General features: G+C 64.9%; 54 protein-coding genes and 1 tRNA gene (2 of these 55 running past the window's edge). 12 read left to right on the top strand and 43 right to left on the bottom strand.

Translation table 11 applies throughout. From position 1 onward, the window contains the following. From tilS to ACQR2C_RS25105, 11 genes are all read right to left on the bottom strand, one after another. Positions 1-395 carry the beginning of a tRNA lysidine(34) synthetase TilS gene (gene tilS, locus ACQR2C_RS25055; RefSeq protein WP_434882342.1) on the bottom strand. The gene continues 679 nt to the left of window position 1, outside the view, so only the first 395 of its 1074 coding nucleotides appear in the window; it begins with the start codon at positions 393-395; its stop codon lies beyond the left edge, outside the window. A 62-nt stretch (positions 396-457) separates the two neighbouring features. Further along, positions 458-1513 (bottom strand): tol-pal system protein YbgF, encoded by a 1056-nt coding sequence (gene ybgF / locus ACQR2C_RS25060; RefSeq protein WP_434882343.1) that lies wholly within the window; start codon positions 1511-1513, stop codon positions 458-460. Between the two features lie 202 nt (positions 1514-1715). Beyond that, complete coding sequence (pal, locus tag ACQR2C_RS25065) at positions 1716-2210, bottom strand: peptidoglycan-associated lipoprotein Pal (RefSeq protein ID WP_172133860.1); 495 nt, start codon at positions 2208-2210, stop codon at positions 1716-1718. Positions 2211-2489: 279 nt separating this feature from the next. Next, the gene (locus ACQR2C_RS25070; RefSeq protein WP_315802589.1) at positions 2490-3212 is read right to left on the bottom strand and encodes an N-acyl amino acid synthase FeeM domain-containing protein; all 723 of its coding nucleotides are present in this window, start codon (positions 3210-3212) and stop codon (positions 2490-2492) included. A 352-nt stretch (positions 3213-3564) separates the two neighbouring features. Next, positions 3565-5904: a putative bifunctional diguanylate cyclase/phosphodiesterase gene (locus tag ACQR2C_RS25075; RefSeq protein WP_315802588.1), complete on the bottom strand. Its 2340-nt coding sequence runs from the start codon at positions 5902-5904 to the stop codon at positions 3565-3567. Positions 5905-6151: 247 nt separating this feature from the next. Further along, positions 6152-7426, bottom strand: a complete 1275-nt coding sequence (gene tolB / locus ACQR2C_RS25080) for a Tol-Pal system beta propeller repeat protein TolB (RefSeq protein WP_315802857.1) — start codon at positions 7424-7426, stop codon at positions 6152-6154. Between the two features lie 68 nt (positions 7427-7494). Next, the gene (locus ACQR2C_RS25085; RefSeq protein ID WP_316236992.1) at positions 7495-8529 is read right to left on the bottom strand and encodes a cell envelope integrity protein TolA; all 1035 of its coding nucleotides are present in this window, start codon (positions 8527-8529) and stop codon (positions 7495-7497) included. Next, positions 8526-9005 carry a biopolymer transporter ExbD gene (locus ACQR2C_RS25090; protein ID WP_315802586.1) on the bottom strand — a complete coding sequence of 160 codons (480 nt, stop codon included), beginning with the start codon at positions 9003-9005 and terminating at the stop codon, positions 8526-8528. The genes ACQR2C_RS25085 and ACQR2C_RS25090 overlap by 4 nt, the downstream gene beginning before the upstream one ends. 39 nt (positions 9006-9044) lie before the next feature. Next, on the bottom strand, positions 9045-9728 hold the full coding sequence (tolQ, locus tag ACQR2C_RS25095) for a protein TolQ (RefSeq protein ID WP_315717584.1): 684 nt from the start codon (positions 9726-9728) through the stop codon (positions 9045-9047). Positions 9729-10184: 456 nt separating this feature from the next. Then, positions 10185-10673, bottom strand: coding sequence for a DUF2852 domain-containing protein (locus tag ACQR2C_RS25100; protein ID WP_315802585.1), 489 nt, complete (start codon positions 10671-10673; stop codon positions 10185-10187). 129 nt (positions 10674-10802) lie between these two features. Beyond that, positions 10803-11528 carry a TetR/AcrR family transcriptional regulator gene (locus ACQR2C_RS25105; protein WP_315802584.1) on the bottom strand — a complete coding sequence of 242 codons (726 nt, stop codon included), beginning with the start codon at positions 11526-11528 and terminating at the stop codon, positions 10803-10805. Between the two features lie 255 nt (positions 11529-11783). Here ACQR2C_RS25105 and ACQR2C_RS25110 point away from each other — a divergent pair, with 255 nt between their 5' ends. Together ACQR2C_RS25110 and ACQR2C_RS25115 are read left to right on the top strand one after the other, a co-directional pair. Continuing rightward, complete coding sequence (locus ACQR2C_RS25110; protein WP_434882344.1) at positions 11784-12236, top strand: MarR family winged helix-turn-helix transcriptional regulator; 453 nt, start codon at positions 11784-11786, stop codon at positions 12234-12236. A 29-nt stretch (positions 12237-12265) separates the two neighbouring features. Then, positions 12266-12667: a DUF1398 domain-containing protein gene (locus tag ACQR2C_RS25115; RefSeq protein ID WP_434882345.1), complete on the top strand. Its 402-nt coding sequence runs from the start codon at positions 12266-12268 to the stop codon at positions 12665-12667. 111 nt (positions 12668-12778) lie between these two features. On the opposite strand, the gene ACQR2C_RS25120 is transcribed toward ACQR2C_RS25115, so the two are convergent. The 5 genes from ACQR2C_RS25120 to ACQR2C_RS25140 all read right to left on the bottom strand — a co-directional run bounded on the left by ACQR2C_RS25120 (position 12779) and on the right by ACQR2C_RS25140 (position 15540). Then, on the bottom strand, positions 12779-13150 hold the full coding sequence (locus ACQR2C_RS25120; protein WP_316236994.1) for a hypothetical protein: 372 nt from the start codon (positions 13148-13150) through the stop codon (positions 12779-12781). Positions 13151-13183: 33 nt separating this feature from the next. Next, positions 13184-13600, bottom strand: coding sequence for a YciI family protein (locus tag ACQR2C_RS25125; protein WP_434882346.1), 417 nt, complete (start codon positions 13598-13600; stop codon positions 13184-13186). Positions 13601-13633: 33 nt separating this feature from the next. After that, positions 13634-14047, bottom strand: coding sequence for a YciI family protein (locus ACQR2C_RS25130; RefSeq protein ID WP_434882347.1), 414 nt, complete (start codon positions 14045-14047; stop codon positions 13634-13636). Positions 14048-14157: 110 nt separating this feature from the next. Next, positions 14158-14808, bottom strand: a complete 651-nt coding sequence (locus ACQR2C_RS25135; protein WP_315802578.1) for a glutathione S-transferase family protein — start codon at positions 14806-14808, stop codon at positions 14158-14160. A gap of 180 nt (positions 14809-14988) precedes the next feature. Beyond that, entirely contained in the window at positions 14989-15540 is a 552-nt protein-coding gene (locus ACQR2C_RS25140) for a dihydrofolate reductase family protein (RefSeq protein ID WP_315802577.1), read from the bottom strand. Positions 15541-15645: 105 nt separating this feature from the next. On the opposite strand from ACQR2C_RS25140, the gene ACQR2C_RS25145 reads away from it, so the two are divergent. Next, positions 15646-16164, top strand: a complete 519-nt coding sequence (locus ACQR2C_RS25145) for a winged helix-turn-helix transcriptional regulator (RefSeq protein ID WP_434882348.1) — start codon at positions 15646-15648, stop codon at positions 16162-16164. 77 nt (positions 16165-16241) lie between these two features. Here ACQR2C_RS25145 and ACQR2C_RS25150 read toward each other — a convergent pair whose 3' ends face one another. Further along, complete coding sequence (locus ACQR2C_RS25150) at positions 16242-17438, bottom strand: hypothetical protein (protein ID WP_434882349.1); 1197 nt, start codon at positions 17436-17438, stop codon at positions 16242-16244. Positions 17439-18379: 941 nt separating this feature from the next. On the opposite strand from ACQR2C_RS25150, the gene ACQR2C_RS25155 reads away from it, so the two are divergent. Both ACQR2C_RS25155 and ACQR2C_RS25160 read left to right on the top strand, forming a co-directional pair. Further along, positions 18380-19177: an SDR family NAD(P)-dependent oxidoreductase gene (locus tag ACQR2C_RS25155; protein WP_434882350.1), complete on the top strand. Its 798-nt coding sequence runs from the start codon at positions 18380-18382 to the stop codon at positions 19175-19177. Between the two features lie 4 nt (positions 19178-19181). Then, the gene (locus ACQR2C_RS25160; protein ID WP_315802574.1) at positions 19182-19628 is read left to right on the top strand and encodes a hypothetical protein; all 447 of its coding nucleotides are present in this window, start codon (positions 19182-19184) and stop codon (positions 19626-19628) included. Positions 19629-19633: 5 nt separating this feature from the next. Here ACQR2C_RS25160 and ACQR2C_RS25165 read toward each other — a convergent pair whose 3' ends face one another. The 5 genes from ACQR2C_RS25165 to ACQR2C_RS25185 all read right to left on the bottom strand — a co-directional run bounded on the left by ACQR2C_RS25165 (position 19634) and on the right by ACQR2C_RS25185 (position 22666). Then, complete coding sequence (locus tag ACQR2C_RS25165; protein WP_434882351.1) at positions 19634-20053, bottom strand: VOC family protein; 420 nt, start codon at positions 20051-20053, stop codon at positions 19634-19636. Between the two features lie 30 nt (positions 20054-20083). After that, positions 20084-20497 carry a DoxX family protein gene (locus tag ACQR2C_RS25170; protein ID WP_315802572.1) on the bottom strand — a complete coding sequence of 138 codons (414 nt, stop codon included), beginning with the start codon at positions 20495-20497 and terminating at the stop codon, positions 20084-20086. A 97-nt stretch (positions 20498-20594) separates the two neighbouring features. After that, on the bottom strand, positions 20595-21866 hold the full coding sequence (locus ACQR2C_RS25175; RefSeq protein WP_434882352.1) for an RNA polymerase sigma factor: 1272 nt from the start codon (positions 21864-21866) through the stop codon (positions 20595-20597). Next, complete coding sequence (locus ACQR2C_RS25180; RefSeq protein ID WP_434882353.1) at positions 21863-22231, bottom strand: YciI family protein; 369 nt, start codon at positions 22229-22231, stop codon at positions 21863-21865. Before ACQR2C_RS25180 ends, ACQR2C_RS25175 begins: the two co-directional genes overlap by 4 nt. Before the next feature lie 99 nt (positions 22232-22330). After that, positions 22331-22666: a hypothetical protein gene (locus tag ACQR2C_RS25185; protein ID WP_434882354.1), complete on the bottom strand. Its 336-nt coding sequence runs from the start codon at positions 22664-22666 to the stop codon at positions 22331-22333. 88 nt (positions 22667-22754) lie between these two features. Here ACQR2C_RS25185 and ACQR2C_RS25190 point away from each other — a divergent pair, with 88 nt between their 5' ends. Continuing rightward, positions 22755-23720 carry a 2-hydroxyacid dehydrogenase gene (locus tag ACQR2C_RS25190; RefSeq protein WP_434882355.1) on the top strand — a complete coding sequence of 322 codons (966 nt, stop codon included), beginning with the start codon at positions 22755-22757 and terminating at the stop codon, positions 23718-23720. Positions 23721-23724: 4 nt separating this feature from the next. Here the strand turns inward: ACQR2C_RS25190 and ACQR2C_RS25195 are convergent, their stop codons facing one another. Further along, entirely contained in the window at positions 23725-24387 is a 663-nt protein-coding gene (locus ACQR2C_RS25195) for a TetR/AcrR family transcriptional regulator (RefSeq protein ID WP_434882356.1), read from the bottom strand. A gap of 90 nt (positions 24388-24477) precedes the next feature. Here ACQR2C_RS25195 and ACQR2C_RS25200 point away from each other — a divergent pair, with 90 nt between their 5' ends. The 3 genes from ACQR2C_RS25200 to ACQR2C_RS25210 all read left to right on the top strand — a co-directional run bounded on the left by ACQR2C_RS25200 (position 24478) and on the right by ACQR2C_RS25210 (position 31520). After that, positions 24478-25122 (top strand): glutathione binding-like protein, encoded by a 645-nt coding sequence (locus ACQR2C_RS25200; protein WP_434882357.1) that lies wholly within the window; start codon positions 24478-24480, stop codon positions 25120-25122. Positions 25123-25216: 94 nt separating this feature from the next. Next, on the top strand, positions 25217-30052 hold the full coding sequence (locus ACQR2C_RS25205; protein ID WP_434882358.1) for a DUF3320 domain-containing protein: 4836 nt from the start codon (positions 25217-25219) through the stop codon (positions 30050-30052). A gap of 271 nt (positions 30053-30323) precedes the next feature. Next, entirely contained in the window at positions 30324-31520 is a 1197-nt protein-coding gene (locus ACQR2C_RS25210; RefSeq protein ID WP_434882359.1) for a cytochrome P450, read from the top strand. 107 nt (positions 31521-31627) lie between these two features. Here ACQR2C_RS25210 and ACQR2C_RS25215 read toward each other — a convergent pair whose 3' ends face one another. From ACQR2C_RS25215 to ACQR2C_RS25230, 4 genes are all read right to left on the bottom strand, one after another. After that, a complete protein-coding gene (locus ACQR2C_RS25215) occupies positions 31628-32521 on the bottom strand; it encodes a DUF4435 domain-containing protein (RefSeq protein ID WP_434882360.1) in 894 nt (297 codons plus the stop codon). Positions 32522-32529: 8 nt separating this feature from the next. Then, positions 32530-33906 (bottom strand): AAA family ATPase, encoded by a 1377-nt coding sequence (locus ACQR2C_RS25220; RefSeq protein WP_434882361.1) that lies wholly within the window; start codon positions 33904-33906, stop codon positions 32530-32532. Between the two features lie 848 nt (positions 33907-34754). Then, positions 34755-34829, bottom strand: a tRNA-Glu gene (locus tag ACQR2C_RS25225). Positions 34830-35233: 404 nt separating this feature from the next. Beyond that, positions 35234-35572 (bottom strand): hypothetical protein, encoded by a 339-nt coding sequence (locus tag ACQR2C_RS25230; RefSeq protein WP_316183578.1) that lies wholly within the window; start codon positions 35570-35572, stop codon positions 35234-35236. A gap of 31 nt (positions 35573-35603) precedes the next feature. Between ACQR2C_RS25230 and ACQR2C_RS25235 the strand changes: the two genes are divergently transcribed. Beyond that, on the top strand, positions 35604-36584 hold the full coding sequence (locus ACQR2C_RS25235; RefSeq protein ID WP_434882373.1) for an RluA family pseudouridine synthase: 981 nt from the start codon (positions 35604-35606) through the stop codon (positions 36582-36584). Between the two features lie 219 nt (positions 36585-36803). Next, positions 36804-37703 carry an RNA polymerase sigma factor RpoH gene (gene rpoH, locus ACQR2C_RS25240; RefSeq protein WP_315805519.1) on the top strand — a complete coding sequence of 300 codons (900 nt, stop codon included), beginning with the start codon at positions 36804-36806 and terminating at the stop codon, positions 37701-37703. Between the two features lie 76 nt (positions 37704-37779). On the opposite strand, the gene ACQR2C_RS25245 is transcribed toward rpoH, so the two are convergent. The 3 genes from ACQR2C_RS25245 to ACQR2C_RS25255 form a co-directional block, all read right to left on the bottom strand. Then, positions 37780-38409 (bottom strand): peptidoglycan recognition protein family protein, encoded by a 630-nt coding sequence (locus tag ACQR2C_RS25245; RefSeq protein WP_434882362.1) that lies wholly within the window; start codon positions 38407-38409, stop codon positions 37780-37782. 21 nt (positions 38410-38430) lie between these two features. Beyond that, complete coding sequence (locus ACQR2C_RS25250) at positions 38431-39666, bottom strand: GGDEF domain-containing protein (protein ID WP_434882363.1); 1236 nt, start codon at positions 39664-39666, stop codon at positions 38431-38433. Positions 39667-40260: 594 nt separating this feature from the next. Next, a complete protein-coding gene (locus tag ACQR2C_RS25255; RefSeq protein ID WP_315805471.1) occupies positions 40261-40650 on the bottom strand; it encodes a response regulator in 390 nt (129 codons plus the stop codon). Between the two features lie 151 nt (positions 40651-40801). Here ACQR2C_RS25255 and ACQR2C_RS25260 point away from each other — a divergent pair, with 151 nt between their 5' ends. Next, positions 40802-41641: an SDR family NAD(P)-dependent oxidoreductase gene (locus ACQR2C_RS25260; RefSeq protein ID WP_315805472.1), complete on the top strand. Its 840-nt coding sequence runs from the start codon at positions 40802-40804 to the stop codon at positions 41639-41641. A gap of 101 nt (positions 41642-41742) precedes the next feature. Here the strand turns inward: ACQR2C_RS25260 and ACQR2C_RS25265 are convergent, their stop codons facing one another. The 13 genes from ACQR2C_RS25265 to soxA form a co-directional block, all read right to left on the bottom strand. Next, positions 41743-43710, bottom strand: coding sequence for a methyl-accepting chemotaxis protein (locus ACQR2C_RS25265; protein WP_315805473.1), 1968 nt, complete (start codon positions 43708-43710; stop codon positions 41743-41745). A gap of 262 nt (positions 43711-43972) precedes the next feature. After that, entirely contained in the window at positions 43973-44314 is a 342-nt protein-coding gene (locus tag ACQR2C_RS25270; RefSeq protein WP_315805474.1) for a rhodanese-like domain-containing protein, read from the bottom strand. A gap of 49 nt (positions 44315-44363) precedes the next feature. After that, a complete protein-coding gene (locus tag ACQR2C_RS25275) occupies positions 44364-44921 on the bottom strand; it encodes a YeeE/YedE thiosulfate transporter family protein (RefSeq protein WP_316217963.1) in 558 nt (185 codons plus the stop codon). A 10-nt stretch (positions 44922-44931) separates the two neighbouring features. Beyond that, positions 44932-45474 (bottom strand): YeeE/YedE thiosulfate transporter family protein, encoded by a 543-nt coding sequence (locus ACQR2C_RS25280; RefSeq protein ID WP_315805520.1) that lies wholly within the window; start codon positions 45472-45474, stop codon positions 44932-44934. 473 nt (positions 45475-45947) lie between these two features. Next, on the bottom strand, positions 45948-47636 hold the full coding sequence (locus tag ACQR2C_RS25285) for a methyl-accepting chemotaxis protein (RefSeq protein ID WP_434873624.1): 1689 nt from the start codon (positions 47634-47636) through the stop codon (positions 45948-45950). A gap of 403 nt (positions 47637-48039) precedes the next feature. Then, positions 48040-49140, bottom strand: coding sequence for a YeeE/YedE family protein (locus ACQR2C_RS25290; RefSeq protein ID WP_315805477.1), 1101 nt, complete (start codon positions 49138-49140; stop codon positions 48040-48042). Positions 49141-49208: 68 nt separating this feature from the next. Further along, the gene (locus ACQR2C_RS25295) at positions 49209-49649 is read right to left on the bottom strand and encodes a DsrE family protein (protein ID WP_409997992.1); all 441 of its coding nucleotides are present in this window, start codon (positions 49647-49649) and stop codon (positions 49209-49211) included. Positions 49650-49657: 8 nt separating this feature from the next. Continuing rightward, positions 49658-50560, bottom strand: coding sequence for an alpha/beta hydrolase (locus ACQR2C_RS25300; protein ID WP_316217965.1), 903 nt, complete (start codon positions 50558-50560; stop codon positions 49658-49660). 10 nt (positions 50561-50570) lie between these two features. Then, positions 50571-51005: a DsrE family protein gene (locus tag ACQR2C_RS25305; RefSeq protein WP_315805522.1), complete on the bottom strand. Its 435-nt coding sequence runs from the start codon at positions 51003-51005 to the stop codon at positions 50571-50573. A 26-nt stretch (positions 51006-51031) separates the two neighbouring features. Next, positions 51032-51790 carry a c-type cytochrome gene (locus tag ACQR2C_RS25310; RefSeq protein ID WP_315805479.1) on the bottom strand — a complete coding sequence of 253 codons (759 nt, stop codon included), beginning with the start codon at positions 51788-51790 and terminating at the stop codon, positions 51032-51034. Then, positions 51729-53012, bottom strand: coding sequence for a sulfite dehydrogenase (soxC, locus tag ACQR2C_RS25315; protein WP_316217966.1), 1284 nt, complete (start codon positions 53010-53012; stop codon positions 51729-51731). Before soxC ends, ACQR2C_RS25310 begins: the two co-directional genes overlap by 62 nt. A gap of 5 nt (positions 53013-53017) precedes the next feature. Next, positions 53018-54712 (bottom strand): thiosulfohydrolase SoxB, encoded by a 1695-nt coding sequence (soxB, locus tag ACQR2C_RS25320; protein WP_316183586.1) that lies wholly within the window; start codon positions 54710-54712, stop codon positions 53018-53020. Between the two features lie 24 nt (positions 54713-54736). Then, positions 54737-55222, bottom strand: partial view of a sulfur oxidation c-type cytochrome SoxA gene (soxA, locus tag ACQR2C_RS25325; protein WP_434882364.1) — the 3' portion only. Its footprint extends 339 nt past the window's final position; the window shows 486 of its 825 coding nt (coding positions 340-825); its start codon lies off the right edge, out of view — the gene reads right to left on this strand; the stop codon is at positions 54737-54739.

Consider the following 55222-nt stretch of genomic DNA (forward strand, 5'->3'; position numbering starts at 1 on the left):
GCGGTGACGACGTGTCCGGCACGCGCCTGCCGCGCCGCGCGCGCCAGCAGGCGGTATCTTGCCAGCCGCGCCGCTTCGGGAATCCCGGTGTCCGGCTTCGCGTCGGTCCAGCGCAAGGTCCGGTGCGGAATTGCGAGCCGGCGCGCGATCTCCTTCACCACGCGGGCTTCACGGGCGGAGTCGCGCCGCAGCGCATGGTCGACCGTCACGGCCACAAGGTGCGGTCCCTGTGCGAGCCCCGCACGCCACCGCGCCGCGAGCCACATCAGAGCCATCGAATCGGGACCGCCCGATACGGCGAGCACCAGTGCGGGCGCGGCCGAAAGCGGCGCGAACAGGCGCTCGGCTTCGGCGGCGGAGATCGCAAGATCGGCTTCGGAACGGGCCTTCGACATGGCGCCGCAGCCTATCCGCCCAGCCGGTTATAGGCGAGAGGCCTCCCCTCGCCCGCAGGCGCTCAGCACTTCACCCGCTTCTGCTCGCGATCGACGGTCGCCTTCACGCCCGCCGAGGCGCGCGGATATTTGCGCGTCACTTCGCCGAACGCGGCGCAGGCCGCCTCCTTCTCCTTCAGCGCGGCCAGCGACTGGCCGAGCCGGAGCAGCGCATCCGCCGCCTTGCCCGACTTCTCGTATTTCGTCGTCACGGCGAGGAAGACCTCGGCCGCATCGCGATATTGCTGACGCTGGTAGAAGCTCTCGCCGAGCCAGTATTGCGCGTCGCCGACCATCGGATCGTTCGGATATTTCTGGGTAAAGTTGCGCATCGTCTGCTCGGCCAGCGCGTAGTCGCGGCGCTGCATGTAGCCGATGCCGAGGTCGTATTCGTCGCGCGGCGTCTGCCGCGGCGGCGCGGTCTCCAGTCCGCCCGCCCCCGGCGCGGCGGCCGGCGGCGGGCCCTGGGGATAGCGCCCGCCCGCGGTGTTGGCGAGAGCCGCGGGATCGCCGACGGGACGGCCAGCGGGCTGGCCGCCACCCGGCTGGATCGGCAACTGGCCGCCGCCGAGCGCCTGCGGGGCGCCTGGAGCGGTCGGATTCTGGCTCGGGTCGAACGCATCGCCGCGGCGGCCCCGACCGGGGGCCGCGGGCTCCTGGACGATTTGCACCGGCGCACCGACGGCGGGCGGCTGCGCGTAGACCGGCTGCTGCTGCGGATAGGCCTGTTGCGGCTGGCCGTACGGCTGCTGGCCATAGGGCTGCTGGCCGTTGGCCGCCTGAGGAGGCTGGCCGTAAGCGGGATTGGCCGGCGCGGGAGCAGCCGCGTTGGTCTGCGCCGCGGGCGCACCGCCGGGTGCAGCGCTCTGCAACTGCCGCAGCCGCTCCTCGAGCTGGCGATTGCGATATTGCAGCTCCTCGTTCTGACCGGTCAGTTGCCGGAGCTGATTTTCGAGCCGCTGAATCCGGATCTCGGGATCATCGTCATCGGTCTGGGCGAGCGCCCGCGACGAAACTGCCTGGCACGAGAAAATGACGAGCGCGGCGAGGATCGCGGCGGCGCTCCGTGGAAGAAACATGAATGACATGCTGCCCTGACGACCGGATCGGCGAGACATTGAAAACAGGCCTGTGAGCGAGGCTGTAAAGCAGAAATGCGATAGATACAAATGACGTTCAAGCGAAGACAAGACCAAGTCCGGACGAGACCCGCCGACCAGAAACGACGAAGCCGGCGTCGATGGGCGACGCCGGCTTCATCAGCAACGGATTCGTTCAGCTTTATGAACTGGCGTTCAGGACCGTCACCGCACGGCGGTTCTGCGACCAGCACGAGATGTCGTTACAGACCGCCACCGGCCGCTCCTTGCCGTAGGAGATCGTGCGCATGCGGCCCTGGTCGATGCCGCGCGACGCCAGGAAGTTGCGGACCGACTGCGCGCGCCGCGCGCCCAGCGCGATGTTGTACTCGCGGGTGCCGCGCTCGTCGGCATGGCCCTCGATCGTGAAGGAGTAGCGCGGATAGCTCTGCAGCCACTGAGCCTGCTTCTCCAGGGTCGCGATCGCCTGCGGCGTGAGATCGGTCTGATCGCTCTCGAAGAAGACGCGATCGCCGACATTCACGACGAAGTCCTGCTGGCTGCCTGGAGTCGCAGCGCTGGCCATCGCCCCGTCGGCCCCGGTGAGATTCTTGTTGGCGCAGGCGCCCATCGACAGCGCCACGGCCAGCACGGCGGCCAACTTCAATCCCTGGAGGATACGCATCTGATATTTCATTCCCGGAGCCTCCACGCTCACGTTCTTAGACTGCCATCCGGTCTACAGGGCGATGGTTAAGCGAACGTTCCGTCAACCTTGATGGGGTCTTGCCGAACCCCGTCAAATGCTAACGAAACCCGAAAAGCGACCGCGATGGTTAATGGGTTGTAAATGTGGCGCCAGGGTGAAGGCAAGCCGCTCAGCGCCTGCAGCAGGGCGCTTTTTCGCTGATTTTTGCATCAGCGCCACGGTGTGAACCGGCCGGACGGCCGAACCGGCCCCGATATCGGCCGATGATCAGCCGGCCTTCGCGACCGCCTGAATCCTGAACGAATCAGTGAAGGCGTCCGGCGCGGGACGATCGAACAGCATCCGCCGTTCGAACGCGCTGGATCGCATGAACGGAAAGCGCTGGAACACGCGATCGCGGATCGACGGATAATGCGCCGCCACCAGGCCGACCGGCTTGGTGAGGCCGGAGTAGAGCCGCGGCTCACCCCATGGTTCCTGCAGGAACACTTTCTTGTAGAAGGCGCGATGTTCCGGGCGCACGTTGGCGAGACCGATATCCGCGTTGAAATGGGCGCAGGCGACGTAGCCGAGCCGGACGGTCACATAGGGAAGCGCCGGAAACAGCCGCGCCTTCTCATGGTCGGCGACGAACCGTGTCGGGTCGATGATGACCTTGCCGCGATCGAGCTCGGGATGCAGCAGGTCGGCGAACATGTCCGAGGACAGCGATCGGCGCCATTGCGAGTTCAGCACGCTGATGCGGATCGAGCTGTAGAGCTCGCCATTGACGTAGACGCCGAAGATGAAGCTGTTGGGAAGATCATCATATTCGTCGCTGACGCGTTCGCTGGGCGACGGCAGGATGGCGCCTTCACGCAGATAGGCGCGGTAGCGCAGCCGATAGATCTCGTCCTTGTCCTCAGCAGTCAGCGCCAGTCGATAATCCACGTTCTCCAGCACATCCGACTTCTGTTCAGCAACGGCACTCACTCTAGCCGCCGACTTCATCCGCAACCCCTTTTCACACAACTCCTACGAGCAGTATGAGCTTAACAGCGGGTTAATGCCGACGCAAAGCTTTCGGCGGTACAAAGTTAACGGCACGTAGAATCCCGGAGACTTAACCGTGACTTACGGGATTGGATGCAGTGCTGGACGGATTGCTTCGGATCACTTGCGTGTCAAATCGAAACGGATTCGCTTGGCATACACGTGCAATGTTTCCGAATGATGCGACGTGGGGTTGTCACATCGCCATTCACATACGAGCCATGCTCGGACCGGCGGGATGCAGCGCACAGGGCTCGCCTCCACTGGTCGATCTTCGCGGCACCTCCGCATCAAGGCGGAGGTCGAGCGATCAAGCGATCGAACGTGTCCCGCCGGCGGCCGCGATCGCCCCGTCGCTCGAACGGCGCCCATGCGATGCATTCAGGAGCTGCCGGATGCGGATTGCGGGGACGGGCCGGCTGAACAGATAGCCCTGCGCTTCGGTGACCGTGCCGTCGGCGCTGACCAGTTCGAGCTGCTCGTTGGTCTCGATGCCCTCCACCACCACCGACATGCCGAGATCGGCGGACAATCTTGCGACACCGCGCAACAGAGTCAGCGGCCGATCGCTGTCGATGCCTTCGAGGAAAGAGCGATCGATCTTGACCTTCTCCAACGGGAAGTTGTGCAAATAGCTGAGGCTGGAATAGCCGGTGCCGAAATCGTCGAGCGAAATGCGGACCCCGAGCATGTGCAGCTGCGACAGCACATCGTGGGTGAGCTGGGTGTTGCGCAACAGCGAGGATTCGGTGATCTCGATCTCGAGCCGATGCGGCGGCAGCCCGGACACTTCCAGCGCGTAGCGGACCTCACTGAGCACATCGCGCTGATGGAACTGCTGCGGCGAGAAGTTGACGGCGACGCTGACCGCATCCGGCCATTTCATGCATTCCAGGCAGGCCTTGCGCAGGATCCAGCGGCCGAGATCGACGATCAGGCCCATGTCCTCGGCGACGGGAATGATGTCGACCGGCGAGACCGTGCCGCGCACCGGGTGGTTCCAGCGCAGCAGCGCCTCGCAGGTGGAGATCTTGCCGGACTTCAGGTTGACCAGCGGCTGGTAGAACAGCTCGAACTCCTCGTTCGCCAGCGCCTTGCGCAGGTCGAGCTCGAGGATGCGGCGTGCTTCCACCGTCTGGGCGAGCTCGTCGCGGAAGAAGCAGAAGGTGCCACGTCCCTCCGCCTTGGCGCGGTACAGCGCCATGTCGGCATTCTTCAGCAGGGTGTCGGCGCTGATCCCCGGCGCGGTCATCGCGATGCCGACGCTGGCGCCGATCTCGACCAAGTGATTGTCGATCTTGTAGCGCTCGCTGAGCTGGTCGACGATCCGGCGCGCCAGCATCGCGGCGTCGTCGTTGGAGCGGATGTTGCGCTGGAACACCACGAACTCGTCGCCGCCGAAGCGCGCAACGAAATCTTCCGGACGCAGCATGTCGCGCAGCCGCTCGGAGACCGCGCAGAGCAGTTGATCGCCGCAGGGGTGGCCGAGCGTGTCGTTGACCTGCTTGAAGCGGTCGAGATCGACGAACAGCAGCGCGGACAGTTCGCCGTGCCGCTGCGGAATCCTGAGCAGCCGTTCGATCTCGTCGCGGAAGCTGACGCGGTTCGGCAAGGTCGTGAGCTCGTCGTAGCGCGCCAGATGCGAGATGCGCGCCTCGGCATGCCGCCGCTCGGTGATGTCCTCGAGCAGGACCACGGCGCCGCCGTCGGCCATCGGCTGGAAGGTCCAGGACAGCGACCGGTCGCGCGCGACGTCGGGATCGCTCGTGATGACATTATGGGTCTTGGTGTGCTCGATCTCGGCCAGGATCAGCCGGCCGCTCGAAGCGGAGATCGAGCCTGCGATCACGCAGGCGTTGATGATGTCGGCCGCCTTGCCGCCACGCTGCAGGATGTCATCCGGCAGGTTCATCATTTGGCCGAAGCGATGGTTCATCACGGCCAGACGCCCGTCGGAGCGGAACATGCACAGGCCGTGCGGCATGTTGTTCAGGGCCGTATCGAACTGCTTGGCCAGTGCAGCCTCGCTTTCGCGCGCCACAAAGGCCTGGACGAAGATCCGTTGCAGGTTGGTCGAGATGTGCTTCAGCGATACGAAGAACAGGACGCAGAACGCCGCCATGCCCAGGTAATAAGGGCTGCCGTGGATCGCGAGAGCCACTGCGAGCGGTCCGCAGGCGAGCAGGATCTGGACGTGGAAGATCCAGGGCCGCCCGTAGGTCCGGCCTGCGCCCGCCGACATGTAGCAGAGCGTCACCGTGATCGCGATCAGGTGCACCACCGGGTCGCTGTTGTCGACCAGGGCGACCACGCACCAAATGCCGAGCACCAGCGCATAGATCATGGCGCCGATCTGATAGCGAACCTCCCAGCGCTCGACCGCCGTCTGCGTGAGGCGGCCGGCGTCGCACAGGCTCCGATAGTAGCGCATGTCGAGCGAGCGGAACGCTCCTGCGATGATCAGCATCGCGGCACACGGCCACAGATTGACGTCGCCGCTCTTGATCGCGGTCATGACGGCGGCGACGGCGGCGCAGAGTGCGCCGGCGAACATCGGGCCGGGATCCTGGAAGAGGGAGTCGACGAGAGCCGCCTGGATCGCAGGCGACAACTTTCGATCGTCTTCTCCGTTCTGAGTGGCAAGCTGCATTCGTGCGCACGCGTCCTGTTCGGTGCGCAACATTACCGTTCGCAGGTGAAGTCTTTCTGAGGGAACATCGTTAGCAGAGCGTTTCCGCACTCGCGAAGTGCTCGGATTCGCTCGAAAATTCAGCCAACTAGGCAAACACTACCCGGCTGCTGCAACGAATGGTTCCATATTTTACGGGAACACGCATCGCGCGACTCGAAAAATCGCGTCCACCACGACGTGAGCGGGCCCAGAGGCTCGCTCGCCGTCACGACAGCAGCGGCGACCAGGCCGGATCCGAGGCGAAGCCCGGCGTCGGCACCTTCTGCTCGAAGCGGCCGGAGACGTCGATCGAATACAGCGACGGGCCGGCGGTGCCGCCGGGGTCACGGAAGAACATCAGCACGCGGCCGTTGGGCGAGAAGGTCGGCCCTTCGTTGTGGAAGCCGGCGGTGAGGATGCGCTCGCCCGAGCCATCCGTCTTCATGATGCCGATCGCGAACTGGCCGCCACCCTGCTTGGTGAACGCGATGTAGTCGCCGCGCGGCGACCACACCGGCGTCGAGTAGCTGCCCTCGCCGAACGAGATGCGCTGCGCGGCGCCGCCACTGGAGGCCATCACATAGATCTGCGGCTTGCCGCCGCGATCGCTCTCGAAGCAGATCTGGCTGCCGTCCGGCGAGTAGCACGGCGAGGTGTCGATCGCCGGCGTGTCGGTGAGACGCGTCGTCGTGCGCGAGCGCAGGTCCATCACGAACAGGTTGGAGTTGCCGCCCTGCTGCAGGCTGAGGATGATGCGCTGGCCGTCCGGCGAGAACCGCGGCGAGAACGACATGCCCGGGAAGTTGCCGACGATCTCGCGCTGGCCGGTCTCGATGTTGAACAGATAAACCCGCGGGTCGCCCTGCCCGAACTCCATGTAGGTGATTTCCTGGCTCGACGGCGAGAATCGCGGCGTCAGCACGAGGTCGGCGCCGCGGGTCAGATAGCGGACGTTGGCGCCGTCCTGATCCATCAGCGCCAGCCGCTTGACGCGCCGCTCCGACGGCCCGCTCTCGTCGACGAACACCACGCGGCTGTCGAAATAGCCCTTCTCGCCGGTCATCTGCGTGTAGATCTGATCGGAGATGATATGGGCGATGCGCCGCCAATACTCCGGCGCCGTCACATATTGCTGCCCGGTGAGCTGCTGGCCTGAGTTCGGGTCCCACAGCCGAAACTCGGCCTTCAGGCGCCCGTCCGGCTGCCGCGTCGCGCGACCGGTCACGAGCCCGGTGAGGTTGAGCGGCTTCCAGCTGGCGAACTGCGGCGGCGCCTCGAAATTGCTGATGCGCTCGGGAAACGCAGCCGGGTCGACCGGCGCGAACAGGCCGCTGCGCTTCAGATTGTTCGTGATCACCTGCGCGATGCCGTTGCCGACATCGGCATCGCCCGCACCGCCGGGAACGAACGGCGGAATCGCGATCGGGATCGGCTTGAACTCGCCGGGATTGATCTGCAGACGCTGCTGAGCGAAGGCGGGTCCCGCGCCCCACGCCGCCATCGCGGCTCCTCCGGCCAGCAGAACCTGGCGCCGCGTGGTGAATCCAGTCTTGCGCGTTGGAGGTGTCGTCAAGTTCGGCCTCGCATCGAATTCATCATTTTGAGATTGAATGTCGTCGGGATCAACTTCCACTCATTGTACCGGTTCTTCGGCAGAAACGCGTAGGGCGCGCAGTTCTCGACCGCACGCTTCGCGCTATCCGCCATCGCCGCGCTCACCCGCGGCGGCCCTCGCGTTCCCGCGACCGAGGGGACGGCGGCCAGCGAGCCGTCGGGACGGAGTTGGATGTCGATATCGACTTCGATCTTGTCTTCATCGACGCCGTTATAAGGCGTCGTGAAGCAGCGCGTGACCGCCTCCTGGAAGGCGGCCTGCCAGCTCGCGACATTGCTCTCCGCCGTGCCATGAACAGCGCCGAGCGCGGCGTTGGCATTCAGCTCCGAACCCGTCACGGCCTGGCGCGTCGGGTCCTTCTGATTGATCAGGCTCGCCATCTTCTCGGCGTCGAACTTGCGCTCGCTCTTGTGCTTGGGCGGCTCCGGCGGCGCCGCGGCGGCCTGCTGCGGCTTCGGCGGATGCTTCGCCTTGTCCTTGTTGAGCATGCTGGCGATCTGGTCCGGATTGAACGGATCCGGCTTCTTCTCTTCCGGCTTCGGCTTCTCGGCCGGCGCGGGCTTCGGCGGCTCCGGCTTCTTCTCGGCGACGGGCTTCGGCGTGTCCGGCTGCTTCTCGACCGGCTTCGGCGGCTCGGGCTTCTTCTCGACCGGCTTCTCCGGCTTCGGCAGCTGCTCGGGCGCAGCATCGGTCTCGGTGACCTGCTTGGTATCGACCTTGCCGACGATGTCCTCGGTCGGCTTCTTCTCGCCGATCTTGTCGGCCAGCAGCTTCTGGGCTTCCTTCTTGCCGGTCAGGGCGCCGGCCTTGGCCTTCGAGCTGTTGTCCTCCGAGATCACGTCGACCGGCACCAGGTCCTCCGGCGGCGCCACCATCGAGCGCGCGGAGAAGCTGAACAGACCCCAGCACAGCACGAGCACGTGCAGGGCGACGGACAGCACCGTCCCCTTGCGCGTGCGCACGAACCGGATGAGGTCTTTCGACGTCATGAGCCCTGATCCGGCAGCACGACGATGCTGGCGCGATAGCCGGCGTCGCGCGCCAGTCCCAGCACCTTCATCATGTCGGAGTAGCAGGCGTCACGGTCGCCGCGGATCTTGACGACGTTGTCGGCGCCGCCGGCGCCCGCATCCTTCATCGCCTTGATCTTCGGCCCGAGCTCGTTGATCGCGATCGGCGAGTCGCCGAGATACACGTCGACCTTGGACGCGCAGCCGCCGCCGGTCTTCTTCACGGTCACCTCGAGCGGCGGCTTGGCGTCGGCCGTCGAGGCCGAGCCGCCTTGCGCCTGGGGCAGGTCGACCTGGATGTTGACGGTGAGCAGCGGCGCTGCGACCATGAAGATGATCAGCAGCACCAGCATGACGTCGACCATCGGCGTGACGTTGATCTCCGCCATCACGGCCGCCTTGCGCCGACCGCGGCGACCACTGCCGCCGGACGCGCTGCCCATGCTCATGCCCATGCTGTGGTACTCACGATCCGGATGCCACTATACCTGCCCTCATCCCCGCTCGTCGATCTGACGGGACAAGATGGCGGAAAATTCATCTGCGAAGCCTTCCAGCCGCTGCGCCTGCCGGTTCACCTCCGAAGAGAACTTGTTGTAGAAAATCGTCGCCGGGATGGCCGCGATCAGGCCGATGGCGGTGGCGAACAGCGCCTCCGCGATGCCCGGGGCGACCACCGCCAGCGAGGTGTTCTTGGAGGCCGCGATCGCCTGGAAGCTGGTCATGATGCCCCAGACCGTGCCGAACAGGCCGACGAACGGGCCGGCGGAGCCGACCGTGGCGAGCACCAGGAGACGGCGTTCCAGCCGCTCGACCTCGCGCGCGATCGAGACGTTCATCACCTTCTCGATGCGCATCTGCAGGCCGGCGAAGGAGCGCGCATGGCCCTCGAACGAGCGCTTCCACTCCCGCATCGCCGCCACGAAGCACGCCGCCATGGATTGCGTCGGCTTCGCCGACAGCACCCGGTACAGCTCCTCGATCGATTCCCCGGACCAGAAGGCCTGCTCGAACCGGTCCATCGAGCGGCGGGTGCGTGAAAACAGGAACATCTTGTCGATCGCGATCGCCCAGACCCAGATCGAGCAGGAGATCAGGCCGAGCATGATGATCCGGACCACCCAGCCGGCATTGCCGAACAGATCGATCAGGGACAGGCCGCCGCTATCGACAGACATCTGCAAGTATCCTCTCAACCAATCATCCCGGGACGCCCGGGACCATGCAGCCGCCGTTCCATGCCGGATGCTGTCGCGGCGGAAAGCGCCTGCGCGAGAAAACCCTGAACTGATCGCTTTAAGAGGCCCGCCGAAGCCATAAGCGGCCTGCTTCCTCTGCCAACGTGTCAAAACAAGGGCTCTTGGCGCGCGTAAGCGCCCCTTAACCAAACCCCGTCCGGGGTTAAGGCGGGGTTACCGCGGAGTATTGCGGAGGTCAAAGGTCCAGCCGGACCAGCCAGATAGAGCCTTTGTGATCAGCCGCTTGACCATTTTGGCCGGCGTCGGCAGCAGCCAGCCGCCGCAGCCGGACGGTAACGGGAAACGCGAAACGCCCGCCGGCGGGGAACCGCAGGCGGGCGTCTTGTGCCGTCAGGGCGGGGGCTGAAAGCCCTGCGGCGTCAGGGTGAGGGGCGATCAGCTCGAGGGCTGGTCGTTCGGCGGGGTCGCCGGACGCGGCTTGTGCTGGGCCATGAACGCGTCGAACTCTTCCTTGTCCTTGGCGTGGCGCAACCGGGTCAGGAAGTCGCGGAACTCCTGCTGCTCCTCCTCGAGCCGGCGCAGGGTCTCCATGCGGTATTCATCGAAGGCGCGGTTGCCGCTCGACGACGGCGCCGAGAACCCGAAGCCGAAGCCGCGGCGCTCCATCTTGTCGCGCATGCGGTCCATCTTCCACTGCATCCGCTCCATCTTGTTCGACCAGCGATCACCGCCGTTCCAGCACGCCATCTTTCTGCTCCCGAGTGTGAAAAAGAGAAGGGCAAGTCCGATCGGCCACCAGATGATGAAGCCGAGCACGGTCACGGCGATCCAGCCGGGATGCCAGGGCGACTCCATCATATGGGGCCGGTACCTCTGCTCCTCCTCCGAACCGCGCCAACGATTGACATCTGCGGTGTAGGCCATCTCCCTCTCCATTCGCGGCGCCATGCCGTGTGAATGTAAATAACATTTACATAGCTAAACCAACCCGGGATTTTGTCAAGGCGACCGCCTGACGCGCCGCCCGAATTATTTCTCGCTCGTCTTTGAACCTTATTTCGGGCGGCCCCAGGGCCCGGCCGGCTTGTCGTCGTCCGGCAGCGGCGGCGGCTCGGCGGCGGAGGACCCGGCAGGCCGGCGATCGGTGGGGAAGCCGAGCCCACGCAGATAGATCAGCACCTCGGCTTCCAGCAGCTCCTCGGGCGACATCGGCAGCTTGCGCCGGGCGGCGTCGCCACGGGCGAACAGCGAGGCGATGCCGTGCGCCATCGACCAGATGTGCAGCGCCATCATCATCGCCGGTGGCCGCGGCACGCCAGGCGGCGCCAGCGCCGCCAGCCGCTCGGCCGCGGCGCGGATCACGCCGAACGCCCGCTCGCCGGCCGCCAGCAGGCCCGCCGTGGAGTCGGCCGGCACACCGGATTCGAACATCGCCGAATAGAACGCTGGCTCCGCGCGGGCGAAAGCGAGATAGGCCTTGCCGACGCGCTCGAACGCCGTAACGGTATCGGGGCGGCCATCGTCCCACGCCGCAGAGAGCTGGGATTCGAACTGCTCGAAGCCGCGCTGGGCGATGCTCGACAGCAGTTCGTCGCGGTCACGGAAATGCCGGTACGGCGCGGCCGGGCTGACGCCGGCCATGCGGGCGGCATCGGCAAAGGTGAAGCCGGCAGCCCCCTTCTGCGCGATCAGGTCGAGCGCCGCCTGCAGCAGCGCCTCCTTGAGGTTGCCGTGATGATAGCCGCGCTCGGCGCGGCGCTGCTCCTTGCGCCAGCTCATGTGAAGGGCTTTTACATGAGCCGGACGAAAAGACGCCAGAGACTTTCGAACGTGCCAACAGTCGCCGACCACCGCCGAGAGTGACGGAGCGCTTCCGTCCCGGTCCGCGGCGTCGATGAACTTGCTCAGGCGCCTGCGGCTGTCCGCAGTCCTGCGGCCGGCCCCCGGCGTTCCGGCAGCGCGCAAGCCTGCCCAAATATAGTTGACTAGGAAACCAAATCCATTTAGTTTCCTTGTCAACCACATGGCGATCACATGACCCCCGTCTCGGACCTGACTGACCATACCGGCTTCTGGATGCGGATGGTGTCGAACGCGGTGTCGCAGGAATTCGCGCGGAAGGTCGCGGCCGAGGGGGTCACGGTTGCGGAATGGTCGTTCATGCGGGCGCTCTACGATCAAGGCCCGATCCCGCCCTCCGTTCTGGCGCAGCGGATGGGCCTGACCCGGGGGGCCGTCAGCAAGCTTGCGGATCGGCTTCTGAGCAAAGGCCTGATCGCGCGCACGGAGAACCCGGAAGACAGGCGCGGGCACCGCCTCGCCTTGACGGCCGAGGGACGGTTCAAGGTGCCCGTGCTTGCCGCGCTGGCCGACGCGAATGACGCAGCCTATTTCGGCGTGCTCAGCAAAAGCGAGCACCACACGCTCGAGCGCCTGCTGAAGGCACTCGCCGAAAGACGCGGCCTCAAGACGATCCCATTGGACTGAACGCACTCAATTCATCGAAGGACGCCGATATGGACACGGACCGGATTTCCATTGCCAAGACATGCCTCGACGCGGCCCACGATGGCAGCCTGAGCTTTCCGGAAATCGTCGGCCGGCTGATGGCTGCCGGATTCGAGGGCTACACCGTCGACTATCGCTGCAACACCCAGACCTGCTATTTGCCCGACGGCGACCATGCGACGCTCGCGATGCAGCCGTCAGCCGGACGCGTCGCGCCCGCCTTCGATGCCCGGGAGATCGCGCATCTGGTGCGATGGGCGCAGGCAAATCCCGCCGACTACAACTACGTGGCCTTCTGCGAGAAGGCGAAAGCCGCCGGCTGCGCCGGCTACCTGGTGTCGTTTGCCGGCCGCCGCGTGGTCTATTTCGGCCGCACCGCCGAGACGCATGTCGAGCATTTTCCCGCTTGAGAACGTGCGAGCAGGAGCAGGACCGGCACCGAGGCGGATGCCGGCTCGCCTAGTACTGCGCGTCGACCACAGGAGCGCGCGGCAAAAGCCGCGCCTCCTCGCGCCCGACAACTATCCGCCGCCCGGGATCGGCAGCACCGGCATGATCTCGACCCGCTCGCCCGGGAAGATCGCAAAATGCGGATGGTTCACGAACATCTTCGCCGCATCCTCATGCGACGCGGCGCGGACCACGGTGAACGCGCCCATTTCGTTGGCGATGTCGTTGACGCCGCCCTTGTCGACCCGCTTGGTCTTGCCGAGCGGCCCGCCCATCGCGAGGATCGCGTCCTTGTGCTGGTCGACCCAGGCGTGCCAGGCCGCCATGCCCTGCTGTCCCCTGGCATTGCGCTCCGTCTCGGACAGCGCCTCCCAGGCTTTCGAGGCCGGACTGGTCTTGCTGCCGAGAAAGACGGCGAGATAGGTGTTGCTGTTGTCGCTCATTGCACTTCCCTCTCCTGCTGTGAAACGGATCGATCAGACACGGCCGGCATGCGGCAGCTCGGCGAAGCCGGCCGCGGCCTGCTGCACCTCCTCGGAAAAGTCCGCCATCTCCTGGACCTGGCGAATCTCGATGATCTCGTTGTCCGCGGCCGGGCACTGCCTGGCCCAGGCGATCGCCTGGTCGCGCGACGCGACCTCGATCATCCAATAGCCGCCGAGCACCTCCTTGGCCTCCGCGAACGGGCCGTCGGTCACCGCGGGCTTGCCGCCCGCGAACGAGACCCGCGCCCCCATCGACGGCGGATGCAGGCCCTCCAGCGTGATCAGCACGCCAGCCTCCTTCAGCGCCTCGTTGTAGCGCATCATCGCCTTGACCCGCTCGGGATCGAGCTCCACGTCGGGCGGCGCGCTCTCATAGCCGAGCGGGATCATCAGCATCATGAATCGCATCCGCGTTTCTCCTCTCCTGATCAGGGTCGCGGTTCAGCCCTTGGCGGCCTGCGCACGCAGCCGTTCGACCCGCTCGCGCAATTCGGATGTGAACGTCTCGCCGAAATCCTCCGGTGCATAGACCTGCCGGATCTCGATCTGGCCGCTCGGGAACGGCGCGCGCGTCATGTGCGCGATCACCTGGTCGAGCGAGCCGGCCTTGATCATCCAGAAACCGGCGGCGAGATCGCCGGAGAGGTCGAATGGACCGCGCGCGACGCTCGGCGTCCCGTTCGAGAAGTCGATCCGCGCGCCCTTCGCGGTCGGATGCAGGCCCTCGCCCGCCTCCATCATGCCGGCCTTGACCAATTCCTCATTGAATCGGCCCATCGCCGCGAACTCCTCGGTGGTCGGCAGGATTCCGGCTTCCGTGTCCCGGGTCGCCTTCACGATCACCATGAACCGCATGGCTTCTCTCCTGGTGCCGTGCGGCAGGACTGCCCTGCCCGCATCAGTAAGACGATCCGGTCCCGGCGCCGCCGACACGCCCTCGCGATTATTTTGACCGGGTTCCCGGTTCAGCCCGCCTCTTGCGGGAACATGTGGAAATAAGGCTGGGCCTCTGCGAGCACCCGCGCCACGGATGGCCGCGCCTTGAGCCGGTCGAGATAGGCTGTGACCCCAGGCAGCCCGTCACCCAGCGGCTCGACTCTGTCGGCGTAGAACAGCGCCGGCAGGGCCGCGCAATCCGCCAGGGTGAACGGGTCGCCCATCGCCCAGCCACGCGGCGGCAGCTCGGCCTCGAGCATCGCGTAGGACGTGCGCAGCCGGCTTCGCGCGTCGGCGACGCCGAGCGGATCGCGGGCATCGGCCGGCCGCAGCCGGTCGAACACGACGGTCTGCGTCGGCATGTGCAGATAAAGGTCGAGAAAGCGATCGCGCAGACGTGTCCGCAAGGCGAGATCGGGATCATCGGGAATGAAGCGCGTCCCGCCCGCATAGTGCTGGTCGAGATATTCGATGATGATGCTCGATTCCGGAATCGTGCGCTGCTCGTCGCGCAGCACGGGAAATTTGCCGACCGGCCACAGCTTCAAGAACGCCGCGCGCTCATCCGCGTCACCGAGATTGATCAGCTTCGGCGTGAACGAAACGTCGTTCTCATACAGCGCGATCAGCACCTTCCAGCAGAACGACGACAGCGGATGATAGTAAAGGGTCAGGGACATCTTAAGCTCCTGATAGGTTGGGGTGAGAACAGGTTGTTTGGTCCCGAACGCGCGGCCGCAGGACGGCGCGCTCCCGCGCCCCGTTGTTCGAGGGGGCTGAGGTAAGGGGCTGGACGGGCGGGTGCGTGAGTTGAAAGACCTGCGCTCGCCCGGGACACGGAACGCGGCGCAAGATAGGATTCACACGTCCCGGACGGGGGCGTAGCGCGCGATGACGACGCCGTTGGACAGCGCCCGGCTGTCGATCAGGCGGAGCTTCAAGGCCTGACCCGGCTTGAACAGCGGGCGTCCGGCACCGAGCACGCGCGGATTGATCGCGATTCGAAACTCATCGATCAGGTCGGACGCCACAAGCGTCGAGGCGAGGTCCGCGCTGCCGAACAGGAACAGGTCCTTGGCATTCTCCTGCTTGAGCTTGTCGACCTCAGCCGCGAGCTGCGGACCCAGCAGATGCGCGTTCGACCATGGCAGGCGAGACAGCGTGCGGGAGGCAACATATTTGGGGATGCTGTTCATGAAGTCGGCGGTCACGCCCTTCTCCGTCGGCCAATAGCCGGCCATCAGATCGTAGGTCACCCGGCCGAACAGCAATCCGCCCGCCTCCTGCAGCTGCGTCTCGGAGATCTGCTCTAGCTCCGGGCCCCACACATCCTCGTGCCAGGAGATGTCGCCGTTCGGGCCCGCAACCATGCCGTCCAGCGTCATCATGTTCCACATCACCAGTCTCGCCATCGACGCTCCTCCCTGACTGCTTTCATTTTGCAAGCAGTTGGAGAATGCCCAGACCGGTGCAATATTGCAAGCGGTTTATATGCGATCCCTCCCAATGAGACGTCGATGTCCGACCTTCAGCGTTCCGGCTGCCCGATCAACCTTTCGCTCGAAGTGGTGGGCGACAAATGGAGCCTCTTGATCATCCGTGACATGATGTTCGGAAATCGCCGGCATTATCGCGAGCTGCTCGGCGGCTCGGAGGAAGGCATCTCCTCGAACATTCTCGCCGACCGGCTGAAGACGCTGCTCGCCGCCGGCATCATCAGCCGCGAGGACGATCCGAGCCACAAGCAGAAAGGCATCTATTCCCTGACCGAGCAGGGCATCGAGCTGCTGCCGATCCTCGCGCAGATGGCGGGCTGGGGTTACAAAAATCTGCCGGTTTCAGAGGAGCTCGGCATCCGCGCCAGGCTGCTGATGGAAGGCGGGCCGAAGATGTGGGCCGAGTTCATGGATGAGCTGCGCGAGATTCATCTCGGCACGAAACGGCGCAGGAAGGCCGGGCCAAGCGTCGGTCAGCGGCTGAGGGCGGCTTACGAGAAGGTGGTTGCCGACAAGAAGGCCGCTTCGGGCAAGTCGTGATCAGACGCTCACTTGCCGGACACGCGCATGGGACGCGCGGATCGCACGCCCCTCGATCGTCCGGAACGATGCTCCCATCAGAACCGCGTGTTGTCGGCCCTGTAACGCGACGACCTGCGCGGCGCGCGCTCGGGGGTCTGCTCGAGTTGCGCGATCGGACGGCGATAGGTCTCGGCGCGACGCAGCCAGCCCGCCTCCCACACGCGGTTCGAGGGTAGATTGCGCACCCGCTGCTGCAGCACGACCTGCACCGCGTCGGAATATTCGGCGAGCACGGCCTTGGACTCGGTCGTGGTTCCGTTCATCTTGAGCAGCACCTGCTTGAGACCCCAGCCCTGGCGCTGGCCCGTCTCCTTGTCCACGGCGGTCTCGGATGGGTTGGTGCCCTCGCCCTTGAAGTTGATGTAGTCGATCAGCGGATAGAGATCGTTCGAGGCGCGGACGACTCGCGAATACTGCGCGACGATGTGCTCGCGTTCGGCGCTGTCGGGCGTGTTGGCGAGGATCTTGTCCATTGCGCCTTGCGCACGCGCCACCAGGAACTGCGTCTGCTCCGCAATCGTGTCGAGCAGGAACTGCCGCAATTGCCGCATTTGCGGCGAGTTGAAATTCCGCTTGAAGTCGGCCCGGCTGGTCCAGGGGCATGCCGGAGTCGGCGTCTTGTCGAGCCATGTAGGCAACGGCGTCTTGCCCTTGCGCAGAAATGCGATCAGCCCCGGAAAGCCCTCCTCATACGGCGGCTTCGCGGTGGCCGGGTACCAGATGAAATGCCCGATTCCCAGCGAGGCGAATTCTTCACCCGCATTCCACGACGTGATCGCGTCGCGCCGTCCCCCGGCCTCGTTGAGCCAGATCTTGCGGCCGATCATCTGCGCGACGTCGGCCGGCAGCGCGCGCTGAGGCACCGACAGATTCTTCGTGGTCTTGGCGTCGCCCTTGCGCTCAGCCGCGACCGGCTTCGCAGGCTCGGTCGATGGCACGACCACCTTCGGAGCCGGCGTCTGCACGTCCGACGGCCGCCCCACCGTCTCGGGCTCCGCGGTCTGCGGCTGCTGCGGCGGCGCGACATCGTGCGCGGCCTGCTCGGTCTCTGCCGGTTTCGCAGCAACGCTGCCATCCGCTCCAGCGGCGCCGGACGCCGCGAGCCCGAGGACAATGCACGACAACAGCAACGCGCCGCACCCGCGCCTCAGACCATTCGACCCGTGCGACGAAGCGTGCAGCTCCGTGGTTCTGACGAGAGTGATTCGCCGGCTGATGAATAGATCGCCCATGTCGATTCTACCGAGACTCTAAAACTCTACGCTACCGGTTCAGATTCGTCCCGGACACGTCCGAGAGCGACCCGACGACGGGCAAATCAGCCGACGGCGGGACTGTCCAATTCCACGGGGGAATGCGCCTTGGCAGGCTGTGGCGCGGCCGCGACACCGCCCGTGCCACGGAGCTCTTTTCGTGAAGACTTTCAAGTCGATTACCCTTGTCCAGTCCTACCCGTAAAGATAGTTCTATTTCGCCTTTCCAGAATTCACGCTCTTTTAGCCACGTCCTGTTCCCGATCGAGAGGGACGTTTCGCGATCGTCACGAACGTGGGGAGCAGGATGCGGTGGACGCGTCGATGTTGCAGCGTGGAGCATGATTCGGAACCGGAGGCCGTTGACACGCATTGCGCCACAGCTTTCCGACAAGATCATGCTCATATGAGGACACGCAGACGAACAACGCGGCGCGTACGGCGAAATCGTGTGGTCCTGTCATCCCGATGCTGATGCCGTGTCCGATGCATGAACGCATTGTGGCGGAAACGGGGGCAAGACAGCCGGTCCCCGGGGAGAGCGCGTAGAAGCCGTCAGACCATCGCGCAGGGAGGCCGTGATGTCTCAGCAGAACCTTGTGGTTCCTGCCCCGTGCATTTTTCCCGCCGGGAGCCATGGGGCGGCGAGCTCCCGGTCTTCCCTGCTCCCTCCGATCGGGAGGGAGACCAAGGCGAGCACGACTCGGATGCTTTGACACCGCGAAAACGCGAACCGATGTGCCCGCTGCTACCCCTGGCTGTTTGACAACGCCCACGAACTTCGCTGGCTATACGCGTCGCGTGGAGCTGGATTGAACGTACACTGACAGATGTGACGGCCTTCACAGCCGATCCGCGCAGCGCATGTTAGGACTCAAGGACGAGAAGAGCCGGACTGCCGGCCCGAGGAGTCGACCCCCGTGACGGAAACATCGACGACGCTGACTGACAAGGTCGCCCTGATCACCGGGGCGGCACGCGGCATCGGGCTCGCGACAGCAAAGAGATTTCTGCATGAGGGCTGGCGCGTGGCGCTTCTCGACATCGAGAAGACGCTGCTCGACGATGCCACATCGGCACTCAAATCCCCCGATCGAACGCTCGCGCTGCATTGCGACGTCGCGGACGCGGCGATGGTCGCCGATGCGCTGGCGCGCGTTGCCGGCCGTTTCGGTCGTCTCGATGCGCTGGTCAACAATGCCGGCGTGGCGCGCTTCGCCCCGATCATGGAAACCAGCGAAGCCGACTGGCAACGCATCCTCGACGTCAACCTGACCGGGCCGTTTCTGTGCACGCGCGCCGCGGTGCCACTGATGCGCGAGCACGGCGGCACCATCGTCAACATCACCTCGATTTCGGCCGTCCGCGCCTCCACGCTGCGCTCCGCCTACGGCACCAGCAAGGCGGCACTGGCGCATCTGACCAAGCAGCTCGCGGTCGAGCTCGCGTCCGCCGGCATCCGCGTCAACGCGGTGGCGCCGGGCCCGGTGGAGACCGCGATGGCCAAGGACGTGCACACGCCGGAGATCCGCGCCGACTATCACGACGCCATTCCGCTCAATCGTTACGGCCTCGAGGACGAGCTCGCCGAGGCCATCTTGTTTCTCAGCTCCGAACGCTCCAGCTATATCACCGGACAGATCCTGGCCGTCGATGGCGGCTTCGATGCCGCGGGAATCGGATTGCCGACCTTGCGCGGCCAACGCAGGAACACATGAAACGATGCCGAGCCGGATGCGCATCATCCTGACCCTGCTGCTCGCGGCCGTCCTGTGGGGGATCGCGACGATGCTGGCGCGCGCCGACGTCCGCATCATCTCCTCGCCCGGCGGCGAGGTGGGTCCGTTCCTCGATCTGTTCGAGAAGGTGCGCGCCTCCGGCGAGCGGGTCATCATCGACGGGCCCTGCCTGTCGGCCTGCACGCTGGTGCTCAGCGTGGTGCCCGAGGACCGCATCTGCGTGACGCGGCGGGCCACCCTCGGCTTCCACGCCGCACGCTCGGTCGACCGGCGCGGCCGCGTCTATGCGGAACCCGAGGCTTCCAAGCTGGTGCTGCAGACCTATCCCAGGCCGGTGCGCGGCTGGATCGAGCGCCGCGGCGGCCTGACGTCGCGGCTTCTGCTGTTGCGCGGGCGCGAGCTCAAGGCGATGTACGCCTCTTGCCGCTAGCGGCGTCACGCCGCGTAGCCATCCGCCGGGGAATTGATCATCCACGGAATGCCGAAGCGATCGACGCCCATGCCGAAGCCCTTCGACCAGAAGGTCTTGCCGAACGGCATGGTGACGGCACCACCTGCAAGCAGCGCGTTGAACTTGCGCTCGGCCTCGGCCGGGTCTGCGATCTGGAGCGAAACCGAGATTCCGTGCGGCTTGCCTTGATAATATTCGGGCGGCGAATCCGAGGCCATCAGGACGCCGTCGCCGATCGAGAAGCGGACATGCATGACCCTGTCCTTGTGCTCCGGCGCGGACGGCATCTCCGGCGGCGCCTCGCCATAGCGCATCATCATGTCGACCTTGGCGCCGAGCACCTCGCCGTAGTGTTTCAACGCCTGTTCGCAATCGCCGTTGAACGTCAGATAGGGACAGATCATCGTCATCCTCCTTGGTTGAAAGATCATTCGTCAGCGCGAGAGCGGCAGCAGTCCGCGCAGCCGGCGGTCGCGAAGCCACAAGCCGCCCCACAGCATCAGCCCGAGATAGAGGCCGAACAGAACGTGGCTGAACAGCGGACTGCCGATCCGGACATGCGAGGCGATGGCGCCGCCGAGATAGCCTGTCAGCAGGATCGCGCCAACGAACGATGTCGGCGGCAGGATATAGAGCACGGTGCAGAGAAGCGTGATGAGGCCGAGGGCACGCGCCATGGCGTCGCTTGCACCATAGCCCATCTGGTCCAGCGTTTCTGTGACGACCGGCAGAGGAACGAGCTTGATCGCGCCGTCGAACAGCAGGAACAGCGTCACCAGCCCGCTCAGGATGCGCCCGCTCCACAATTCGGCGCGCGAGACCGGTTCTTCCAAGGTGATCGTCGTCATCTGCAGCTCCTCCCCCGTGATGCTGCTCCAAGGACGAATGAAGGAGCGTGCCACCGACAGCCCGGTGCAGAATTTTAGATCGAATCTCGGCAGAATTTCACTGGCCGACCCGAGCCCGAGCCGTCGCACCGTCGCGCATCAGCCGGTCGAGCTGCATGCGGATATGCGCGGCCTCCGCCGAGCTGTGCGCCAGCGCGATGGCGCGGTCGAAGGCGGTCCGTGCCTCGTCGGTGCGCCCGAGCTGCATCAGCAGCGCGCCGCGCACACCGAAGAAATAGAAATAGTTGGCGAGCCGCCCTTCGAGCGGCGCGATCAGGTCGAGCGCCGCCTCGGCGCCGCGGACCTTGGACACCGCAACGGCGCGATTGAGCGTCACCACCGGCGAGGGCTGCACCACTTCCAGCGCGCCATAGAGCAGGTCGATCTGGGTCCAGTCGGTGTCCTCCGGGCGCGCGGCGCGCGAATGCAGCGCCGCGATCGCGGCCTGGATCAAATACGGTCCGCTGCGGCGATGGCGCATCGCCTTGTCGATCAGAGCTACGCCTTCCGCGATCATCGGCTGGTTCCACAGCGAACGATCCTGGTCGTCGAGAAGGATCAGCGTCCCCTCCGCATCGAAGCGGGCGGCGCTGCGCGCGTGTTGCAGCAGCAGCAGCGCCGTCAGTCCCATGATCTCCGGCTCGCCCGGAAACAGGCGCAGCAGCAGCCGCGCCAGCCGGATGGCTTCCTCCGACAGCGGCTGGCGCAGCGCTGCGGTCTCGCCGCTGGCCGAATAGCCTTCGTTGAAGATCAGGTAGATCATGGCGGCGACCGCGGTCAGGCGCTCCGACCGCTCCACCGCCCCTGGCGTCTCGAACGGGAGGTCGGCCTGGGCGACGCGCGCCTTGGCCCGGGTGATGCGCTGCTCCATCGCGGCCTCACTGACCAGAAACGCACGGGCGATCTGCTTCACGGTGAGCCCAGAGACCACACGCAGCGCCAGCGCGATCTGCTGGGTCGCCGGCAGTTCCTTGTGGCAGCAGATGAACAGCAGGCGGAGGATGTCGTCGCGGTAATGCGAGCCGTCGAGCCGGTCGGCGAGCGCACTCTCAGCGTCGTCGAGATCGGAGATGGCCTCGTCATCCGGCAGCGGCTGCTCGCGGCGGACGCGCCGGACGTCGTCGATGGCCGCGTTGCGTCCGACCATGATCAGCCAGGCCGCAGGATCGCGCGGCGGCCCGTTCTGCGGCCAGCTCTTCAGTGCCCGCAGGCAGGCGTTCTGGAACGCCTCCTCGGCCGTGTCGAGGTCTCGGAAATAGCGCAGCAGCGCGCCGACGGCCTGGGGACGCGCTGATGTCAGGGCTGCATCGATCCAGGCCGCATCGGTCATGCCAGCGCTCCACCCGGCCGGAAGGTACCGACGGGACGAATCTCGTAGGAGCCGCCGGGATTGGCCTCGCCGAGTTCGCGCGCGACCTCGAGCGCCTCGTCGAGATTGGCGCAGTCGACGAGATAGAAGCCGAGCAGCTGCTCCTTGGTCTCCGCATAGGGGCCGTCGATGACCAGCGGCGGATCCTCCTTCCGGAGGGTCGTCGCGGCCGTGGTCGGCAGCAGCCGCGCCACCGGCCCGAGCCGCCCCTGCCTGGCGAGCTTCTCCTGCACGACGGCAAGCTTGGCCATGACGGCGGCGTCCTGGTCCTTGCTCCAGGTGCAGACGACATCCTCGTCATGATAGCAGAGCAGCGCATACAGCATCGGAAGGCATCTCCATTCGTCTTCAAGACGGCGGAGTATGCCTCCGGCCGACAGGCCCGCGAAGAATTTTCGCGGGTTCCGCCTGCAGGAACGAGCCGCCTACCAGGAGATGCCGTACTTGGCCGCGATGTTTCGCGCCCGCGTTTCCTGCGCGCTCTCGCGCGGCTGCTTGGCTCGGCCGGCCTGGCGCTGCGACTGGCCTTGACCTTGACCCTGGCCCTGACCTTGCCCTGCGGCACTTTGACCGCCCGCACCTTGCGTCAGGCCGGCTGCGGCGCCCTGCTGACTGCCGGACTGCGGCTGACCGCCGCCCTTGCCGAGGGAAATGCCGTTGGCCGACAGGATCGAGCCGACGTCGATGGTCTGGGCCTGAGCCGGGACTTGGGCCGAGGCGGATGCGATGACGAGAGCAGTGGCGAGAAGCAATTTGCGCATGGCGATGTCTCCGTGTTGATGGCCGGAGATTGGCCTGCCCGCACGATCTGGTATGTGGAACGCGTCACATAAGCTCGAGGACCCTCCGATGACCAAAGGCGCGCTGGCGCTCCTGATCCATGGCGGCACCGACAACTGGTCGCCGCAGCGCTGGAAGGCGCGTTTCGACGATGTCTGCGGCGACCGCCCGGTGGTGCTGCTGCCCGATGCCGGCCTCGATCCGGCCGACGTGCATTACGCGGCGGTCTGGAAACCGGTGCCCGGCGAGCTCGCCGGCTTCCCGAACCTGCGCGCGATCTTCAACCTCGGCGCCGGCGTCGACGCGCTGATGGCCGACAAGACGCTGCCGAGCGTGCCGCTGGCGCGCGTGGCGGTCGACGATCTCACGGCGCGGATGACCGAATATGTCGTGATGCACGTGCTGATGCATCATCGCCAGGAGCTGTATCTGCGCGAGTCGCAGCGGGTGAAGCGCTGGGCGCCGAAGTACCAGTGGCCGGCGGCCGCGATCGGCGTCGGCGTTCTCGGACTGGGCACGCTCGGGATCGATGCGGCCGAGGTGCTCAAGCGGCTGGGCTTCCAGGTCGCCGGCTGGAGCCGCAGCGCCAAGCAGGCCGACGGCATCGAATGCTTCCACGGCGCGGCGCAGCTCGATGCGTTCCTGGCGCGGACCGACATCCTGGTGTCGCTGCTGCCGCTGACGCCGGATACGCGCGGCATTCTGGATCGCAGGATGTTCGCGCGGCTTCGGCGCAGCTCACCGCTCGGCGCCCCCGTCCTGATCAATGCCGGACGCGGCGGGCTGCAGAACGAGGCCGACATCCTCGCCTGCCTCGACGACGATACACTCGGTTCAGTGTCGCTCGATGTGTTCGGCCAGGAGCCGCTGCCGGCCGACAGCCCGTTCTGGACCCACCCGAAGGTGGTGCTGACGCCGCACAACGCAGCCGACACCGACGCCGACGCAATCTCGCGCTACGTCGCCGAGCAGATCGCGACCTTCGAGGCCGGCGGAGCGCTGCGCAACCTGGTCGATCGCGTCAGGGGATATTGAAACGCTATTTTTTGCCAATCATCATATCGATTGCGCCGGCGACGATCGCCTCCAGCTCCTGACGCGGCACCCGCGCGCGCGCCCGGACCGCGATCGAGTGGATCGTCGCCGACGCCAGCCGTGCCAGCACGGCGGGGTCGGCGTCCGCCGGCAGCTCGCCCTTCTCCTTGGCGCGGCGGAAGCAGTGCGCGAAGGCCTTGTCGAGCTCGGTCAACGCGTTCTGCACCATGGCGCGGATGTCGGGATCGGCAACCGCCTCCGAGCCGGCCGTCATCACCGTGAAGCAGCCGCGCGGTCCCTCCTCGCCAGAAAGATAGATGTCGAGCGCCGTGGCGAAGATCTGCTCGAGCTGCCGTCGCACCGGCCAATCATTGCTGAAGACGTCGCCCATGAGGGCGCGCGCGTTGTCGCGATAGCGCTGATAGCTCTTGATGTAGAGCTCGCGCTTGTCGCCGAACGCGCCGTAGAGGCTTGGCCGGTTCATGCCGGTGGCGGCGCTGAGATCGTCGAGCGAGGTCGCCGCAAAACCGGTCGACCGGAACAGGTCGAGCGCCTTGCCGAGCGCGACATCCGGCTCATACGCCCGCGGCCTGCCGCGCCGCTTCGGCTCGATCGCTTTATCGGTGCGCGGGTCGCCCTGCGGCGGCCCCTTCTTTTTTTGTACCATTTCGTACTAAATTCCTTGACCGGCCTTATATTATGCGAGACAGTATAAAAATCAATCAATGCTCCGGTCCGGAGCCCGAGGGAGACGTCCATGGACCTGTATTTCTCGCCGCTCGCCTGCTCGCTCGCCACCCGCATCGCGCTCTACGAAGCCGGCGCCAAGGCGAACTATCTCGAGGTCGACCCCAAGACCAAGATCGTCCTCAACGACGGCTCCGATTTCCGCGCCGTCAATCCGCTCGGGCTCGTCCCGACGCTCCGCACCGATGACGGCGACCTGCTGACCGAGAATGCCGCGATCCTGCAATATGTCGCCGATCGCTTCCCGCAAGCGAAGCTCGGCACCGGCCCCGGCATGGACCGCAGCCGCCTGCATCAATGGCTGTGCTTCATCGGCACCGAGCTGCACAAGGGTCTGTTCATTCCGATCCTCGACAAGACCGCGCCCGAGGAAATGAAGGCCCATGTCCTGAAGAAGAACCTGTCGCGGCTCGATCATCTCGACAACCACCTGCGGGATCGCGACTATCTGCTCGATCATTTCACGGTCGCCGACGCGTATCTCGTCACCGTGATCAACTGGACCATGGCGACGCCGCCGGTCCAGCTCGCGAAATGGCCCGCCGTGAAGACCTACTACGAGCGCCTGCGCGCACGGCCGTCGGTCGCGCGCGCCATCGCCGAGGAGTTCGAGCTCTACAAGGCGGAACTGGCGCGGCACAAGGCGGCGGCGTGAACCGCATACGAATTCATCTCCCCTTTATGGGGAGATGAATTCTGCGGGGAGATTGAACATTGTTCCACGAGCACATCTCCACCGCGCCGGATGCTTGACCGCGATCACGCCGGGTTGCAATCCTCGAATCGCAGGAGGATTGCACGTGGCAACCACATCCGTACGAGACCGATTGCTGGCCGACCGGCGCGCGCTGCTCGATCTGGGCACGCGCAACCGGCTCGTGCACATCCCGCTCAAGACAAAGACCATCCGCACCATCGACATCGTCGGCGCGCGCTCCGCTGCGCTGTTCGAGCTTCTCGGTGAAGGCAAGCGCTTCACGTTCCTGCCGGCGAAGGCGGAGGCTGCGGAAGCGGACGGCACCCTGCCCTTGAGCCTGCCGGCCCCTCGGTCCGACGCGCCGAGCGTCAAGGTGGACCAGCAAAAGAATGATTCGGAGTCAGCTGCTTCGGAGTCAGAGCCCCCGCAGCCGGACACCCGGCTCAGGACCCGGCTGTCATCGGAGGCGCTGCAGAAGCGCCTGCTGGATATCTGGTACGACGCGCGAACGCTCGAGGAAGAACAGGGCGTCAATATCCTCTATCTCGCCTTCGGGCTGCTGAAATGGTTCGAGGACGACAAATCCGACGTCGAGCGCTTTGCGCCGCTCGTCCTGCTGCCGGTCCGTCTCGAGCGCAGCAGTGCCGCCGATCGGTTTCACCTGGCCTCGCGCGCGGAGCCGCCGTCGCCGAACCTCTCGCTCCAGGCCAAGCTCGACGCCGAGTTCGGACTCAAGATCGAGGATTTTGGCGACGAGGACGATGTCGACATCGCGACCTATCTCGCCGGCGTCGCGGAGACGGTCGCCAGCAAGCAGCGGTGGGAGGTCAGGGCGGACGCGATCGTCCTCGGCTTCTTCTCGTTCTCCAAGTTCCTGATGTATCGCGATCTGGACCCTGACAACTGGCCCGCAGATGGCAGCCTCGATCGTCATCCCCTGATCGCAGCGCTGCTTCAGGACGGCTTCGAGGGCGCGGAGCCGATCGTGGCCGACGACGGCAAGATCGATTCCGTCATCCAGCCGGTGGCGATGAACCACGTCGTCGACGCCGATTCATCGCAGGCCGTGGTGATCGAGGAAGTGGTCCGTGGACGCGACCTCGTCGTCAAGGGACCGCCTGGCACCGGCAAGTCGCAGACCATCACCAACATCATCGCGTCGGCTGCCGCCGAGGGGAAAACGGTGCTGTTCGTCGCCGAGAAGATGGCGGCGCTCGAGGTCGTGCACCGGCGGCTGAAGCATGTCGGTCTCGGCGCGCTCGCGCTGGAGCTGCACTCCAACAAGGCCAACAAGCGCGTTCTGCTCGAAGAGCTGAAGCGCTGCAAATCGGCCGAGGTCGCGGTCCCGCGCGGCGAAGCCACGCTGGTGCAGCGCCTGACCGACAGCCGTGATGGCCTCAACCGGCATGCGGAGATGATGCACCAGCCGCATCAGCCGAGCGAGCTGACACCGTTCAGGCTGCTCGGTCATCTCGTGCGCTGCGGAGACAACTCCGCGCAGCCTCCCTATCCGTTGCAGGGGGCGCCGTCCTGGTCTCCCCTGGATCTGGAGCGACGGCGCGAGCTGATCGCCGAACTCGCCGAACGAATTGCGGCGGACGGCGCGCCTCACCTGCATCCCTGGCGCGGTGTCGGCCGCGACGCGCTCGATCCCGCCGAAATGACTGAGCTGCGGAGATCTCTGGACGACATCTCGAACGTTGTCAGCAGCGTCTCCACGGGCGCGGCCCGCCTGGGGACGCTGCTCGGCCTCCCGCCGCCGGCCACCTTGGCCGATGCCGCGGCGATACTGGCCTTTGCGCAGGCCGCGGCCGCGATGCCGGAGTGCGACCGGACCGCCTTCCGCAATGCCATCTGGAGCCAGGCCGGACTCATCACGGACGTCATCGACAAGGGGCTGCGCTACGCGAAACTGCGGACGGCCGTCGAGAGCGCCTTCGTCGAGGCCGCCTGGGATGCACCGATCGCCGAGTGCCGCAAGGTCATCGCCGAGAAGGGCCGCTCCTGGCTGCGTCTGCTCAGCCCGCGCTATCGCGAGCAGGTGGCGCTGCTGGCCTCGTACCTGAAGGTGCCGATGCCGAAAACGCTCGAGCAGCGGCTTCTGCTGCTCGACGGCCTCATCGCGGCGCAAGCCGCACGCCGGTCCTTCGCGGAGGTCGAAGCTGCCGGCAGCACCGCGTTCGGAGCGGCGTGGCAGAAGGAACAGTCGGACTGGGATGCGCTGTCCAGATTGGCGACCTGGTGGACCGCATTCCCCAAACCGTTCGCAAACGACGACACGCGCCAGCGGCTGACGCAGCTCACGCTGTCGGCCGATGATCGGCGATCCATCGAACAGCTCGACGACGGCCTCGCAAGTCTGCGATCCGGACTCGGCAGGCTGATCGACTTTCTCCAGCTCGAGCCTGTTCGTATCCCGCTCGACGCCGGCGACCGGATCCGGTTGGCCGACCTGTCGCAGACCTTGTCGGAGTGGCAGACCGCGACCGAGCGCCTCACCCGCTGGATCGCGTTCATGGGCCGGGTCCGCCTTGCGCGCGCGCAAGGCCTCGCCGCGCTGGCCGACCGCGCGCTCGACGGCTCCTTGCCGGGCGACGCGCTCGAAGCCGCCTTCGACCGGTCCTATTACGACGCCATGCGCGGCGTGATCTTCGCCGACCATCCCGAGCTGAAGCGCTTCGACGGCGAATCGCACGACCGGCTGGTCGACGGCTTCCGCAAGCTCGACGTCGCGCGCATGCAGCTGGCCCGCGACCAGATCGCCCATGAGCATGCCGCGGCCCTGCCGCGCAACGCCGGCGGCATCGGGCCGCTCGGCGTGCTGAACGGCGAGCTTGCCAAGAAGCGCAATCACCTGCCCATCCGCCAGCTCCTGGAACGGGCCGGTCCGGTCATTCAGCAGATCAAGCCGATCTTCCTGATGAGCCCGCTGTCGGTGGCCCAGTTCCTCAAGCCCGGCGCGATCGCCTTCGATCTGCTGGTCGTCGACGAGGCCTCGCAGATCGAGCCGGTCGATGCGCTCGGCGCGGTCGCGCGCTGCCGGCAGATGGTGGTCGTCGGTGACGAGCGTCAGTTGCCGCCGACGCGGTTCTTCGCGAAGCTGACGGGCAATGATGACGAGGACAGCGACGACGAGGATCAGCCGACCTTCCAGGTCAAGGACGCCGAGAGCATTCTCGACCTCTGCCTTGCCAAGGGCCTGTCGCATCGGATGCTGAACTGGCACTATCGCAGCAAGCACCAGTCGCTGATCGCCGTGTCCAACAAGCAGTTCTACGACAACCGGCTGTTCATCGTGCCGAGCCCCTACGATGCCGTCGCGGGAATGGGATTGAAGTTCAACTACAACCCCGATGCACACTACGAACGCGGCAGCAGCCGGACCAACCCCAGGGAAGCGCGGCTCGTCGCCGAGGCCGTCATGCGCCATGCGCGCGAGACGCCGGATCGCAGCCTTGGCGTCGCGACCTTCTCGGTGGCACAGCGCCAGGCGATCCAGGATCAGCTCGAAATCCTGCGCAAGGAGAATCCGGCAACGGAGAGCTTCTTCGTCCGCGGGGCCAGCGAGCCGTTCTTCGTGAAGAACCTCGAGAACATCCAGGGCGACGAACGCGACGTCATCTTCATCTCCATCGGCTATGGGCGAACCAAGGAAGGTTTCGTCTCGATGAGCTTCGGCCCGCTCAACTCCGACGGCGGCGAGCGCCGGCTGAACGTACTGATCTCGCGCGCCAAGCTCCGATGCGAGGTGTTCTCGTCGATCACCGGCGACGACATCGACCTGTCGCGCGCCAAGGGTCGCGGCATCGCGGCGCTGAAGACGTTCCTGACCTTCGCGCAGACGGGGCAGCTCGGCATCGCGCAGGAGACCGGGCGCGATCCCGACTCGGTGTTCGAGGAGCAGGTCGCCGCGAGGCTGCGGGCGCTCGGCCACGACGTGAAGACCCAGATCGGCACCGCCGGATTCTTCGTCGATCTCGCCGTCGTCGATCCCGACAAGCCCGGCCGCTTCCTGCTCGGCATCGAATGCGACGGCGCCCAGTACCATGCGTCCCGTTCGGCGCGAGACCGCGACCGCCTGCGGCAGAACGTGCTGGAAGCGCATGGCTGGGTGCTGCATCGCATCTGGTCGACCGACTGGTTTCTCCGTCCCAAGGAAGAGACCGACAAGGTGGTTCGCGCGATCGAGGCGGCAAAGGCGCATTGGCAGGACATCGACCAGGGGGCGGCGCGAGCTCACCCCGAGCCTCCGCCAAACCCCGCCGTGCCGGCGCCGGAGCAGGCCGAGCAGCGCCCTCTGGAGATGCTCGCACAGGCACCGACGGTGGCCCTCTATGAAGAGGCGAAGCTGCGCGTGCGTCGGGAGATCGAGCCGCACGAGACGCCGCTCGCCGACATGACGCGGCACGTCGTCGAGATCGTCGCCGTCGAAGGGCCGGTGCATGAATCGGAGATCATCGTCCGGATCAGATCGGCCTGGGGCCTTGCCCGCGCCGGCAATCGCATCCGCGATGCCGTGCGAACGGCGCTGACCTCGGCAGTGGCGAAGGGACAGATCGCCGGAGGTCCGTTCTACGCCGTGCCCGGCCAGGCGATCATCGTTCGAAACCGCGAGGACGTGCAATCGCAGTCCTTGCGCAAGCCCGAGATGCTGCCGCCGGACGAGATCAAGGCGGCGATCATGCAGGTCGTGGCGCAGAACTACGGCGCCGAGGAAGACCAGTTGATCCAGGCGGTCGCCCGCCTGTTCGGCTTCGGGTCGACCAGCGCCCAGCTGCGCGAGGTGCTGCAAGGCAGCCTCCAGGATCTTCTCACCGCGGGACACCTGCGCCGCGAGGGAGAGCTGCTGACGAAGCCGCAGGAGGTCTCGCCGGCTGCGCAGAACTGACCCGCCGAATTCCTGCTGGATCGGGCTGTATGGGCGTTGCGAGTCCTCGATCGCAGTCATCGGCGCCGGCGGTCGAGAACTGCACGACCAAGCCGGAGGCGTGAATCCCGCGGCGGCATCGCTGCAGCAGCGGAACTGGCGAGGTCGGAAGCTCGTTCAGATCAGGCGCTCGTCCCAGCCCGGGGCAGCGGGGCGGGATTGCACGGCTCCGTCCCTGCCACTATCCTTGAGCCACGACACGCGCTGGCCCGCACCGCAACAGGAGCGCCCCATGCCGACCGCGACCCTGTCTCAGACTCCGGCTCCCCTGGACGAGACCATCACCATCGCGGAGCTGACGCGCGATCCCTATCCGATCTACCGGCGCCTGCGCCGCGAGGCGCCGGTGCTGCGGGTCAAGTCGGTGGGCCGGACGTTCCTCACCAAGGCGGCCGATACCAAATATGTGAAGGACAATGCGGCGCTGTTCTCGTCCGACGATCCGAACACGCCGATGAAGCGTGCCTTCCTCGCGCACACTTTGATGCGCAAGGATCACGACGAGCACCGCGCCGAGCGCATGGCGATGATGCCGGCGCTGATGCCGAAGACGATCGAAGCCGTCTGGGAGCCGCTCTACACCCAATTCGCCACCGAATATCTCGACCGGCTGCCGCGCGGCGAGATCGTCGATCTCTTCCCCGCGCTCGCAGGCCCCCTGGCCGCGCGCATCCTCGCCCATGTCATGGGCATTCCCGATGCCAGCGACGCCGACATGCAGCGCTGGTCGCAGGCCCTGATCGACGGCGCCGGCAATTTCGGCTGGACGCCGGGGCCGTTCGACGCGTCCGATATCGCCAATGCGGAGATGGACCGCTGCATCCGCGCCAACATGGCGCGCGTGCGCGCCGCGCCGGATTCGTCTGCGCTCTCCTTTATGGTCAACGCGAAGAATCCGATTGCCGAAAGCCAGATCATCGCCAACATCAAGATCGCGATCGGCGGCGGCATCAACGAGCCGCGCGACACGCTGCTGACGATCCTCTACGGCCTGCTGACCAACCCGGACCAACTCGAAGCCGTCCGCGCGCAGAACAAATGGCGCTCCGCCTTCGAGGAAGGCGTGCGCTGGGTGGCGCCGATCCAGGCGAGCTCACGCCTCGTCATGGAAGACACCGAGATCCGCGGCTGCCTGATCCCGAAGGGCGACACCGTGATGACCATCCAGGCCTCCGCCAACCGCGACGAGGAGCTGTTCACCGACGGCGAGCACTACAACGCGCTGCGCGACCCCAATCCCCACCAGGCCTTCGGCAACGGCCCCCACCACTGCGCCGGCGCCCACCTCTCCCGCCGCACCGTCGGCGCGATCCTGCTGCCGATGCTGTTCGACCGGTTTCCGAGGATGGAGCTGGTGGATGCGGCCAGTGTGCGGTGGCACGGGTTCGGGTTTCGAGGGCCGCTGGGGTTGGCGGTTCTCCTACATTAGTTTAGGTGGATTAGTTGCCTTTCCTGAAACTGCCGCAGAGCCCGCATCATGATCGCCAGAAATCCGAACGACGCCAACACCCTGCTCGCACCTTACTTTAAATTCTTCTAGCTATCAGCTTTACAGTATAGTCGCAGCGATGCCACGTCTCCAAGAAAGCTCTTGGCCTGTCGAAATGCTTCAGTACCAAAGAACGAGTTTACCCCTCGCAACATCACGCTAAACTGAGGGTAACGTGCTCCTACGCAACGGATAACAGCTCGCGCAAGCTGTAATCCGTGCTTACCACGCAACCATAAATTAAAATGATCCTTTCGAAATGCACGCGCAAAAGTCATCACAGATTTGAAATCGACAAGTTCGCCAGGTCGAACCAGCTCACTCAGAACCCTAGCCCGCTCACCACGGTTCCGCTCGATAGGCTGCACACCCCCTTTGACCAGGTCATAATATGAAATGGCATCAAAATCAGCACGACGATCCAAAGCGCGGATCGCACATAGAACAGCCATTGGGACAAGCATAGCCGCAATAGCCTTTTGAAGTTGATCTTCGAATACAGCCACCAGCTCATCGACCGCCCGGCTCGACAACTGACCCGCCCCAAATTTCCGTAAGACATACTCAAAATATTTCTGATCTACAAAATAATTCTCGATTGAGTAGACGCACGTCTTATAAATTCCAGCATCGACAAAGCGAAGATAATCATCAAAATCTTTGTCCGCCAAAAACAAAAGACGCTCGGGCTGAACGCCTAATTCATAGGAATCCAAGAATACCTTTAATGCAATGAGCGACGACTTTCCGGAGCAGGGGAAAAAGAACACCCTCTTGCCGGGAAAATAGTCTGAGATGAAATCGAAGTAGAAGGTTTGATCGTCAGGACCTTCGACAACCACAACGATTTCTTCAGATTCGTACTTAGAGAGAAAAAACTGCAATATTGTTGCGTTTGGGTTGCGCTGCTCATGCAAAAGAAGCGTTTCGAAATCTGACATCGGAATTCTCAATTAAAAGTGTCTCTTCGAAGCTTGCGAACATCAACGATATGCCCCCGCAGATCGTTGTCAAAAACGAATGGACTATGCGAGACTGCAAGCAGCATTTTACAACGCGCCGTGTCCAGTATGTCCGGAAGGAACGTCTTCTGCCACGGTACGGATAGAGACAGCTCCGGCTCATCAATGAACACGAGATAGCTCGGATCGGAAGTCAACAAGAGATAAGCAAAGACCGACAAGATTTGCTTCTCTCCGGACGAAAGATCATTGAGCTGAATTGGATTGTTTTGCAGATCAAAGATCGTCAGATTGTAATTATTGTAGCTAATCACCTTGTTGGTGAAGTATTTTTGAACAACTTTGGCGAACTGCACAAGCGGAGCTTCTTCGCCTTTGAGATCTAGGTACACTTGCAGCATTTTTTCGACGAAGAACCCGAGATACTGCATATCTTTCGTTGGTTTGCCAACCGAGCGCTTACTAAGCTTGTCGATGTCAGCACGCAATCTCTGCTTATCATCCAGAGAAAGAAGTTGATTGTCTAAGCGATCAACAAACTCCTGCACAATAGCTGGCGGAATGTCTCGGATCGATCCGATAGAGTAGTCCTTGATTCTCCCTTGCACCATATCACGAATGTATTCTTGAGCAGCAGAGTTTGACTTGTTCTTTGCCACGGAATTGAGCTTTGCCGTGAATTCGGCTATCATCTTTCCGATGTCTTCCATTCCAAAGCTTACGATTTCTGCAAAGCTTTGTCCTTGTCGGGCAAACATTGAGCCTTCTACAGCGCGCGAACGCATACGCTCTTCGATATCAGGCAAGATCGATTTAAGGTCCTTCTCGATTCTCCGATAAGTCGGCAAATAGAGCACCTTGGGTAGCTTTATCTCCACAAGACGTCGCTCCACCTCGAGAAATGACCCTTCAAACAAATCTTTCGTTTGCCGCAAAATGAACTGACGAAAACTGGAAAGCTCCTCGGGCGGCAGATCAAGCAAGCTGGCGACTATCGTGGCCTCATGCGGCGAAAAATTTGCGCCCGAAAGGAATTGGCTCAAATAGCGAGTATCACCTAGTCGGGCCAATGATGACTGGACACGGGTTGTGAGCTTTGAAAATGATCCGTCACCAACACTAAAAAGATCAGCTTTCGAGATCGCGATCTCCTGATTCTCAAGCTGTAGCGACAGCTTCGAGAATTTGTACTGGAGAAGTCGGGACCACTGCCTGGTTATGAAAAGATAGAATACATTCAGGAATGTGCTTTTTCCGGTACCGTTTGGTCCGACGATAATTGTAGCATCTGAGTCCAAAATGAGCTCATATGAATCTTCGCCAACTATCTTTTCTGCCCTGAAGGCTCGAAATTGATCAATCATCGTTATTCACTTGAGTTAGTTGTTAGGCCCCATGCAGCGTCACTCTGGTCATTTTGAATCTTTTCGACTTAAGCTGCTGAGTGCTAGGAGCGACGAGCTCAATCGGCATTCAATTGCATCGCCCCGGTTACACAGAGGTCATTGGGCTAATCGTTCGTATTTGGCATCGAATTTCAGATCGCATCATGATTTTCTTAGGTTGTATACGCAACCGTTGTTTTAGCTAGTTCGGAACACGATCAAACGCGCCGCCCAAATACCACGGGCCAAAAGCGGGCCGAAGATCCTAGCCCCCCTTTTGGTACCTCGCCCAAACTGCCCGTCGTGCCAATCTGTCGCATTCCGTCGGGCAAATCCGGCCTTGTGTCGTCGGGCAAATCAGATCGATGCTTCCTGCCGTCTCCTGCTCACTGAAGGGGCGTTTCGCGATCGTCACGGACCGTGGAGCGGGGGATGCGGTGGCCGCCTGGGGTCGCAGTGCGCGTTTCGCGTGCGGACGAACGAACCCCGGGCGGACGGTCAAGCCGTGTGGTCCCGACACCCCGACGCTGGTGTCTTGGTCGGCGACATCCCGACGACGGGGGCAAGCAAGCCCGGTCCCCTGGGAGAGCACGGAGCAGCCGTTCAACCCATCGCGCAGGGAAGGCCGGTTGTTCGGCCAATCCTGTGGTGACTGCCGCCTGCTTTTCTTTCTGCAGGCGGGCCATGGGTGCGGCCTGCACCCGGCCTTCCCTGCGCCCTTCTGTTTGAAGGGTGCCCCGATGAGCAAAGCTCGGACGCGAATGTGCGCCGCGAGGCTGAGGAGCCGCGTCGCAAGGGGCAGAGATGAAGGGTTGAGCGCCGGAAAATGGCGCTCCCTAGGGGAATCGAACCCCTGTTTCAGCCTTGAGAGGGCCGCGTCCTAACCGCTAGACGAAGGGAGCGTGAGGTGAACCGCATAGCCTTGAACGCGCCGCGCCGCAAGACGGGGGATGGACATTTTTGGGGTGGGTGGGGGTCGCTGTGGGACTCCGAGGAAAGAGTCCCCGTGGGGACCCCCACCCCCGACCCCTCCCCGCAAGGGGGAGGGGAGTGGACTGCCCGGGAGGTGAAGGGATTGGCCATCATTATGAGGCGGAAACAGCCGGCCAGGGCGGCGGTGGGCTCCCTCTCCCGCTTGCGGGGGAGGGTTGGGGTGGGGGCCGCCGCGGGCACCGGTATCAATGGAGAGAGGTCCCCCACCCGCATCGCATCTTTCGATGCGATGCGACCTCCCCCGCAAGCGGGGGAGGCGCTGACCGGTCGCGTGGGAGGAGATGGGCCTAATGGGCGACGAAAGCCCCTGCCCTTACGGTTCCACCGCGAAGCGGAGGCGGCCGGTGGGTTTGAGGGTTTTGGCGTCGAAGGTGCGGATCTCGGTGGTGCCGCCTACATCCAGGGTCACCGCCAGGCGGTCGCCGGCGGTGCCGGTGGCGACGATGCGGGCGCCCTTCGGGAGCATGGCGGTGAGGTCCGGGCCTGACGCCGTGCTTCCCTCGCCGCGGAAAAGGCGGTAGCCGATGGCGACCAGAAGCACGGCGATCGCGATCGAGGTGGTCACGCCCGCGATCATCATCATGCGCCGCAGCCGCGCCATCAGCTGGGCCTGCTCGGGCGAGGACGGCTCGGGCGCAACGGTAGAGTTCATGGACATCTCGACTTCACAATCCCACGGTCTGATGACGGTCACGGTCGCCGGCGACGAAGGCTCGCCGCGGCTCGATCGCGTGCTGGCAGCCAAGCTGCCGGAGCTGTCGCGGTCCCGGCTGAAGGCGCTGATCCTGGCCGGACAGGTGTCGCTCCGCGCGGAGGCGGTGCGGGACCCCGCTTATCACGTCATAGCCGGCGACACGATCACAATCGACGTGCCCGAAGCCGTCCCGGCCGAGCCTGCGGCCGAGGCGATCCCGCTGAAAATCATCTACGAGGACGACGACATCGTCGTCATCGACAAGCCGGCCGGCCTCGTCGTGCACCCCGCCGCCGGGCACGAGACGGGCACGCTGGTCAACGCGCTGATCGCGCATTGCGGCGCCAGTCTTTCCGGGATCGGCGGGGTCAAGCGGCCTGGCATCGTGCACCGGCTGGACAAGGACACCACCGGGCTGATGGTGGTCGCCAAGAACGACCACGCCCACGCCTCGCTGAGCGCGCAGTTCGCCGATCACGGCCGCACCGGCGCGATGGAGCGCGGCTATCTCGCCTTTGCCTGGGGCGTGCCGCACCGGCCGCATGGCACCATCAACGCGGCCATCGACCGCCATCCGCATGCCCGCGACAAGATGGCGGTGCGACCCAAGGGGCGCGAGGCGATCACCCATTACGAGGTGCAGGAGAGTTTTGCCGGCCGCGACGGCAAGCCGGTGGCGTCGCTGATCGCCTGCCATCTCGAGACCGGGCGCACCCACCAGATCCGGGTGCATCTCGCCCATCTCGGGCACCCGCTGATGGGAGACTCGGTCTATGGCCCGCATTTCAAGACCAAGGCCAACCAGCTCGCGCCGGGCGCGCGGGCGGCGCTTGAGGCGCTCGGCCGGCAGGCGCTGCACGCCTATCTGCTGGTGATCGAGCACCCGCGGACGGGAGAAATAATGCGCTGGGAATCGGAGCTTCCGGAGGATCTTTCTCTTTTGGGGGATGCGCTGCGAGCGGCGCTATGACGCAGGCCGTTCAGAAAAACGCAAGTATGTCAAAATCTTAATGGAGCCACACGGGGTCGTGACCCCCGGAATCCTTCCACCGGGGGGCGAAAATGGTGTATGTTGCGCCTGCGTCGAATGGTCGACGCATGGAACGTCGCAAACCGGCCGGCTTTAACCAAGCGACCGCTTTGCCTGGCCCGCCGCTATCGGGGGCCTGAACCAACTGGAGGGCGCTCGATGGCCCGTACAGCTACTCTGCCGGTTCTCAACGGAGAATCGGGACTTTCACGCTACCTCGCCGAGATCCGCAAGTTCCCGATGCTGGAACCGCAGGAGGAGTACATGCTCGCCAAGCGTTGGCGCGAGCATGACGACAGCGACGCAGCGCATAAACTCGTGACCAGCCACCTCAGGCTCGTGGCCAAGATCGCCATGGGCTATCGCGGCTACGGCCTGCCGATATCCGAAGTCGTTTCGGAAGGCAATGTCGGCCTGATGCAGGCGGTGAAAAGGTTCGAGCCCGAGAAGGGCTTTCGCCTCGCCACCTACGCCATGTGGTGGATCAAGGCGTCGATACAAGAGTACATCCTGAGATCGTGGTCGCTCGTGAAGATGGGCACGACCGCGAACCAGAAGAAGCTGTTCTTCAACCTGCGCAAGGCCAAGAGCCGGATCAACGCGCTGGATGAAGGCGATCTGCACCCGGATCAGGTCAAGCTGATCGCGAAGCGCCTCGGCGTGACCGATCAGGACGTGGTCGACATGAACCGCCGCCTCGGCGGCGACGCCTCGCTGAACGCGCCGATCCGCGACGACGGCGAAGCGGGCGAGTGGCAGGACTGGCTGGTCGACAACTCGCCCAACCAGGAAGCCATCATGGCCGAGCACGAGGAGTACGACCACCGCAGGCAGGCGCTGAACGGCGCGATCGGCGTGCTCAACGCCAGGGAGCGCCGCATCTTCGAGGCGCGGCGCCTGGCCGACGAGCCGATGACGCTCGAGGACCTCGCCGCCGAGTTCGGCGTGTCGCGCGAACGCGTGCGCCAGATCGAGGTGCGTGCGTTCGAGAAGGTGCAGTCCGCCGTCAAGGGCGCCATCGCCAAGCAGGAGGCGGCGGCGCTGGAGGCCGCGCACTAGGCGCGCGGCTTGCTTGAAGGTGGTCTTTGGATGCGATCGGAGCCGGCGGAGACGCCGGCTTCTTTGTTAGGTGCGATCAGTCCGGCGCGGCGCGGGCGAGCCCGGCGAGCGCACAGCCCTCGCAGTAGCGGGCGTCCTTGTAGTCGACCCAGTTGTGCGCATAGATCCGCTCCCGCGGGATGTTGTAGCGCAGCCGGAGCAGCTTCGAGAGGATGCGCCAGGCGGCGATCTGGGCCTCGGTGGGAGGCGTGGTGACGTCGGGATAGTTGCCGGCGAACTCCACGCCGATGGAATTGTCGCGCACGACCTTGCGATAGGTCGGGCCGTTGTCGATATAGCGGTTGTCGTTGCGATTGGCGCCGTCGCCATGCAGCGTGACCAGGGTTTCCGGCACCGCCCAGTACACGGTGCCGTCGGTTTCGACCCACAGGGTGACGCCGCGCCGTTTCGGGTTCTTGGCCTGCGCCAGCGCCCCCGCCCGCGCCGACCCGGCCGGCCCTTCGGTCTGGTGGACGATGATGTTGGTCCAGGGATGAGCCTGGTGCGGATCGCCCCATGGCGCCAGCCAGACGATTCTGAGCCCCGGGATCTCCGGCGTGCCGGATGATCGGGCCAGCGCGGCGAGGTCCTCGGCCGAGGCCGGCGGAGGCAGCGTGACGAGAAGCAGCGCGAGCGCTGCGCGGAGGGAGAACAGGACCGGCCTCATGGCCGGCAATGATAGCACCGCCTACCCGGCGGCGGCATCCTGGCGGCGCGGCGTTGCCACCAGCGGCTCGATCTGGTCCGGCGCCAGCGCCGGCGTCTCGTGATCGGGCGTGACGACGGCATAGCGGTTCTTGCCGTCCTTCTTGGCGACGTACAGCGCCTGGTCCGCCCGCGCCATCAGCCGGTCGGGGAATGCGCCGACATCCTCGGTCCATTCGGCGACGCCGATCGAGACCTCGATCGGCACCTCGGCGCCGGCACAGGCCTCCGCATCGTCGCGGCAGACCTGCAGGATGCGCCGCGCGATCATCGCGCCCTCGCGGAGCGAGGACGCCGGCAGCACGATGCAGAATTCGTCGCCGCCGGTGCGCGCCAGCATGTCGCCGGGGCGCAGCCGGGTCTGGGCCATCAGCGTGAAATGCTGCAGGCAGGCATCGCCGGCAGCATGGCCATGGGTGTCGTTGATGATCTTGAAGCCGTCGAGGTCGATCACCAGCAGCGCGAACGGCCGTCGCGAGCGCTCGGCGCGCGCGCATTCCTCGCTCAGGCGCTGCATCAAATGACGGCGGTTGGCGACGCCGGTGAGATCGTCGAGCAGCGCGAGATCGGCGACCTCGTTGCGCAGCCGGTCCACCGCCATCAGCAGGAAGCCGAAATTGAGCGACATCGACAGGAAGATCAGCAGCAGCACCGCGGCGGCCTGGCCGCCGGTGGAGTGGCTGAAATTGAAATCGGCGCCGATGAACGCCCCGATCGACCGCGCAGCAAACACCGCGATGATCAGAACGGACAGCAGGCCGGCCAGCCGCGCTCCCGGATTGACGGGCCCGCGCCTCGCATCCAGCACCAGCCGCGCGATGATCGCCATGGGGACCGCCTGCCCGATCGAGTAGCACAGGATCCTCAGCGGACCGTGGTCGTATGCGTATTGGAAAAATGCGATCGACGCGCAGGTCATCGCGACGACGGTCAAGCTCAGCCGCCACGACGCCCTGTAGCCGTAGAAGCGCTCCACGCCCATCGCCGCGAGGCAGATCGCGAAGGTCATCAGCGAGCCGCCGGCCAGCAGCGGAACGAACGAGCCAAAATAGAACCGCGTCAGCGCGAATGTCGCCGCCGGCGCGCACATGAACGCAGATGCCGTCCAGTACCGTGCCGAATCCAGATTGGGATAGCTGCGCATCACGTAGGCCCAGATCAGGCCCAACGCGAGGAAATTGACCACGAAGGCGGTCCACAGCGTCGGAACGTTCAGCATCCCGACAGCAGGACGCCGCAGGCCCTGTCCTCGATGTTCAATAACGCCACGCTCATGAGCTACCCTGTTGTTCGCAGCAACATGGGCGCGGCGCAGTTAACGGTTCCTCAAGGGCGCAACCAAGATTGCGCCTTGGTTTTGAATCAATGAAGACACTTTTTACGATCCGCTAACCTTGTCAGGACCCGAGCGCCAGCGGCGCCACCGGCCGGCAAATGCATCGAGCTGTGGATAAGCGCAACGGCGCTGGTGACGGCGTGAGGCAGAGCTTCGCGAATCTGCTGGGATCGACACCCGAGGCTGATGCATGGCTGGCGTGCGCCAGCGAAGCCTCGAAGTCGCGTTGCAATCCATCAAACTCCTGACGAGGATTCCATGGCGAAGAAGGCGAAGAAGGCCGCAAAGGCCACCAAGAAAGCTGCGAAGAAGACCAAGAAGGCTGCCAAGAAGAAGTAGTTGCACTTCCCGGGTGGGAGCGCGGCTTCCACCCGGCTCTCAGTTGGCTCGACCGCTAGCCGATTCTACTACGTCTCCACCGGTCGGCGTTTGCCACGCATCACGCTTTGAGCAACGCTGGCGGCGCGAGACCTTGCCTCATCCGATATCGGGCGTGCGCTCGAGCGTCACCTCGGCCTCGCGCAGCACGTCCAGCGGCGCCCACGGCTTGCTCCAGAACTTTGTGCCGCCCGGCAGCGGCTGCGACAACGGGCGGCCAGACGTGACGACCACATTGATGTGGGGGTGACGCGCCTTGGCGACATGGGCAAGCTCGACCCCGTTCATGCGGCCCGCCAGATTGACGTCGGTCATCAGCAGCACGATGCGATGCCCCGGCTTGTTCAGGACGAGTTCGGCGGCCTCCGCGCTCTCACACGCGATCACGTCGTACTCGCTCTCTTCGAGCAGCAGCGTGATCATCTCGCGCTGCGCCAGATCGTCTTCCACGATCAGTGCGGTGGCGCGAAAAGGTTGCGACTGTCCCATGCAGGTCCTCCACGAATGTGTGCTCGTAAAGTAATGTGAGTTAAAAGCTGAACCGCCGGATGGTTCGGTTCCAATCAGAAAAAGTGGCAGAAAACCCAGCTGCAATTCAACCAGGCACGTGGAACCGGTCCATCAGGGGAGTGAAGCGACAATGACGATCATTCGAGGCGCAGCTGCCGCCGTGACAGGCGCAGCCAGCGGTATTGGCCGTGCGCTGGCGCAGGAGCTGGCGGCGCGCGGCTGCGATCTCGCACTTGCCGATCGCGATGAGGCGGGCCTCGCAAGCCTCGCCGCCGAGCTCACCGCAAGCGGCCGCAAGGTGACCACGCACCGGCTGGACGTCAGCGATGTGGCTGCGGTCACGCAGTTCGCCGAGGACGCGACCCGCGCGCATCCCGGCCTCAACATCGTCGTCAACAATGCCGGCGTGGCACTGTTCGGCAGCTTCGCCGAGATCGATCAGGCGGAGATGGACTGGCTGTTCAACATCAATTTCTGGGGCGTCGTGCACGGCACGCGCGCGTTCCTGCCGCATCTTTCGCGCCGGCGCGAAGCGCATGTCGTCAACCTGTCCTCGATCTTCGGCATCATCGCTCCGCCCGGCCAATCGGCCTACGCCGCGGCAAAGTTCGCGGTAAGGGGATTTTCCGAGAGCCTGCGCCACGAGTTCACAGCCGCCGGCAGTCCGGTGCGGCTGTCGGTCGTGCATCCCGGCGGGATCGCCACGGCGATTGCGCGCAATGCTCGCGCTGGCCACGGCATGACCGACAATGCGCGCCGCGTGCAGGCCATCGAGCGGTTCGAGCGGCTCGCCAGGACCAGCCCACGCGACGCCGCGTTGCGGATCATCCAGGGCATCGAGCGCAATGAGCCCCGCATCCTGATCGGCAGCGATGCCCGCTTCATGGATCTCCTGCAGCGGTTCATGCCGGGCACCTATTGGCGCGTGATGGCGAAGCGGCTCGAGAAGGCGGCCGCGAAGCAGGCGTGAGCCACGGGACAGGAGGCCCCGCCCCGGCTCGCGCCCGTGGCGGATACGCCGGAGCGATCGGCGTGTCGGCAACCTTGATACGTCAGCCGCCCAACGAGCGGTCAGGCCGCTCTGATATGGGCCAGGAACTGGTTGACCTCGCTGCGCAGCCGGGTCGACTGCTGCGCGAGTTCGCCGGCCGCCGACAGCACCTCGTTGGCGGCATGGCCGGTCTGCACGACGCCGGACGTGACGCCCGCGATGTTGCGCGTGACGTCCTGGGTCTTGCCGGCAACGACGTTCACACTGCCGGCGATCTCGCGGGTCGCCGCGTCCTGCTGCGCGATCGATGAGGCGATGATGGTCGAGATCTCATCGACCTCCTGGATCGTGGCGCAAATCATGCCGATGCTGTGGACGGCAGCGGCGGTTTCGGCCTGAACCGCGGCGATCTGAGCCCCGATCTCTTCCGTTGCCTTGGCCGTTTGGGTCGCCAGCGTCTTCACCTCGCTGGCCACGACGGCGAATCCCCTGCCCGACTCGCCGGCGCGCGCGGCCTCGATCGTCGCATTCAGCGCCAGCAGATTGGTCTGGCTGGCGATCTGGGTGATGAGCGCGACGACCTCGCCGATCTTGCCGGCCGCGAGGTTGAGCCGCTGCACCTTGTCGTTGGATTGCTGCCCTTCGTCCGCCGCCTTGCGAACCACGGACGACGCACGCTCGAGCGTCTTGCTGATCTCGTTCATCGAGGATGACAGCTCTTCGGCCGCCGAGGCAACGGTGTTGACATTGTCCGATGCGGAGCCGCACGCCTGCGATACCGTCAGGGCCTGCTGTTTCGACTGATCGATCGTCACCGACATCGAACGGGCGGTCGCCTCCATTTCGATGGCCGCAGCCGACACTGCGTCGACGACGCCGCGGACGCTGGCCTCGAAGCCATCGGCCACCTCCATCAGCATGCGGCGCCGGTCCTCCTCGGCACGAGCCTGGGCCTTCTCCTGCTCCGCCTGCAGATCCCTCATCCGGACGGCGTTGTCCCTGAAAATCGAAACGGCGCGTGCCATCTGTCCGACCTCGTCCTTGCGCCAGTCGGCCGGGACGCGAACGTCCAGGTTGCCGTCGGCGAGCTCGCGCATCGCGCTCGTCATCTGGACGATCGGGCGGGAGATGCTGCGCGCGATCAACAGCCCGGCGAGCGCGATCAGCACGAGGCCGGCCAGCGTCATCCCGATTGCCAACGCCCCGGCGCGATTGCGAGCCTGGATGAACTCGCTGTTGTCCATGACGATCTCGACGGCACCGATCGGCTTGCCGGAGAAATCCTTGATCGGGCCCAGCAACGCGACGACCGGAACACCTTTGAGCTGTCCTTGGCGCGACAGGAAGCCGCCGGCCGACGCCTCCCGATAGTCGCCGCTTGCGAAGAAGGAGGTCTCCCCGATCGTCGTCGCGAACAGCTTGAAGCCGGTGTCGCCAGCCAGGCGGAACGCGACGTCGACACTGCGGCTGCGCTTGAACTCGTCGAAGAAGTTTTGGCCAAAGGTCAGGCCGAACTCGACCGAGCCCAGATGTTTGCCGGCGGAAACGATCGGTACGACGCCGCGGAGGCCGAGGCCGGCAACGCCGCCCTCCAGCCCGACGATCGGCTTGCGGTCGGTGTTGGCGGCCACCACCGTCTTGCGGAATCCCGACAGATCGTCGCCGAACTTGGCCGGCTGGTGCACCCGCAGGAAGGACATCGCCGGCGGCGTATGAAACTGAAACTGGTCGACACCGTAATCGGCCTTCAGGCTGGCCATGCCCGCACCGAACAGCCGCATCAAGGCGTCGCGGTCGTTCTGCGCCATGGCGTCCTGGACCGCCGGGATCTTGGCGACCACCGCGCTCATCGCTTCCGCGCGGGTCGACTCCAGCTGCAGGCGCGAATTGAAGGCGTCATATTGGGCGTGGAGCTCGCGCTCATTGGCGCGGTCGATGATGCCGCCGATGATCCACATGGCGACCAGCAGCACGAAGAGGGCCGTCGCTGCCGCACCGATCACCAGAGAAAGGGTGATCCGGGTTCTCAAGCCAACAAACTTCAACATGCGATCCTCGAACGTCGACTGGTGTCCGAGTATTGCAGCGCTGCAACTAATTATTCCTGAACGAGTCAGCCATTGTAGCGGACTAACAGCAAACTCTCGCGACGGGGCGGCGCGACGTTGCTAGCGAAACTCCCGTCTCCCGACTTGTTATTAACCTACCGCAATCCCCGTTGATTGCAGCCATACCGACATTCAACTTCGCATATCTTCGATCTCAGGCCATGACATCGCTGAATGTCGGGCTGGTCGGGACAGTACGAGCCTACGCGACAGGGCCGCCCCGCGCCCGCCAGCCGCTCATGCCGCCGGCATAGTGGCGGATATCTTGCCGCCCGGCCGACAGCGCCCGCCGCAGGGCGGTGGCCGAGCGGCCGCCGGCCTGACAGATCAGAACCACCGGCTTGTCGTGCACGAGGTTGCCCGGGTCGAAACGCGACAGCGGGTGATTGACGGCGCCCGGGATGTGGCCGCCCTTGAACTCATGCGGCTCGCGCACGTCGACGATGACGCAGCTTCGCTGCTGATGCGCCCGCACCAGCTCATCATGCTCGATCGCCGGCACGCTGGTCGACCCGGTCAACCTGCTGAACAGTCCTGATAGCATGGGAGGAACCTCTCACTGTTTGACGTGGGGGCACTCGGGCGACTTCAGCCTAGCCCTGTATCCGCTTCGCCTTGGCCTCGGACGCTTCGACCCAGAAGAAGAACGCACCTGCGCCGATCGCGAGCGCGGCGAACCAGACGCCATCCGGCACGCCGGTGATGTCGGGCAGCCGCACCTTGCCGAGCGCCCAAACATTCAGGACGTGGGCCTTCACCCAGTCGAAGCTCAGCGCGTAGAGGATCGCGCCGACGATCATGCCGAAAGCGCCGACTGCGGCATGCACGCTGCCGCTGGCGATGGCGCCGAGCGCGGTGCCCGGGCAGTAGCCGTAGACCACCATGCCGATGCCGAAAAGCGCCGCGCCGAGCGCGACCGCGAGCATGTTGGCGTCCTTGACGTAGTATTTGGTGTTGCCGGTGTCGACCAGCAGCAGCACGCCGATGCCGCCGACGACGATCGCGGTGCCCATCACCTTCAAGACGGTGAAGTCGCGCAGCCGGAACTGATTCTCGATCACGTTGCAGCTCGTGACCTTGCCCTGCTGTAGCAGATAGCCGAACACGGCGCCCATCAACAGCGGGCCGGCGATGCTCATCAGCGACGTCATGGCCCTTCTCCTACGCTTTGCGGAACATGAGGCGCGACACGAAAAGGCCGGTCGCGAACATCACGGCGAGGAACAGCCAGCTCGACAGCGCCAGTTGCAGACCGCCTGAAATGCCGTGTCCGCTGGTGCAGCCGCCGGCCAGACGCGCGCCATACATGATGACGATGCCGCCGAGAAACGCAGCGACGAAGCGCTTGAACACCGACGGACCAAAGCGCTCCCTCCAGACCTCCGGCACCAGCTCGAGGCGCCACGTGCCGGAGATGACCGCCGACAGGAATGCGCCGAGCGGAATGCCGACCAGAAACCAGACGCCATAGTCCCATTTCAGCGGCATCGACTTCCAATAGCTGTTGGCGGCGACGGCGTCGGATCCGATCACCGGCGCGGCGAACAGCGCCGCGATGCGCGAGAACGCCGTCGTCACGCCGAGCGGGTCGCCGAACCCGGCAAAGGCCACCCAGCTGAGGATGCCGATGCCGGCGCCGACCAGATAAGGCGACCAGTCGATCCCCCGGGACGTGCCCAGATCCTTGACCATGACGTCGTTCATCATTGCCACGACGGGTCCTCCCTGCTGACGCGGCCCAGCGCCGCGACCGACGTACGCCACTATATGCATATATTCGAATTTATGCAATTATAATTCAGCGGGTGCCGATAGGTGACGATGCCGATAGGTGAAGAGGCGGGGCTCTGCGGCAGCGTGACGGTGAGGAAACAGCGGCACTGACGACTTCGGGAACGGCAGCCCCGCGCAAGCCGCGGCGGAGCTTGATCCGCCGCGGCCCCACGCGCTCTATTCATGTCGGCGCGGGCCTCGCAAGCCCATCGTCACCACGCGACTCGGTCGCGCAGCTTGTCGCGGCCGCAGGGAGAAGTCATCGAGATTGGGCTCGCAGGCCAACGCAGAAGCGATGGCCGGCGAGGGGTGGCCGGGGCCTGCGCACCTGTCCAGCACCCCCGACGCGGCCCGGCGAATGGCGGCGAGATCGGATCTCTGCGGCTCTCGGTCGCTGCGAGCTCCTAGGCGGCTCTCACGCCGGCGATGAACTTCTTCACTTCCATGCTCAGTCTGGCACTGTCGTCGGCCAGCGATTTCGCGGCGGACAGCACCTGGGACGCGGCGGTTCCGGTATCGACGGCGCCGCGCTGCACATCCGCAACGTTGGCCGAGACCTGCTGCGTTCCCGCCGCCGCGTGCTGGACGTTGCGCGAGATCTCCTGCGTCGCGGCGCCCTGCTGCTCCACGGCCGATGCGATCGTCGACGAAATCTCCTGCAATTTCTCGATGGTGATGCTGATGTCGCGGATGGCACCGACCGATTGCTGGGTGGCGGACTGGATGCCGGAGATCTGCTGGCCGATCTCGCCCGTGGCCTTCGCCGTCTGCTCGGCCAGCGCCTTGACCTCGGATGCGACCACCGCAAATCCGCGGCCGGCCTCGCCGGCGCGTGCGGCCTCGATCGTTGCATTCAGCGCGAGCAGATTGGTCTGTCCGGCAATCGTATTGATCAGCTCGACGACGTCGCCGATGCGGGCAGCGGACTTCGAAAGCTCGCTGACCTGTTCATTGGTCTTGCGGGCCTGTGCCACCGCCTCATTGGCCATCCGGGCGGAATCCTGGACTTGCCTGCTGATCTCGTTGACGGACGCGGAGAGCTCCTCGGTCGCAGATGCCACCGACTGCACATTGGTGCAGGCTTCCTCGGAAGCCGCGGTGACGGACGTGGCGAGGTTCTGGGCTCGGCTCGCCGTGTTGCTGAGCCCGCCGGCGTGACCCTCCAGAGTGCTCGATGCCGTGGACACGGTGTCGACGATCTCGCCGACCACGGCCTCGAAGCGGCCAGTGATCTCGTCGAGCCGCCGGCTGCGTTCCAGTTTCACCTCCGCCTCTTTCGAAGCGATGTCGTCGGCCTGCTTCTTCGCAATCAGGGCGGTCTTGAAGACCTCCAGGGCGTCGGCCATCATGCCTACTTCGGTCTTCTGGCCGCGATAGGGGATCTCCATCGCCAGGTTGCCCTCACCGAGCGCCTGCATCGGCCTGATGATGGAAGCGATGCACCGGGAAATGTCGCGAACGAACCAGCTTCCGATGCCGACGCCGGCGAGAACGGCAAGGACGATGACCGTCGACATCAATTCAAATGCCTCCGCATAGCCATCCGCGGCGATCTTGGTTTCGGCGTCGGCGCCACGATTGTTGAGGTCAATCAGCTTCCGAAGAAATTCGTCCGACTGATTGGCGACGCTCCGGACCGTCTTGTTGAACAGATCGCTCGCCTGCTTGGTCGTATTGCCGTTCCCTGCGCGCAGCACCTCGAGCACACCATCGGCAGCCTTGACGTATTGCTCCCAGCCCCGCGACCAGCTCTCGAACAGGCTGCGCTCCTCGGCCGACGAGATCATCGCCTCATAGGAGCGGCGCGCCGTCGCGATGACGACGAGCGTTGCCTTCATGTTGCGGTCGAGATTGTCCTTCTCCTCAGTCGTATCAGCCGTCATGTAAGCCCGGAGCTGCGCCCGATTGAGGTTGATCGCCGAACGCAACTCGCCGAGCACGCGCACGCTTGGCAGCCAGTTCTTGGCGATCATTTCGGTATGCGTATTGATTGTCTGCATGCCGCGGACGGCCAGCAATCCGACGATGGACATCGCCACCAGCAGCAGCGCAATGACGGCCGCCATCTTTGCTCGAATGGAGAGTTGCGACATCTCGCGTGCCTTTCGTCGTCCCGGCGATTCGTATCGGTCCGCCGCATGATTGCGCCGTCCCCCGCGCGACGGTAACACCCGACCTTCGCAAATTGGTTAACATGCGGGATCTCCAGACCGGGATCTACCAACGTGATGTTCGGGCGTGATGGTCCGAATGCCGTGTTCGGCACGCATCTCCTGTGGCCAACCGCGGACTACGCGATCTGCGCGCCGGCGTGACGATGCAAAGACGCGTGTCTTCAGGTTCGATCTGATCAGACAGTATTTTTCGTCAGAGGCTGGAAGTGCGCCGACACGCCAGGCACCGACGAGCCTGTGACCGGAGATTCATGGATGCTGCTCTTTGATGCTGCATTTTCAATGCCGCTCGGTAGAAGCAGGCTCGCTTCCGCAGGATGCCTCAAGAAGGCATGGCGGAGGGCGACTGAACCGGGCTCTGCGCCGGCTTGGTGGCGAACAGCCAGCGGTCGACGACAAAATCGGTGACGGCCGCACCCAACCACATGCCACCGAGCACGATCCACGCTGTGAGCGCGAACACCGATGCCCCGGTCACGCCGGCGCCAACGGCGCAGCCGCCCGCCAGCATCGCGCCGAATCCCATCAGGACGGCGCCGATCATGTAACGGCGCATGCCGCGCCCATCCGAGAAACCTTCGAGATTGAGTTCGCGCGCCAGCGCGGCCGCAACGAACGAGCCGATGAACACACCCGGAATGATGCCGAGATCGAAGCCCGGCTTCAGTTGCGGGCTGGCGAGCACCTGCATCAGCAGCTCCGCCGAAGGACCGCTGAATGTCAGGCTCTTCAGCGGCACCGGCGAGAACGAGGCCTGGCCGAGCTGATAGGTGAGGAGCCAGCCCCCGGCGACCGCCGCGCCCGCGGCCACCGCCGAGCGCAGGATCTTCGGGCCAACCTGAAACTTCGACACGGCGGCGAGCCCGGCCAGGAACCACAGCATGCCGAAGCCGAGCTTCTCGGGCGTACCGCCGCCGAACAGGCTCATGATGTCGCGCGACGGTCCGCCGTCGACGAGCCAAAGATTGGTGAGCCATTCGCGTGCCGGCGCGAGCAGCCCGCGATAGGCGGACTGCGCCGTCACCGCGAAGATGAGGCCGGACAGCAGCGCCCGCAGATTGCCGTTGGCCGAGAGCACCAGCAGACGGCTGGCACAGCCTCTCGCCAGGATCATGCCGCAGCCGAACAGCGTGCCGCCGATCATCGCGCCGGAAATGCTGCCCTGCTGCGCCAGCTGGCGCGCTTCGGAGACGTCGAGCAGGCCCATTGCCACCAGCGCCTGGGTGCCCAGCAGCGCCGAGGCGAAGGTGAGGAGCCACACCGCCAGCCGCGGACCGCCCTGCCCGCGCGCGAACTCGATCGTGGCCGCCCGGAGGCAGAAGCGACTGCGCTGGGCGAAGAAGCCGAACGCGCCGCCGGCCGCGAGCCCGCACAGCAGCGACACCAGCTCCTCACCCAGAAGGTCGATCAATGCGGTGAGCACAGGCGCTCCCGTCGTTCAGGCCGGCCGCTCAACCTGCCGGGCGGCATCGGCAAGGACGCATGTGCCCGTCACGGGCGCAGGTAGGCGTATCCACTCTGCTGCAGCTCGGTGAGGCGCACGACGCCGCCCTTCTCCGCCACCGCAAAGCCCGGCAAGAGATCGTCGAGCTTCACGCCCTGCGCCTTCATGGTGTTCGCACAGGCCTCGAAGCCGACGCCGGCCTTCATGAGGCGCTCGGCCAGAGCCGAGATGGTCTGGTCGGCCGAAATCGCATGAAAGGCCCGCAAGCCCGGACCGTGGATCACCAGGCGAATGTCTGCGCGTCCAGGTCCTCCGGTGCCATCGACGTGGTTCTGGAGGTTGCCGAGAACGAACAGGGCGCGGTCCTGATCGGCGAGATGATAGGCGACGCGCTGGCGCGGAGATTCCGTCGCCGCGCGTGCGCTGCTGACACCGAAGATTCCAAACAGGCTGGCAAGACCAGCTTGCATCAAAGATCGACGTTCCATGGTGGCTCCTAGCGCGCGGCTGCAATGAATCCTGCGATGCGATCAGCGGCATCCTCGGCGGCGAGATCGCGAAAGAAGTGATCTGCGTCGTCAATCGTCTCCAGTCGGACACGGCTGCCGGCGCGTGAGGCCAGCGGCGCGAACGACGCTGCCACGTCCGGCACCGTCTTGTCTTGCGCTGCCGCAAGCACCAGAACCGGCAGGCTCACATCGGCGATCAGCGCCGCCGTATCCTGGCGCCGGTCGGCGCGATAGAATGCTGCGAATGCGCGCGCCGTCACCTTGGCATCGCGGCAATAGATGAAGCCCGGCACCGACATCCAATCACCGCCGCGCCCGGCGGCGATCGCAGCCTCGGCCTTGTCGAGCAGCGGCGCCAATCGCTGGCCGTAGCTCTCCGCATAGGCGTCTCTCAAGCCGGTCTCGATGCTCGCCGTCGCCGGCGCCAGGAGGATCGCACCGTCGACCGCGGCCTTGGGATTGGCGGCTAGATAGCGCGCGACCTGATTGGCGCCGCGCGAATGTCCGAGGACGAAGACGTGCGACGACGTCTTGCGCGCTTCGCTCAGCCAGGCGGTGATCTCCACGACCGCATCGTCCGTCACATAGTCATGGGGTTTGGCACAATCGTACATGCCGGTGCGGCGATCGAGACCGAGCACGAGATTGTGCGCGAGCGAGGCGATGCCCCGCTCGGCCAACGCCTTGGACAGGCCCTGGATGGTCTCCATGTCCTTGTGCGCGAGCGTGCCGTGCGTCATCAGCACCAGCGGCACATCCGGTCCAGACTGCGCCGGCAGTCGGAGCGTGCCGAGCGCCGTACGCCCGCCGATCGTGAGTTCGCGCGGCTCCTCGGCCGCGAATGCGATCGACGCAATGAACGAGACGACAAGAGCGAGCCACCACCGCATCGCAAATTCCTCAGGGACGCACGATCGTCCAGTTCTTCTCGGACAGCTCCAGCAGGGTCGCGACCCCGGTCTTGACGACCGTGACACCATCGAGCAGAGGCGGCCGCCGTCCCTCCTTGCTCGCGAGCGTCTCCAAGGTATTGCCGCAGGCGATGAAGCTCACATTGGGCATCGACTTGGCGAAGCCGAGCACCCGCTCCTTCACCGGCGAGCGGTCGGCCAGCAGCATGTCGAGGCCGCCATTGAACGCGACGATCACGATCTCGACCTCCGCGCCCTCGCCCGAATAGTGGCGGGAGACATTCGCGGCGACGTCGAGCACCGCGCGCATCTTGGCCGGATCCTCGTCGCTGATCTGCAACGCGAGCCTATGTGGCTCGGCTGCAGCGGCGATGGATGCAACCCCGCTTCCGGCCAGGGCGACGGATGCGGCCGCCAACAGCATCTCGCGGCGGCTGCATCCGGCAATCCTCACTCGACGCCTCGCGGCTTGCCGTCCTTTTCTTCCGGCGTGACGTCGACCGCCGTCGCGCGTCCGGTGATCTTGACCGGCGCGATGCAGTTCTTCATGCAGGGATCCTTCTGCCAGAACGCCTTCTCGCTCGTGGCCCGGTCATCCATGATGAACCCGCCCTCGTTCGGCATCTTGATCGTGGCGAGATTGCTGTTGCTCAGCTCGAAGTTCTGATCGGTGATCACGTCGTTCAGATAGAGCACATAGGCGACCAGCGCATAGTACTCGTCGACCTTCAGCGACTGCGGGCTGCCGAACGGCATCGCGTGGCGGACGTAGTCGAACAGCGTCGAGGCATAGGGCCAGTAGGAGCCGACCGTCTTGACCGGATTGTCTGATGTCAGCGATCCCTTACCGCCGGCAAGCACCGGCCAGCGGCCGGCGCCCTCGCCGAATTCGCCATGGCAACTGGCGCAATTGTCCATGAACAGCTTCTCGCCCTGGGCGACGGTGCCCTTGCCGACGGGCAGCCCCTGTCCGTCCGGACGCACGTCGATATCCCAGCCGCGAATCTCCTCGGCGCTCGGAGCTCGGCCGATGTTGAAGCGCTGCGGCGCCTTTACATCAATCTTGGCCTCAGTCTTCTCGCCCGGGCCGCCGGCGAATGCCACCGAGCCCGCAAGGGTTGCGAGCGCTGCGGCGGCAATGATGAGCTTAGGCGACCTCGACATTCTCGACCTCACCGTTTGCCTGCACGTGCCAGGTCTGGATGCCATTGTTGTGATAGATGGAATTGTAGCCGCGCACCTTGCGCAGTTCGGCCTTGGACGGCTGGACGTAGCCGGTCTCGTCCTGGACCCGCGACTGCAAGAGCAGCGGCTCGCCGTTCCAGTCGAACTCGTAGTAGAAGCGCGTCAGCGCCTTGTCGAGCACCGGGCCGTCGATCCGCGCCGGCCACCAGTTGCGGCCGCCATCGAGCGAGACGTCGACGCGCTTGACCTTGCCGTTGCCCGACCACGCCAGGCCCGACACGATCGTAAAGCCCTTGCCATGCTTGATCGGCGCCTGCGGGCTCGGGCTCGTGATCACCGACTTCGCATCCATCGCCCAGGTGAAGCGTCGCGCCTTGCCGTTCGGCAAGAGATCCGTGTACTTCGAGGTCTCCTCGCGGGTGTGCCAGGGCTGGTCGCCGACCTTGATGCGGCGCAGCCATTTGACCCAGAGATTGCCCTGCCATCCGGGTACGACCAGGCGCATCGGATAGCCCTGCTCGGGATACAGCGCCTCGCCGTTCATCTTGTAGGCGATGATGCAGTCGTCGAGCGCCTTCTCGATCGGCAGGCTGCGATCCATCGACGCGGAGTCGGCGCCCTCCACCAGCAGCCATTTGCCGTTGGTCTTGACGCCGGCCTCTTCGAGCAGGGTGCGCAGCGAGACGCCGGTATATTGCACGCAGTGGATCATGCCATGCGTGAACTGGCAGCCATTGAGCTGGGCGCCGCGCCACTCCATGCCGGAGTTGGCAGCGCATTCCATGAAGTGGATGCGGTTGACGCGCGGATAGCGCTTGAGCTCGTCGAGCGACAGCAGCAGCGGCCGCTCGACCAGGCCGTGGATCATCAGCCGGTGATCGGCCGGATCCACGTCGGCCACGCCGCCGTGATGGCGTTCGAAGCACAGTCCGTTCGGCGTGATGATGCCTTCCAGCTCGTGCAGCGGCGTGAAGCTGACCGAGGATTCGCGCGAAGCCGTCAGCCATTCGACGTCGCGGCGGACGACGTCCTTCTCGAACTTCGACGGCTTGCCGTAGGGCCGGACGGCGACGCCCTCGCCGAGGGTGCGCGTCCATTCCGGCACGTTCGGCGGCTGGTTGGCGGGATTGCCGGCGCCGGCTCGCGCCTGCGAGGCCAGCGCGGTGGCGGCGAGACCGCCGGCCGCAGTCAGGAAACCACGACGCGAGGCGCGTGGGGCTGAGGGAAGTGATTTGTCCTTGGACATCGTCGTCACACTCCGGAGACTTTGACGGCCCGGTTGGGCTCGAGACGAACGGTTTTCTGGCGCTGCAGATAGCTCGACACGACCTCCCAGATCGGCGGCCCCTGCGTGCCTTCGTTGACGCTGGCCCAGCCCGCGACCTGATACTCGCGCGCCGGATCGATCGCGGCGCCGGTCTTGATCAGGCGCATGTCGGAGATGCGCTGTCCCTGCGGCTTGTTGACGTCGATGGCATAGGACATGCCGCCGATGCGGACCATGTCGCCGCCCTGCTGGTAGTAGGGATCGACGTTGAACAGGTTGTCGGCGACGTCCTCGATGATCTCCTTCAGCCGCGTGCCGGTCATGCCCATGCGATAGACGGCGGGATAGGTGATCGCGGTGGCGTTGGTGACGTCCTCGAAGGTGATGTCCTGGCCCGGCATCACGCTTGTACCCCAGCGGAAGCCCGGCGACAGCGCGATCTCGGCATCGCGTTCCTGCAGCAGCGCCTGGCAGATCAGGTCGTCGAACGTGCCGTTGAAATTGCCGCGGCGATACAGCAGCGTCTCGGTCCGTCCCAGCGGGCGGGCAAGATCGGCGGCAAACGGCTTGCGCACCTCGGCGATCTTCGCCGCCATCGCCGGGTCCGGCGTGATCACGTCGGAGAACAGCGGGATCAGCTTGTAACGATAGCCCTTCACCTCGCCGTCCTTGACGTCGAGATCGAGCCGCGAGACGAACTTGCCGGACGACCCCGACGCGATCAGCAGCGTCTTGCCGACCTTGACCGCTTCAGGCAATGCGTCATGGGTGTGACCCGTGAGAATGACGTCGAGACCCTTGACGCGGCTGGCCAGCTTGCGGTCGACGTCGAAGCCGTTGTGTGACAGCAGCACCACGAGGCCGGCGCCGTCCTTGCGCGCCTTGTCGACCTGGGTCTGAACATCCTCCTCGCGCACGCCGAACGACCAGTTCGGAATCATCCAGCGGGGATTGGCGACCGGCGTGTACGGGAAGGCCTGGCCGAGCACCGCGATCTTGACGCCGCCGCGCTCGATCATCGTCGAGGCTTCGAACGCCGGCTCGTTCCATTCGGTGTCGCGGATGTTGAGGCCGAGGAAGGGGAAGCCCAAACCATCGACCGCCTGCTTGACGCGCTCGGTGCCGTAGGTGAACTCCCAATGCCCGGTCATCGCATCCGGCTTCAGCAGCGCCATGCAGTCGATCATGTCCTGGCCGCGGGTCTTCAGCGACGTCCAGGATCCCTGCCAGGTATCGCCGCCGTCGAGCAGCACGACCTTGTCGCCGCGCTCGGCGCGGATGGCCTTGATGACGGTGGCGGCGCGGTCGAGCCCGCCGATCCGCCCGTACGTCTTGGCCAGCGCCTCGAAATCCTCCGAGGTCAGCGCATAGGCCGACGACGAGCCCGGCGCAATGCCGAAGCGGGTGAGGAAATCCTTGCCGGTGACATGCGGCGGCTGGCCCTTGGCGTCACCGACGCCGAGATTGGTCGACGGCTCGCGGAAATACAGCGGCATCAGCTGGCCGTGGATGTCGGTGACATGCACCAAGGTGACGTTGCCGACCGGATCGAACGCCAGCAGTTCCTTCTCGGTCAGCTTCTGCTGAGCAAAGGCGCGGGTCGCACCCGCAAGACCGGAGCCACCCGTCAAGGCAGCCGCCGCCAATGCGACCTGAACGAATTCGCGACGCGATATCATGATGTGTCTTCCTTGTGGCCGCGGCTAGTTGCGGACCGACGGTGTCTCGACGGGAAGCCCGATGCCGCGCCAGGCGACGTAGATTTCGAGCGCGAGGAACTCGTCCGACAGCGGCTTGTAGGGCACGCCACGAACGTCGAACATGCAGCCCTCGAACCGTTCGTGCAGCGGGACCAGGCGCTGATCGCGCAGCCGGTAGGTCGGAAAGCCGTTGGTCTGGCCTTGGCTCAGAAAATCGGCGCGCATGAACTTGCCGTTGTTCTTCTCGTGGCAGGAGGCGCAGGCGAGATCGAGCTGGCCGACCCGCGTGTAGTAGATCTCCTTGCCCTTCTCGAACCACGGCGACATCGGGCCGTCGGTCTTCACCGCCACAGGCATGCCGCGCGACTGATAGCGGACGAAGGTCGTCATGTCCGTCAGCTCCTTGGACTTGAACGGCCAGGGCTGCGCCTTCATGTGCTCGGTGCGGCAGATGTTGATCTGCTGCTCGAGATTGACCGGCCTGTTGAG

The sequence above is a fragment of the Bradyrhizobium sp. HKCCYLRH3061 genome (assembly GCF_051168015.1).
In the GTDB taxonomy this organism is placed as follows: domain Bacteria; phylum Pseudomonadota; class Alphaproteobacteria; order Rhizobiales; family Xanthobacteraceae; genus Bradyrhizobium.

What these genes read in the sequence shown, in the direction of transcription:
- ACQR2C_RS25235 (WP_434882373.1), top strand. Translation starts at nt 35,604, where the DNA reads ATGACGGTCACGGTCGCCGGCGACGAAGGCTCGCCGCGGCTCGATCGC.
- ACQR2C_RS25125 (WP_434882346.1), bottom strand. Translation starts at nt 13,600, where the DNA reads ATGCGATTCATGATGCTGATGATCCCGCTCGGCTATGAGAGCGCGCCG.
- ACQR2C_RS25220 (WP_434882361.1), bottom strand. Translation starts at nt 33,906, where the DNA reads ATGATTGATCAATTTCGAGCCTTCAGGGCAGAAAAGATAGTTGGCGAA.
- ACQR2C_RS25100 (WP_315802585.1), bottom strand. Translation starts at nt 10,673, where the DNA reads ATGGCCTACACCGCAGATGTCAATCGTTGGCGCGGTTCGGAGGAGGAG.
- rpoH (WP_315805519.1), top strand. Translation starts at nt 36,804, where the DNA reads ATGGCCCGTACAGCTACTCTGCCGGTTCTCAACGGAGAATCGGGACTT.
- ACQR2C_RS25295 (WP_409997992.1), bottom strand. Translation starts at nt 49,649, where the DNA reads ATGGAACGTCGATCTTTGATGCAAGCTGGTCTTGCCAGCCTGTTTGGA.
- ACQR2C_RS25150 (WP_434882349.1), bottom strand. Translation starts at nt 17,438, where the DNA reads ATGGGCGATCTATTCATCAGCCGGCGAATCACTCTCGTCAGAACCACG.
- ACQR2C_RS25190 (WP_434882355.1), top strand. Translation starts at nt 22,755, where the DNA reads ATGACCAAAGGCGCGCTGGCGCTCCTGATCCATGGCGGCACCGACAAC.
- ACQR2C_RS25170 (WP_315802572.1), bottom strand. Translation starts at nt 20,497, where the DNA reads ATGACGACGATCACCTTGGAAGAACCGGTCTCGCGCGCCGAATTGTGG.
- ACQR2C_RS25180 (WP_434882353.1), bottom strand. Translation starts at nt 22,231, where the DNA reads ATGCTGTATGCGCTGCTCTGCTATCATGACGAGGATGTCGTCTGCACC.
- ACQR2C_RS25310 (WP_315805479.1), bottom strand. Translation starts at nt 51,790, where the DNA reads ATGGCATCCAGACCTGGCACGTGCAGGCAAACGGTGAGGTCGAGAATG.
- ACQR2C_RS25120 (WP_316236994.1), bottom strand. Translation starts at nt 13,150, where the DNA reads ATGAGCGACAACAGCAACACCTATCTCGCCGTCTTTCTCGGCAGCAAG.
- ACQR2C_RS25230 (WP_316183578.1), bottom strand. Translation starts at nt 35,572, where the DNA reads ATGAACTCTACCGTTGCGCCCGAGCCGTCCTCGCCCGAGCAGGCCCAG.
- ACQR2C_RS25130 (WP_434882347.1), bottom strand. Translation starts at nt 14,047, where the DNA reads ATGCGGTTCATGGTGATCGTGAAGGCGACCCGGGACACGGAAGCCGGA.
- ACQR2C_RS25200 (WP_434882357.1), top strand. Translation starts at nt 24,478, where the DNA reads ATGGACCTGTATTTCTCGCCGCTCGCCTGCTCGCTCGCCACCCGCATC.
- ybgF (WP_434882343.1), bottom strand. Translation starts at nt 1,513, where the DNA reads ATGTTTCTTCCACGGAGCGCCGCCGCGATCCTCGCCGCGCTCGTCATT.
- tolQ (WP_315717584.1), bottom strand. Translation starts at nt 9,728, where the DNA reads ATGTCTGTCGATAGCGGCGGCCTGTCCCTGATCGATCTGTTCGGCAAT.
- ACQR2C_RS25110 (WP_434882344.1), top strand. Translation starts at nt 11,784, where the DNA reads ATGACCCCCGTCTCGGACCTGACTGACCATACCGGCTTCTGGATGCGG.
- ACQR2C_RS25090 (WP_315802586.1), bottom strand. Translation starts at nt 9,005, where the DNA reads ATGGGCATGAGCATGGGCAGCGCGTCCGGCGGCAGTGGTCGCCGCGGT.
- ACQR2C_RS25135 (WP_315802578.1), bottom strand. Translation starts at nt 14,808, where the DNA reads ATGTCCCTGACCCTTTACTATCATCCGCTGTCGTCGTTCTGCTGGAAG.
- ACQR2C_RS25280 (WP_315805520.1), bottom strand. Translation starts at nt 45,474, where the DNA reads ATGAACGACGTCATGGTCAAGGATCTGGGCACGTCCCGGGGGATCGAC.
- tolB (WP_315802857.1), bottom strand. Translation starts at nt 7,426, where the DNA reads ATGGCGGCGTGGGGCGCGGGACCCGCCTTCGCTCAGCAGCGTCTGCAG.
- ACQR2C_RS25175 (WP_434882352.1), bottom strand. Translation starts at nt 21,866, where the DNA reads ATGACCGATGCGGCCTGGATCGATGCAGCCCTGACATCAGCGCGTCCC.
- ACQR2C_RS25185 (WP_434882354.1), bottom strand. Translation starts at nt 22,666, where the DNA reads ATGCGCAAATTGCTTCTCGCCACTGCTCTCGTCATCGCATCCGCCTCG.
- ACQR2C_RS25140 (WP_315802577.1), bottom strand. Translation starts at nt 15,540, where the DNA reads ATGGCGAGACTGGTGATGTGGAACATGATGACGCTGGACGGCATGGTT.
- ACQR2C_RS25265 (WP_315805473.1), bottom strand. Translation starts at nt 43,710, where the DNA reads ATGTTGAAGTTTGTTGGCTTGAGAACCCGGATCACCCTTTCTCTGGTG.
- ACQR2C_RS25250 (WP_434882363.1), bottom strand. Translation starts at nt 39,666, where the DNA reads ATGCTGAACGTTCCGACGCTGTGGACCGCCTTCGTGGTCAATTTCCTC.
- ACQR2C_RS25275 (WP_316217963.1), bottom strand. Translation starts at nt 44,921, where the DNA reads ATGACGTCGCTGATGAGCATCGCCGGCCCGCTGTTGATGGGCGCCGTG.
- ACQR2C_RS25270 (WP_315805474.1), bottom strand. Translation starts at nt 44,314, where the DNA reads ATGCTATCAGGACTGTTCAGCAGGTTGACCGGGTCGACCAGCGTGCCG.
- ACQR2C_RS25075 (WP_315802588.1), bottom strand. Translation starts at nt 5,904, where the DNA reads ATGCAGCTTGCCACTCAGAACGGAGAAGACGATCGAAAGTTGTCGCCT.
- soxB (WP_316183586.1), bottom strand. Translation starts at nt 54,712, where the DNA reads ATGATATCGCGTCGCGAATTCGTTCAGGTCGCATTGGCGGCGGCTGCC.
- ACQR2C_RS25305 (WP_315805522.1), bottom strand. Translation starts at nt 51,005, where the DNA reads ATGCTGTTGGCGGCCGCATCCGTCGCCCTGGCCGGAAGCGGGGTTGCA.
- ACQR2C_RS25115 (WP_434882345.1), top strand. Translation starts at nt 12,266, where the DNA reads ATGGACACGGACCGGATTTCCATTGCCAAGACATGCCTCGACGCGGCC.
- ACQR2C_RS25195 (WP_434882356.1), bottom strand. Translation starts at nt 24,387, where the DNA reads ATGGTACAAAAAAAGAAGGGGCCGCCGCAGGGCGACCCGCGCACCGAT.
- ACQR2C_RS25300 (WP_316217965.1), bottom strand. Translation starts at nt 50,560, where the DNA reads ATGCGGTGGTGGCTCGCTCTTGTCGTCTCGTTCATTGCGTCGATCGCA.
- ACQR2C_RS25215 (WP_434882360.1), bottom strand. Translation starts at nt 32,521, where the DNA reads ATGTCAGATTTCGAAACGCTTCTTTTGCATGAGCAGCGCAACCCAAAC.
- ACQR2C_RS25285 (WP_434873624.1), bottom strand. Translation starts at nt 47,636, where the DNA reads ATGTCGCAACTCTCCATTCGAGCAAAGATGGCGGCCGTCATTGCGCTG.
- soxC (WP_316217966.1), bottom strand. Translation starts at nt 53,012, where the DNA reads ATGTCCAAGGACAAATCACTTCCCTCAGCCCCACGCGCCTCGCGTCGT.
- ACQR2C_RS25070 (WP_315802589.1), bottom strand. Translation starts at nt 3,212, where the DNA reads ATGAAGTCGGCGGCTAGAGTGAGTGCCGTTGCTGAACAGAAGTCGGAT.
- ACQR2C_RS25260 (WP_315805472.1), top strand. Translation starts at nt 40,802, where the DNA reads ATGACGATCATTCGAGGCGCAGCTGCCGCCGTGACAGGCGCAGCCAGC.
- ACQR2C_RS25145 (WP_434882348.1), top strand. Translation starts at nt 15,646, where the DNA reads ATGTCCGACCTTCAGCGTTCCGGCTGCCCGATCAACCTTTCGCTCGAA.
- pal (WP_172133860.1), bottom strand. Translation starts at nt 2,210, where the DNA reads ATGAAATATCAGATGCGTATCCTCCAGGGATTGAAGTTGGCCGCCGTG.
- ACQR2C_RS25160 (WP_315802574.1), top strand. Translation starts at nt 19,182, where the DNA reads ATGCCGAGCCGGATGCGCATCATCCTGACCCTGCTGCTCGCGGCCGTC.
- ACQR2C_RS25210 (WP_434882359.1), top strand. Translation starts at nt 30,324, where the DNA reads ATGCCGACCGCGACCCTGTCTCAGACTCCGGCTCCCCTGGACGAGACC.
- ACQR2C_RS25245 (WP_434882362.1), bottom strand. Translation starts at nt 38,409, where the DNA reads ATGAGGCCGGTCCTGTTCTCCCTCCGCGCAGCGCTCGCGCTGCTTCTC.
- ACQR2C_RS25255 (WP_315805471.1), bottom strand. Translation starts at nt 40,650, where the DNA reads ATGGGACAGTCGCAACCTTTTCGCGCCACCGCACTGATCGTGGAAGAC.
- ACQR2C_RS25085 (WP_316236992.1), bottom strand. Translation starts at nt 8,529, where the DNA reads ATGACGTCGAAAGACCTCATCCGGTTCGTGCGCACGCGCAAGGGGACG.
- ACQR2C_RS25105 (WP_315802584.1), bottom strand. Translation starts at nt 11,528, where the DNA reads ATGAGCTGGCGCAAGGAGCAGCGCCGCGCCGAGCGCGGCTATCATCAC.
- ACQR2C_RS25165 (WP_434882351.1), bottom strand. Translation starts at nt 20,053, where the DNA reads ATGATCTGTCCCTATCTGACGTTCAACGGCGATTGCGAACAGGCGTTG.